The sequence below is a fragment of the Nonomuraea sp. JJY05 genome (assembly GCF_043496855.1).
GTDB lineage: Bacteria > Actinomycetota > Actinomycetes > Streptosporangiales > Streptosporangiaceae > Nonomuraea.
Window position 1 is genome coordinate 170414 of sequence record NZ_JBIEIS010000008.1, and the last position, 55217, is coordinate 225630.

At 70.5% G+C, this 55217-nt stretch carries 55 protein-coding genes (2 of these 55 running past the window's edge); 36 read left to right on the forward strand and 19 right to left on the reverse strand.

Features of this window, described 5'->3' with window-relative positions; all coding sequences use genetic code 11:
• Positions 1 to 506: the 5' end (the start) of a sensor histidine kinase gene (locus tag ACFKCF_RS14105; protein WP_394493656.1), read on the reverse strand. 619 nt of this gene lie to the left of the window's left edge; only the first 506 of its 1125 coding nucleotides appear in the window; its start codon is at positions 504 to 506; the stop codon falls past the left edge of the window.
• Between the two features lie 166 nt (positions 507 to 672).
• Between ACFKCF_RS14105 and ACFKCF_RS14110 the strand changes: the two genes are divergently transcribed.
• Genes ACFKCF_RS14110 through ACFKCF_RS14120 form a run of 3 tightly spaced genes read left to right on the forward strand, consistent with a single transcriptional unit; the run spans position 673 to position 3802 of the window.
• Complete coding sequence (locus ACFKCF_RS14110; protein WP_394493658.1) at positions 673 to 2139, forward strand: alpha/beta fold hydrolase; 1467 nt, start codon at positions 673 to 675, stop codon at positions 2137 to 2139.
• Positions 2136 to 3053 (forward strand): ABC transporter ATP-binding protein, encoded by a 918-nt coding sequence (locus tag ACFKCF_RS14115; protein WP_394493660.1) that lies wholly within the window; start codon positions 2136 to 2138, stop codon positions 3051 to 3053. Before ACFKCF_RS14110 ends, ACFKCF_RS14115 begins: the two co-directional genes overlap by 4 nt.
• Positions 3050 to 3802 (forward strand): hypothetical protein, encoded by a 753-nt coding sequence (locus tag ACFKCF_RS14120; RefSeq protein ID WP_394493662.1) that lies wholly within the window; start codon positions 3050 to 3052, stop codon positions 3800 to 3802. The genes ACFKCF_RS14115 and ACFKCF_RS14120 overlap by 4 nt, the downstream gene beginning before the upstream one ends.
• 611 nt (positions 3803 to 4413) lie before the next feature.
• Here the strand turns inward: ACFKCF_RS14120 and ACFKCF_RS14125 are convergent.
• The 5 genes from ACFKCF_RS14125 to ACFKCF_RS14145 form a co-directional block, all read right to left on the reverse strand.
• Complete coding sequence (locus ACFKCF_RS14125) at positions 4414 to 5913, reverse strand: serine/threonine-protein kinase (RefSeq protein ID WP_394493664.1); 1500 nt, start codon at positions 5911 to 5913, stop codon at positions 4414 to 4416.
• Between the two features lie 912 nt (positions 5914 to 6825).
• Positions 6826 to 7395, reverse strand: coding sequence for a CHRD domain-containing protein (locus ACFKCF_RS14130; RefSeq protein WP_394493666.1), 570 nt, complete (start codon positions 7393 to 7395; stop codon positions 6826 to 6828).
• A gap of 683 nt (positions 7396 to 8078) precedes the next feature.
• Entirely contained in the window at positions 8079 to 8525 is a 447-nt protein-coding gene (locus ACFKCF_RS14135; RefSeq protein WP_394493668.1) for a plastocyanin/azurin family copper-binding protein, read from the reverse strand.
• Between the two features lie 462 nt (positions 8526 to 8987).
• Positions 8988 to 9326 (reverse strand): hypothetical protein, encoded by a 339-nt coding sequence (locus ACFKCF_RS14140; RefSeq protein WP_394493670.1) that lies wholly within the window; start codon positions 9324 to 9326, stop codon positions 8988 to 8990.
• 56 nt (positions 9327 to 9382) lie between these two features.
• Complete coding sequence (locus ACFKCF_RS14145) at positions 9383 to 9994, reverse strand: hypothetical protein (RefSeq protein WP_394493672.1); 612 nt, start codon at positions 9992 to 9994, stop codon at positions 9383 to 9385.
• A 252-nt stretch (positions 9995 to 10246) separates the two neighbouring features.
• Here ACFKCF_RS14145 and ACFKCF_RS14150 point away from each other — a divergent pair, with 252 nt between their 5' ends.
• The 17 genes from ACFKCF_RS14150 to ACFKCF_RS14230 all read left to right on the forward strand — a co-directional run bounded on the left by ACFKCF_RS14150 (position 10247) and on the right by ACFKCF_RS14230 (position 27609).
• On the forward strand, positions 10247 to 11917 hold the full coding sequence (locus tag ACFKCF_RS14150; RefSeq protein WP_394493673.1) for a PQQ-dependent sugar dehydrogenase: 1671 nt from the start codon (positions 10247 to 10249) through the stop codon (positions 11915 to 11917).
• A gap of 299 nt (positions 11918 to 12216) precedes the next feature.
• Complete coding sequence (locus ACFKCF_RS14155; RefSeq protein WP_394493675.1) at positions 12217 to 13326, forward strand: DUF418 domain-containing protein; 1110 nt, start codon at positions 12217 to 12219, stop codon at positions 13324 to 13326.
• Positions 13327 to 13494: 168 nt separating this feature from the next.
• On the forward strand, positions 13495 to 14118 hold the full coding sequence (locus tag ACFKCF_RS14160; protein ID WP_394493677.1) for a hypothetical protein: 624 nt from the start codon (positions 13495 to 13497) through the stop codon (positions 14116 to 14118).
• Positions 14119 to 14215: 97 nt separating this feature from the next.
• On the forward strand, positions 14216 to 14965 hold the full coding sequence (locus ACFKCF_RS14165) for an SAM-dependent methyltransferase (RefSeq protein WP_394493678.1): 750 nt from the start codon (positions 14216 to 14218) through the stop codon (positions 14963 to 14965).
• A gap of 156 nt (positions 14966 to 15121) precedes the next feature.
• Entirely contained in the window at positions 15122 to 15538 is a 417-nt protein-coding gene (locus ACFKCF_RS14170; protein ID WP_394493680.1) for an ArsR/SmtB family transcription factor, read from the forward strand.
• Positions 15538 to 16437 (forward strand): cation diffusion facilitator family transporter, encoded by a 900-nt coding sequence (locus ACFKCF_RS14175; RefSeq protein ID WP_394493682.1) that lies wholly within the window; start codon positions 15538 to 15540, stop codon positions 16435 to 16437. Before ACFKCF_RS14170 ends, ACFKCF_RS14175 begins: the two co-directional genes overlap by 1 nt.
• Before the next feature lie 107 nt (positions 16438 to 16544).
• Positions 16545 to 17228: a DUF4097 family beta strand repeat-containing protein gene (locus ACFKCF_RS14180; protein WP_394493684.1), complete on the forward strand. Its 684-nt coding sequence runs from the start codon at positions 16545 to 16547 to the stop codon at positions 17226 to 17228.
• 85 nt (positions 17229 to 17313) lie between these two features.
• Complete coding sequence (locus ACFKCF_RS14185) at positions 17314 to 18312, forward strand: DUF418 domain-containing protein (RefSeq protein WP_394493686.1); 999 nt, start codon at positions 17314 to 17316, stop codon at positions 18310 to 18312.
• A 54-nt stretch (positions 18313 to 18366) separates the two neighbouring features.
• The gene (locus ACFKCF_RS14190) at positions 18367 to 18834 is read left to right on the forward strand and encodes a sigma-70 family RNA polymerase sigma factor (protein WP_394493688.1); all 468 of its coding nucleotides are present in this window, start codon (positions 18367 to 18369) and stop codon (positions 18832 to 18834) included.
• Entirely contained in the window at positions 18831 to 19994 is a 1164-nt protein-coding gene (locus ACFKCF_RS14195) for a hypothetical protein (RefSeq protein WP_394493690.1), read from the forward strand. Before ACFKCF_RS14190 ends, ACFKCF_RS14195 begins: the two co-directional genes overlap by 4 nt.
• Before the next feature lie 54 nt (positions 19995 to 20048).
• The gene (locus ACFKCF_RS14200; RefSeq protein WP_394493692.1) at positions 20049 to 20858 is read left to right on the forward strand and encodes an alpha/beta fold hydrolase; all 810 of its coding nucleotides are present in this window, start codon (positions 20049 to 20051) and stop codon (positions 20856 to 20858) included.
• 61 nt (positions 20859 to 20919) lie between these two features.
• Positions 20920 to 21738 (forward strand): patatin-like phospholipase family protein, encoded by an 819-nt coding sequence (locus tag ACFKCF_RS14205; RefSeq protein WP_394493694.1) that lies wholly within the window; start codon positions 20920 to 20922, stop codon positions 21736 to 21738.
• A gap of 43 nt (positions 21739 to 21781) precedes the next feature.
• Positions 21782 to 22576, forward strand: a complete 795-nt coding sequence (locus tag ACFKCF_RS14210) for a MerR family transcriptional regulator (protein WP_394493695.1) — start codon at positions 21782 to 21784, stop codon at positions 22574 to 22576.
• 3 nt (positions 22577 to 22579) lie between these two features.
• Entirely contained in the window at positions 22580 to 24649 is a 2070-nt protein-coding gene (locus ACFKCF_RS14215; RefSeq protein WP_394493697.1) for a prolyl oligopeptidase family serine peptidase, read from the forward strand.
• Between the two features lie 98 nt (positions 24650 to 24747).
• Positions 24748 to 25896, forward strand: a complete 1149-nt coding sequence (locus ACFKCF_RS14220) for a sugar ABC transporter substrate-binding protein (protein WP_394493969.1) — start codon at positions 24748 to 24750, stop codon at positions 25894 to 25896.
• Entirely contained in the window at positions 25889 to 26857 is a 969-nt protein-coding gene (locus tag ACFKCF_RS14225) for an ABC transporter permease (protein ID WP_394493699.1), read from the forward strand. Before ACFKCF_RS14220 ends, ACFKCF_RS14225 begins: the two co-directional genes overlap by 8 nt.
• Positions 26854 to 27609 carry an ATP-binding cassette domain-containing protein gene (locus tag ACFKCF_RS14230; RefSeq protein ID WP_394493701.1) on the forward strand — a complete coding sequence of 252 codons (756 nt, stop codon included), beginning with the start codon at positions 26854 to 26856 and terminating at the stop codon, positions 27607 to 27609. The genes ACFKCF_RS14225 and ACFKCF_RS14230 overlap by 4 nt, the downstream gene beginning before the upstream one ends.
• Here the strand turns inward: ACFKCF_RS14230 and ACFKCF_RS14235 are convergent.
• On the reverse strand, positions 27606 to 28271 hold the full coding sequence (locus ACFKCF_RS14235) for a polysaccharide lyase beta-sandwich domain-containing protein (protein ID WP_394493703.1): 666 nt from the start codon (positions 28269 to 28271) through the stop codon (positions 27606 to 27608). The two genes, ACFKCF_RS14230 and ACFKCF_RS14235, sit on opposite strands and share 4 nt — an antisense overlap.
• Before the next feature lie 15 nt (positions 28272 to 28286).
• Positions 28287 to 29270: an Lrp/AsnC family transcriptional regulator gene (locus tag ACFKCF_RS14240; protein WP_394493705.1), complete on the reverse strand. Its 984-nt coding sequence runs from the start codon at positions 29268 to 29270 to the stop codon at positions 28287 to 28289.
• 82 nt (positions 29271 to 29352) lie between these two features.
• Between ACFKCF_RS14240 and ACFKCF_RS14245 the strand changes: the two genes are divergently transcribed.
• A complete protein-coding gene (locus ACFKCF_RS14245) occupies positions 29353 to 30720 on the forward strand; it encodes an MFS transporter (RefSeq protein ID WP_394493706.1) in 1368 nt (455 codons plus the stop codon).
• Positions 30721 to 30723: 3 nt separating this feature from the next.
• Here ACFKCF_RS14245 and ACFKCF_RS14250 read toward each other — a convergent pair whose 3' ends face one another.
• The 3 genes from ACFKCF_RS14250 to ACFKCF_RS14260 all read right to left on the reverse strand — a co-directional run bounded on the left by ACFKCF_RS14250 (position 30724) and on the right by ACFKCF_RS14260 (position 34159).
• Positions 30724 to 32145 carry a WGR domain-containing protein gene (locus ACFKCF_RS14250; RefSeq protein ID WP_394493708.1) on the reverse strand — a complete coding sequence of 474 codons (1422 nt, stop codon included), beginning with the start codon at positions 32143 to 32145 and terminating at the stop codon, positions 30724 to 30726.
• 78 nt (positions 32146 to 32223) lie between these two features.
• Complete coding sequence (locus ACFKCF_RS14255; protein WP_394493710.1) at positions 32224 to 33573, reverse strand: choice-of-anchor Q domain-containing protein; 1350 nt, start codon at positions 33571 to 33573, stop codon at positions 32224 to 32226.
• Positions 33574 to 33691: 118 nt separating this feature from the next.
• A complete protein-coding gene (locus ACFKCF_RS14260) occupies positions 33692 to 34159 on the reverse strand; it encodes an ATP-binding protein (protein WP_394493712.1) in 468 nt (155 codons plus the stop codon).
• Positions 34160 to 34363: 204 nt separating this feature from the next.
• On the opposite strand from ACFKCF_RS14260, the gene ACFKCF_RS14265 reads away from it, so the two are divergent.
• Entirely contained in the window at positions 34364 to 34540 is a 177-nt protein-coding gene (locus ACFKCF_RS14265) for a hypothetical protein (RefSeq protein ID WP_394493714.1), read from the forward strand.
• A 60-nt stretch (positions 34541 to 34600) separates the two neighbouring features.
• Here ACFKCF_RS14265 and ACFKCF_RS14270 read toward each other — a convergent pair whose 3' ends face one another.
• From ACFKCF_RS14270 to ACFKCF_RS14280, 3 genes are all read right to left on the reverse strand, one after another.
• Positions 34601 to 36898, reverse strand: a complete 2298-nt coding sequence (locus ACFKCF_RS14270) for a xanthine dehydrogenase family protein molybdopterin-binding subunit (RefSeq protein WP_394493716.1) — start codon at positions 36896 to 36898, stop codon at positions 34601 to 34603.
• 168 nt (positions 36899 to 37066) lie between these two features.
• Complete coding sequence (locus ACFKCF_RS14275) at positions 37067 to 38515, reverse strand: multicopper oxidase family protein (RefSeq protein WP_394493718.1); 1449 nt, start codon at positions 38513 to 38515, stop codon at positions 37067 to 37069.
• Positions 38512 to 38901: a hypothetical protein gene (locus ACFKCF_RS14280; RefSeq protein ID WP_394493720.1), complete on the reverse strand. Its 390-nt coding sequence runs from the start codon at positions 38899 to 38901 to the stop codon at positions 38512 to 38514. The genes ACFKCF_RS14275 and ACFKCF_RS14280 overlap by 4 nt, the downstream gene beginning before the upstream one ends.
• A 307-nt stretch (positions 38902 to 39208) precedes the next feature.
• Here ACFKCF_RS14280 and ACFKCF_RS14285 point away from each other — a divergent pair, with 307 nt between their 5' ends.
• From ACFKCF_RS14285 to ACFKCF_RS14310, 6 genes are all read left to right on the forward strand, one after another.
• Positions 39209 to 40360: a sensor histidine kinase gene (locus ACFKCF_RS14285; RefSeq protein ID WP_394493722.1), complete on the forward strand. Its 1152-nt coding sequence runs from the start codon at positions 39209 to 39211 to the stop codon at positions 40358 to 40360.
• Positions 40357 to 41016: a response regulator gene (locus ACFKCF_RS14290; protein WP_394493724.1), complete on the forward strand. Its 660-nt coding sequence runs from the start codon at positions 40357 to 40359 to the stop codon at positions 41014 to 41016. Before ACFKCF_RS14285 ends, ACFKCF_RS14290 begins: the two co-directional genes overlap by 4 nt.
• 19 nt (positions 41017 to 41035) lie before the next feature.
• The gene (locus ACFKCF_RS14295) at positions 41036 to 41635 is read left to right on the forward strand and encodes a sulfite oxidase-like oxidoreductase (protein WP_394493726.1); all 600 of its coding nucleotides are present in this window, start codon (positions 41036 to 41038) and stop codon (positions 41633 to 41635) included.
• A 1-nt stretch (position 41636) separates the two neighbouring features.
• Positions 41637 to 42350 (forward strand): ferredoxin reductase, encoded by a 714-nt coding sequence (locus ACFKCF_RS14300; protein WP_394493727.1) that lies wholly within the window; start codon positions 41637 to 41639, stop codon positions 42348 to 42350.
• An 11-nt stretch (positions 42351 to 42361) separates the two neighbouring features.
• Positions 42362 to 42628 carry a DUF6510 family protein gene (locus tag ACFKCF_RS14305; protein ID WP_394493729.1) on the forward strand — a complete coding sequence of 89 codons (267 nt, stop codon included), beginning with the start codon at positions 42362 to 42364 and terminating at the stop codon, positions 42626 to 42628.
• A 133-nt stretch (positions 42629 to 42761) separates the two neighbouring features.
• Positions 42762 to 44168 (forward strand): LCP family protein, encoded by a 1407-nt coding sequence (locus ACFKCF_RS14310; protein WP_394493730.1) that lies wholly within the window; start codon positions 42762 to 42764, stop codon positions 44166 to 44168.
• A gap of 300 nt (positions 44169 to 44468) precedes the next feature.
• Here ACFKCF_RS14310 and ACFKCF_RS14315 read toward each other — a convergent pair whose 3' ends face one another.
• Complete coding sequence (locus tag ACFKCF_RS14315) at positions 44469 to 45035, reverse strand: NADPH-dependent F420 reductase (RefSeq protein WP_394493732.1); 567 nt, start codon at positions 45033 to 45035, stop codon at positions 44469 to 44471.
• Positions 45036 to 45109: 74 nt separating this feature from the next.
• The gene (locus tag ACFKCF_RS14320) at positions 45110 to 45706 is read right to left on the reverse strand and encodes a TetR/AcrR family transcriptional regulator (protein ID WP_394493734.1); all 597 of its coding nucleotides are present in this window, start codon (positions 45704 to 45706) and stop codon (positions 45110 to 45112) included.
• Positions 45707 to 45779: 73 nt separating this feature from the next.
• On the opposite strand from ACFKCF_RS14320, the gene ACFKCF_RS14325 reads away from it, so the two are divergent.
• Positions 45780 to 47048, forward strand: a complete 1269-nt coding sequence (locus tag ACFKCF_RS14325) for a cytochrome P450 (RefSeq protein ID WP_394493736.1) — start codon at positions 45780 to 45782, stop codon at positions 47046 to 47048.
• Here ACFKCF_RS14325 and ACFKCF_RS14330 read toward each other — a convergent pair.
• Positions 47011 to 47181, reverse strand: a complete 171-nt coding sequence (locus tag ACFKCF_RS14330; protein WP_364833949.1) for a DUF3073 domain-containing protein — start codon at positions 47179 to 47181, stop codon at positions 47011 to 47013. The genes ACFKCF_RS14325 and ACFKCF_RS14330 overlap by 38 nt on opposite strands.
• A gap of 87 nt (positions 47182 to 47268) precedes the next feature.
• On the opposite strand from ACFKCF_RS14330, the gene ACFKCF_RS14335 reads away from it, so the two are divergent.
• Positions 47269 to 47601 (forward strand): helix-turn-helix transcriptional regulator, encoded by a 333-nt coding sequence (locus ACFKCF_RS14335; RefSeq protein WP_090938046.1) that lies wholly within the window; start codon positions 47269 to 47271, stop codon positions 47599 to 47601.
• Here ACFKCF_RS14335 and ACFKCF_RS14340 read toward each other — a convergent pair.
• Complete coding sequence (locus tag ACFKCF_RS14340) at positions 47594 to 48166, reverse strand: hypothetical protein (RefSeq protein WP_394493737.1); 573 nt, start codon at positions 48164 to 48166, stop codon at positions 47594 to 47596. The genes ACFKCF_RS14335 and ACFKCF_RS14340 overlap by 8 nt on opposite strands.
• 59 nt (positions 48167 to 48225) lie before the next feature.
• Between ACFKCF_RS14340 and ACFKCF_RS14345 the strand changes: the two genes are divergently transcribed.
• From ACFKCF_RS14345 to ACFKCF_RS14355, 3 genes are read left to right on the forward strand one after another with little or no spacing between them, the layout of a single operon-like run.
• The gene (locus ACFKCF_RS14345; RefSeq protein ID WP_394493739.1) at positions 48226 to 48738 is read left to right on the forward strand and encodes a PadR family transcriptional regulator; all 513 of its coding nucleotides are present in this window, start codon (positions 48226 to 48228) and stop codon (positions 48736 to 48738) included.
• A 10-nt stretch (positions 48739 to 48748) separates the two neighbouring features.
• A complete protein-coding gene (locus ACFKCF_RS14350) occupies positions 48749 to 49627 on the forward strand; it encodes a 1,4-dihydroxy-2-naphthoyl-CoA synthase (RefSeq protein WP_394493741.1) in 879 nt (292 codons plus the stop codon).
• Between the two features lie 27 nt (positions 49628 to 49654).
• Positions 49655 to 50569: an aminoglycoside phosphotransferase family protein gene (locus ACFKCF_RS14355; RefSeq protein ID WP_394493743.1), complete on the forward strand. Its 915-nt coding sequence runs from the start codon at positions 49655 to 49657 to the stop codon at positions 50567 to 50569.
• On the opposite strand, the gene ACFKCF_RS14360 is transcribed toward ACFKCF_RS14355, so the two are convergent.
• Entirely contained in the window at positions 50566 to 51477 is a 912-nt protein-coding gene (locus tag ACFKCF_RS14360; protein ID WP_394493970.1) for an NADP-dependent oxidoreductase, read from the reverse strand. The genes ACFKCF_RS14355 and ACFKCF_RS14360 overlap by 4 nt on opposite strands.
• A gap of 153 nt (positions 51478 to 51630) precedes the next feature.
• On the opposite strand from ACFKCF_RS14360, the gene ACFKCF_RS14365 reads away from it, so the two are divergent.
• The 3 genes in view from ACFKCF_RS14365 to ACFKCF_RS14375 are tightly spaced (each overlapping or abutting the next) and all read left to right on the forward strand, a layout consistent with a single transcriptional unit that may run on beyond the window.
• Entirely contained in the window at positions 51631 to 52182 is a 552-nt protein-coding gene (locus tag ACFKCF_RS14365; protein WP_394493745.1) for a hypothetical protein, read from the forward strand.
• Positions 52182 to 54278 (forward strand): flotillin family protein, encoded by a 2097-nt coding sequence (locus ACFKCF_RS14370; protein WP_394493746.1) that lies wholly within the window; start codon positions 52182 to 52184, stop codon positions 54276 to 54278. The genes ACFKCF_RS14365 and ACFKCF_RS14370 overlap by 1 nt, the downstream gene beginning before the upstream one ends.
• Positions 54275 to 55217, forward strand: the 5' end (the start) of a protein-coding gene (locus ACFKCF_RS14375) for a DNA repair ATPase (protein ID WP_394493748.1). The gene runs 4217 nt beyond the window's last position; the window shows 943 of its 5160 coding nt (coding positions 1-943); its start codon is at positions 54275 to 54277; the stop codon falls past the right edge of the window. Before ACFKCF_RS14370 ends, ACFKCF_RS14375 begins: the two co-directional genes overlap by 4 nt.

Below are 55217 nucleotides of genomic sequence, written 5' to 3' on the forward strand. Positions count from 1 at the left end.
TGCATCTCGGACTCGCGCGCGGCGGACAGCCGGCGGATGCGCGCCGTCGTACCGAGACTCCAGCTCGCTCCCACGACCAGCCAGGCAGCCCCGACGATGAAGACGGGATCCGGCCAGCCGTTCACCCGCGGGGCGCCCAGCACCGAGGCCAGCAGAGCGCCTCCGGTGACGAGCAGGCCCAGCACGAGGGCGATCGCCGATCGCCGCACCGGTTGGGCAACCGACAGCGGGTAAATGGTCAACGCCACCACCCCGACCATCATCAGCCGGTTCGCCTGTAACGTGAACAGAAGGAGGCCCGCCAGGAGCGCACCGTAGTATGCGGGCACCGGCCAGATCCGCCGCACCGCCACGGGCGCCACGAGCAGCCAGCAGATCAGCACCGACGCGGTGCTCACCTCCAGGCCCTCCGGATTCGTCGTGGACCCCAGTGCGATCAGCACCGCGACGACGGCGTCGGCCAGGATGAGCAGCCTGTGCGCAGGCCGCCGGGCGAGCAGGTTCACATCTCGACGCTATCGAGGAACGACCGCGAGCGAATCGGAGCACGAGCCGTCAGACCAGGGTCGTACTTCGCTCTCTTTCGCCCGCACCGTATGACCCTGGTCGGAGCGGCAAGACCGGATCTGGCTCCGATGTGCGGACCCACCGCCGTGCAGGATCGTTGCCCGCATGGATCGACGCACACTCATCGCCCTGTGCCTCACTGCCTGCCTCGCCGTCTCGCTCGGCGGCATCGCGCTGGCGTCGGCGCAAGCGTACCGCCTCACCTGGAAGGAGTGTGGTGACGGCCTGCGATGTGCCGAGCTGGTCGTCCCAGTTGACTGGGCCGATCCGGGCGGCCCCAAGACCTCGGTGCACGTGGCCCGACTGCCCGCGACGGGCAAGAGCATGGGGCCGCTGATCGTCAACTTCGGCGGCCCGGCCACCAGCACGGCGATGCTGAGGCCGAGAAACGATCCTGACATTCCGCCGGAGCTGCCGACCCTGCTCAAGGAGTTGCGGAGCCGGTTCGACGTCATCGCGGTGGATCCGCGCGGGATGTCCGAGCCCGGGAGCGGCAAGAGAGTGAGCTGCGAGGAGTCCTCGGCCTCCGTCTTCGGGTTGATCCTGGCGCGGACGAAGCAGGACTGGGACGCTCACGCTGCCAAGAACGCGGCCCATCAGGCGAGCTGCCGCAAGACCGCCAAGTCGGCGTGGTACGGAATGACGGCATGGAACGTGGCGCACGACATCGACGCGCTGCGCGCCGCGCTCGGCCAGGAGAAGCTCCGCTACGCGGGCAACTCTTACGGCACCGTCTACGCCCAGGCCTATCTGGAGCTGTTCCCGCAGCGGGTGGAGCGGATGTATTTCGACGGGACCGCCGATCACACCCAGCAGGAGTTCGAGCCCTGGTTGCGCAACTATGCGCGCACCCAGGAGCGGCATCTCATCCGCTTCCGTGACTGGTGCGCCCGCCGTACGGACTGCGCCCTGCACGGCAGGGATGCGGGCAAGGCCTGGGACGAACTCGTCGCAAGGGTGCGCCGCGCGCCACTGCCGGCGTCGCCCGGCAGGACGGTGCACGAGGGCCAGCTGTACGCAGGTGCGGTCAAAGGCATGAACCCGGCGTACTGGCCTCGGTTCGCGACTGCCATCCGCAAGGCCCTCGACGGCGACGCCGCCCACTTTCTCACCGAGCTCGCGCCGGATCAGGGCAGCTCGTCAGTGAGCCAGGACTCCCTGTGCAACGACTTCATGCCGAAGATGCCGACGTACGAGGAGTTCCGGGGCATCGAGGCCAGGCTTCGCGAGATCGCGCCGAGGTTCGGCTGGATCGAGGGACGCTTCGAGCTCGGGCGGTGCTGGGGGCGCAGCGGGGGCGCGTCCTGGGCGCCGCACCCGTTACGCGTGAAGGACGTCCCACCGATCCTCTTCGCGATCGGGGAGCTCGACAACAACACCAACTACCTTGGGCAGCAGCACGTGGCGGAGCAGGTTCCGTCCGCCCAGGTCCTGTGGCACGGCGACGGCCACGCGGCGTGGGCCGCCAACGGCTGCCTGCGGCGGCACGTCCTCGCCTACCTGACAACGGGAGCGCTGCCCGTGCGGGGCACGCGCTGCCCGGCCGAGCTGATTCACCGGGTGGGGAAATGATCGAGGTCATAGATCTGACAAAGGTGTACGGTTCCACGCGGGCGGTCTCGGGGCTGACGTTCGACGTCAAACCCGGACAGGTCACGGGCTTTCTCGGGCACAACGGGGCCGGCAAGTCCACCACCATGCGAGTGATCCTCGGCCTTCACGCCCCCACCTCGGGCAAGGCGTTGATCAACGGCGTCCGCAAGCGCGACCTGCATGACCCCATGCGTGAGGTCGGTGCGATGCTCGACGCCACCGAGGTGCAGGGCGGGCGCAGCGCGTTCGATCACCTCCAAGCGCTGGCGCATGCTGGCGGGATCGCGCGCCGCAGGGTCGTACAGGTTCTCGAGGAGGTCGGCCTGGCCAGCGCGGCACGAAAGCGGATCGCCGGGTTCTCCCAGGGGATGCGCCAGCGCCTCGGCATCGCCGCGGCACTGCTCGGCGACCCGGGAGTGCTCATTCTTGACGAGCCGGTCAACGGCCTCGACCCCGACGGCATCCGCTGGCTCAGAGCGCTGCTGAGATCCCTGGCCGCCGAGGGACGGACCGTCCTCCTGTCGAGCCATCTGATGACCGAGATGTCCCTCACCGCCGACCGGCTCATCATCATCGGCCACGGCCGGCTGATCGAGGACACCACGATGGCGGAGCTGCTGGCCCGCTTCCAAGGTGACGTATCGGTCCGATCGCCCCATGCGACCCGCTTGACCGGGGCACTCGAAGCGGCGGGAGCAACCGTACGCCGCACCCAGCCATCCGGCGCGAGCGCGCCTTCGGCATCTCCCTCCTGGGCCGAAGGAGAGCTGCTGGTGACCGGCTTGTCCGCAGCCGCCATAGGCGATGTCGCCCTGGCGAACGGCTGCGCCATCCACGAATTGGCGCCCCGCCGGGCGTCGCTCGAAGAGGCCTTCATGGAGATAACCCAATGATCAACGTCGTCGCATCGGAGTGGCTCAAACTCCGCTCGCTCCGATCGACCTACTACGTCCTGGCCTGCACGCTCTCCGCCCTGGTCCTCACCGGCTTCGCCGCCCTCTCGATCTCGCGCTATTTCGACATCAAGGGTCCTGGCGGCGAGCCCGTCGGCACGGGGCTCACCTTCAGCGCCGACATTCCACCCGTGCTCTTCGGCATGCTGGGCGCGCTTGCCATCTCCGGCGAGTACAGCACCGGCATGATCAGGCTGACGTTGACCACCATCCGGCGCCCATGGATCCTCCTGCTGGCCAAGGCCACCGTGGTGGCCGCCGTGGCCACGATCGCGGGTCAGGTGCTGGCGTTCGCCACCTACTTCACCGCACAGGCAGTGGTGGGCGGACGCCCGATCGGCGCCTCATTCTCCGAACCGACCGCCCTGCCCGAGGTACTGTCGACAGGCGCCGGCTGCGCCGTCGCCGCGGTGATGGGGTTGTGCCTGGCCACGCTTCTGCGCTCGACACCGGGAGCGCTCATCGCACTGGTGGCCCTCCTGACGGCCCCGCCCGTGATCGAACGCTTTCTCCCCGCCCCTTGGAACGACTGGACGGGCTCCCTGACGATCCCATCACTGACGAGACAGTTAGCCGGCGTCCCCGACTCCGGCGCCTTCGGCCCCACCTCTGCCATCATCGTCCTCGCCGGTTATGTCACGATCTTCCTCGTTACAGCAGCCCTGACGATCACCCGCCGCGACGCCTGACCACAGCCGGCCAACACGGATGACATCCGCCCACGGCACGGCGGTCGCGACCTCGGACACTTCCGCCCCTTTCACCTCAGCCCTTTCTACTGAGCCCCCCTGCGCTCTACTTGCCTCAGGCGCCTCCGCTCCTTACACCTCGACCGCCTCGATCTCTTGGTTTCCGTCTCTGCCCATCCACTGCAGCCGCCTCCTCCGCCGCTTTACCTCGGCGACCTCAGCCCTTGGGCTCTACCGCTTCGGCCCGTTCGCTTCGTGCGCCTCGGCACCTTCGCTTCGACCGCTTCAGCCTCTTCATTCCGGCCGTCTCCGATTCTTCATCCGGCCGTCTTGGCGCCTTCGTATCGGGAGCCTCCACCCCTCATTCCGGCCGCCTCGGCGCCTTCGTTTCGGGAGCCTCTGCCCCTTTCCTAAGCCGCCTCGGTGCTTTCGCCTTCGGCACCTTGGCCCCTTTCATCTCAGGCTCGCGCTGTCCCAGTCCCACCAGCCGATGAACGCGCGTCGGTTAAACCCGACGGTCTGTCGGCACGGCGACGAAGGGGCGGGTCGTTGTATTCGCCGGAACAGCCGGCGGCGCCAGCCGTGAAGTAAGGGAGCGTCGTTCAGTGGGGTCAGCGATATTTGTTGAGGGCTGTGGCGACGAGTTTGGCGGCGCGGTCGGCGGTGCCGAATCCGGAGCGTCGGGCTCTGACGGTGATGGATACCGCGACGTTCGACAGCCGGAAGGAGATCTTGGTCTCGTAGAGCCGCCACGGCCAGCCGGGCACCTGCCGGGTATAACTGAACGCCTCGTCCCCGACCTTCGGTCCCGTGCGGATCTTGGTCTTCTCGTCCCGCTTCGGCTCGTCCTTCATGTACTCCACCATCTGATCATGGGTCAAGTTGGCCGCGGAGGTGCTCGGCAAGCGGTACGCCATGACATTCAGGGTGGAAGTGTTCGTACTGGCCCAGGAGCAGGCGGCGTCGGTCAGGAACTGGCGCTTCATCGGACCGCCGAACAGCGAGCGCGTCTGGGCGCTGGTCAGCAGATCGCATGCCTCGAAGTCGCGGGAGATGGCCGGGGTGGCTTCCGGCGACAAGCTGAACACTGGCCGCGGCGAATAGGTGTAGTTGACCCGGGGCGCAAGCATGGCGCCGAGTACGCGGATGGCGTTCGGGAACAGGTACGGCAGGACCACCACCCCGGCCGCCACGATCAGCACCACCGCGAGCAGGGCACCGACGATGACCTGGACGCGGCGGCGTCGAGGTCTGCCGCCCGGTACGGTCCGCGTCCGTGGTGAGGTCGGGACGTTCGTGGTCTCGCCCCGCGAGAGGGCCCTCAGCCAGCCGGCCACCTCGTCCGGGGAGCAGCGGCGTGCCGGGTCCTTCTCCAGGATCGCGGCCAGTACGGGCGCCAGCGGGCCAGCCATCCGGAAAGGGGCGGGCTCCTGCATCAGTACGGCGGCCAGGACCGCGGCCTCGTTCGGTCGAGGGAACGGCGGGCCGCCCTCCACAGCTGTGAAGAGCGTGGCGCCGAGTGACCACAGGTCGGCGAGCGAGCCGTCGGCCTCGCCGCGCAGGCGCTCCGGGGCGATGTAGCCGGGCGAGCCGGTCAGCATGCCCGTCTGCGTGAGCCCGGTGTCCCCGGCGATCGTCGCGATGCCGAAGTCGGTGAGCAGCACCCGCCCGTCGTCGGTGAGCAGGACGTTGGCGGGTTTTACGTCCCGGTGCAAGATGCCGGACGCGTGCGCGGCGGCGAGGGCGTCGAGCATCTGCATGCCGATCTCGGCGACGCGGTGCGGCGACAGCGGGCCGTCGTCGCGTACGACCCGGTCGAGGGAGCGGCCGCGGACCAACTCCATGATGATCCACGGCCGGCCGTCGTCCAGGACGACGTCGTGCACGGTGACGATGGACGGGTGGGAGCGCAGCGTCGCCGCGGCGCGTGCTTCCCGGAGCGTGCGTTCGGCCAGTTCGGCCCGTGAGGCCTCGTCGAGGTCCGACGGGAGCCGGACCTCTTTGATGGCCACTTCCTGCCGGAGGAGTTCGTCCATCGCCCGCCAGACGGTGCCCATACCGCCCTGGCCGAGCTGCGAAAGCAGCCGATAACGGCTCGCGAGCAGCGTCACCGTGCCATTACCGACGTCTCGGACTCCGCGACCATTCGTCGCCTCCTGTCGATATCCGGCTCAGCACGGGCACATCAGATAGTAAGCGAACGGATCGCGAGCGTCAGGGAATGCCGATCAAAGGTCGATGATGCCGTTGAACATCTGGTTCCGGCCGGTCTCCGCCTTCCGCGAGGAGACCCCGGCTCCAGATGGTCGCCGATGACGCCGGTAACGCCGGTATCGCGGTGCTTCGGGTGGTCGCGGTGCTTCCCGTGGCCGCGGTCACGGTACTTACGGTGGGTTCGGTGCTTGCGGTGCTGAGGTGGCCATTGGTGGTCTGGTCATGGTGGTCGTGGTGGTGGTCGCGGCGCATGCGGTGGTTGCGGTGGTACGGCGGTTGCGGTGTTTAGCTGGTTACGGTGGTCCGGGCGCTAAGGGTGGTCGCGGCGCCTACGGTGCTTACGTGCTTGCGGCGGTCGCGGCGCGTAGGTGGTTGCGGTCGTCCGGGTGCTAAGGGTGGTCGCGGCGCCTACGGTGCTTACGTGCTTGCGGCGGTCGCGGCGCGTAGGTGGTTGCGGTCGTCCGGGTGCTAAGGGTGGTCGCGGCGCCTACGGTGCTTATGCGGTCGCGGTGCTGCAGTGGACACGGTGCCTATGGTGGTCGCGGGGCTACGGCGGTCGTGGTGCTGCGGCGGGCACGTTCTAGAATCCCGGCGTCATTCCCAGCCCCTTCTAACTTGCCGGTGTCCGCGATGGGCGAGGTCTTCCGCGTGCTGGGCCGTCCGTTCGCTGGGTCCGCGTGTCTATGACGGCGTTCGTCGGGTCTGACCTCGGCCTGGCGACTCTGCGCCTGGCCGAATGAGGGCGGCTGCCGTGCCGACGTCTCCGTGCTGCGGCGGCTCGGCCCTCGTTCGCGCACCTTTCAGCGTGTTTACCAGTGGTGGGCGCCGTGGAGCTGGCCGCGGACCGCGCCGTCGGGGAACTCGGAGGTGTGCAGGTTGGCGTACCAGTTCTTCGGGTTCTTCTTGATTCCGTTGAGGACGCTGGTGTCCTTGACGCGGACGGAGCCGGAGCTCGTGTTGCCGTGGGTGGTGCCGCTGCTCAGCAGGTCAATGACGACGGGGCCGTTCTTGCCGGCCTTTCCGCGGTGAATGTGGAAGGCGGTGGGCTTGGCGACCTTCTTCCACTGGACGAAGTAGTAGAGGCGGTTGCCCTTGATGCGGAACTTCGCGACCGCCAGGCCGTTCCGGTCGTTGACCTTCTTGCCGGCCTCCGGCACCTCGTTCTTGCCGAGAAGGACCGAGGTGAAGTAGTACGTCTTGGCCGCGCTGGTCACCTTGGCGCTGGTCACCTTGGCGCTGCTGAAGGTGGCTGGGGTGGCGTTGGCCGGTGCCGAGGCAGCGGCCAGGGCCGCGGTGGAGGCCAGGGCCGCGATGGCCGCACCCGCCGCCGCACGCCGCCACTGGATACGCCCGTTGCTGATCTGCTGAGAAGTGCTCATGGGGATTTGCCTCCGATTGGTCTTACGGATCTCTTCGGACACGGAGGACGTTAGTGAGGCGGCATCCGACGTTCTGTGGACAAATCCGCATAAGGCGTGGGGTGATCAGTGTCACAAAGCCCGAGGCCAGCAGACCAAAACCTGGTGCCGATTCGTGTGCAGCGCTCAAGCGGGGCTGGTGAGCGAAGGCTGGCGGGGCAAGCGAAGGTCGGCGTTGGGCGAGTAAAGGCCGGCAGGGCGGGCGAAGGCCGGCGTTGGGCGAGTAAAGGCCGGCAGGGCGGGCGAAGGCCGGCGTTAGGCGAGTGAAGGCCGTCGACCAGCGAGCCAAAGCCAGCGAGGGACGAGTGAAGCCTGGCGGCGGCCGTACGAAGGCTGGGACGGCAGGTGGAGGCCAGCGACGGGCAGGCAAAGGCCGGGACGGCACGCGAAGGTCAGCGACGGGCCGGGCAAGGGCGGGGGAACGGGCGGGCGGAGGTCGGAACGGATGTGCGGAGGCCGGGGCAGGCAGGCGAGGGCCTACGAAGGGCGGGTGGGCTCGCGGCACTGGAGGCATGTCCGGGGATGGGTAAGGGACGTCGGCGCGGGGCGGTGAAGGGGTGGCGATATTCGGGTCAGCGGGGGGAGGGGTGGAGTGGTGGGCTTTCCGGTGGAGCCGGTTGGGGCCAGTTGCGGGCCGGTGGGGGTTACTGGGCGACGTCGAGTTCTGCGCGCATGCCTGCGGCGTAATGCCCCGGGAAGTTGCAGATCAGCTCGTACCGTCCAGGCTGCAGCGTCAGCGTCGCCCAGCCCTCGAACCCGGGTGCGATGCCTCCGCCCTCGCCCGCGCCGCAGTTGTGGGACGCCTCGCCGAGGGAGCCTGTTTCGGTCACGCGGCTGTCGGCGCCGATCGGCCGTTTTCCGATGGCCTGGCTGGCCGTGAGCGGCAGTACGGCCACCTCGTGGGCCAGGGTGCCGGTGTTGGAGGCTCGAAGAGACACGGTGCCCGCTGTGACCTTGGCCGGCTTCACGGTCAGGCGCATGGGTGCCGCCCCGGCCGTGTCGGTCAGGTCGACGTCCACCACCTTGCCCGGTAGCGGCGGAGGGGTGCACTCTTGCGTGGGCTGCGACTTGGCCGCCTGCCCTGTGATCATTGGTGCGTGGGTGAACGGCTGTCCCGTGGCCGTGGGTGTGCCGGCGAACGACTGTCCCGTGGCCGTGGATGTGTCGGCGAACGACTGTCCCGTGGGCGTGGATGTGCCGTTGAACAGTTGCCCTGTGGCCGTTGGTGTGTCGGTGAACGACTGTCCCGTAGGCGTGGATGTGCCGTTGAACAGTTGCCCTGTGGCCGTTGGTGCGTCGGTGAATGGCCGTTCCGTGGGTGTGGGTGTGTCGGTGAACGGCTGTCCTGCGGACGTTGGTGTGCTGGTGAGCAGGGTGGCTGTCATCGCTACCGCCGCGGTGCCTGCGGACCAGACGTTGTGAGGCCTCATCGGGCTCACCCCCCGAGTGCGCGTGTGCTCACCCGTCTCCCGCGTCGTGGTCGCGCTCGACCGGCGAGCGTCCCCTCTTCCAGAGTACGCGTGGCGCACCCCGCCACGGCCGGCGTGCGCTCGTCAGGCGCCGCAGGTCACGAATCGGAAGGCCCCGGGTGTGACGGTGTAGGCGTCGCGGGTCGTGATCTTCTTCGTGGTGGTGTCGACTTCGAGGATGCGGACACGGGCGGGTTTGCCGTCGTCGTGGTGTGAGAGGTGGACAGTGATCTTGGAGGGGGCGGTCCATGCGATCGCGTCGGGTGACCACTTCCCGGTGTGGAGGCGCATGGGGATGCTCGTGAGGACCTTTTCGGACGCGAGGTCGTAGACCTTGAAGGCCACCCCGCCGCCCTCATAGCCCATGGTCGCCACCTTCGTCCCGTCCGCCGTCAGGCCGTAGGGGATGAACGACTCCTTCACCGGCGGCCTGGCGTGGATCGTCTGCCCGCCTTGAACGGTGAAGACGAAGAGGTCGGTCAGCTCGTACTCGCCGGCCCGCTCGCCCTCCCGGGTGGCCAGGACCTCGTCGCCGTAGCCGGGCTGAATCCGGACAAGGTCACGTCCCAGGGGATCGATCCCAGTTTGGTGCCCGTGGCGACGTCATAGATGTCGGTGGGCCGCTTGGGCTTGCCGCCGCGGTCGTACTCGCCGACGTAGTCGACCGCCAGGCGCGTACCGTCCTGGGACAGCATCGTCCGCACATCCCCCATGCCGTAGCCGCGCGCCGGCACCTCGTCCGCGATGACGTGTACGCCACCGCCGAGCTCGCGTACGACCAGGCGCCCGTCGCCCTTCCTGAAGTAGGCCACCCGGCGGCCGTCATCGCTGACCGACAGCGGCGCGAGATCGTCGTTCAAGGTCTTGCCCTTGTCGCTCAAGGGCTTGACCCGGGCGTCCCGGAGCCGCGTTCGGCTGCCGTGGCGCCGGAACAGGATCCAGTCTCCGCACGGCTTCGCCTGAACGCCGCATCCCCGTACCCAGGCGTACCTGACCGCGTCCGCGTCACCGTGCGCCGGATGCGCCAGGGCGGGGAGCGGAGTGCAGGCGATCATCGCGAGAGCCGCCACCGACATTGCCGTAACCCTCATCGGTGCCCCTCTTCCGAGTGGATGCCGGTCCGGTCATGGAGGGGCCGGAACCGTCTGCCTGATCAGACAGCGTCCGGAAGGGGAGGGTTGAGCACGGTTTCATTACGGAAGCCTCGGTTGTTGAAAGTTTCAGGAACCTGGGGCCGTCGTCGCAGATGGGCGGGACGCGCGGGTCGCGATGATTGAGGTCCCGCGCTCGCGGTGCCTACGGTGCTGGGGTCCGCACACGGTGATCCCGTCAAGGAGTCCGTCATGCGCGCCCGTGTCGTACCTGCCCTGATTCTCGCCCTGATCGCCGTCATCGTCAGCGCTCCCGAGGCACGCGCGCAGGTGGTCGGCGGTTTCGACTTCTCCAGGGCGGAGGTCTCCGTCACGGGCCTGCAGGTGCCGTGGGGTCTGGCGTTCCTGCCGGACGGCAGCGCGCTGGTCTCCGAGCGGAACACGGGGCGGATCCTCCAGGTACGGCCCGGCCAGAGTCCCACCCAGGTCGCCACCATCAGCGGGGTGAGCGCTTCGGGTGAGAGCGGCCTGCTCGGCATCGCGGCCAGGGACGGCTGGGTGTACGCGTACTTCACCAGCACCGCCGGGGACAACCGCCTGGTCAGGTTCCAGTTGAGCGCCCCGCAGACGCAGACGGTGATCTTCTCCGGTGTCCCGAGCGCCACCATCCACGACGGCGGCCGCCTCGCCTTCGGCCCGGACGGCATGCTCTACCTGAGCACCGGCGACGCCAGCAACACCAGCAACGCCCAGAACCTCAACAGCCCGGCCGGCAAGATCCTGCGCATGACGCCCACCGGCGGAGTGCCTTCGGACAATCCGTTCGCGGGTTCCCGCGTCTGGAGCTACGGCCACCGCAACGTGCAGGGCCTGGCCTGGGACTCCCAGGGCAGGATGTACGCCAGCGAATTCGGCCAGAACACCTGGGACGAGATCAACCATATCGTCGCGGGCGGCAACTACGGCTGGCCCACCTGCGAGGGCAACTGCGGCAACTCCTCCTTCCGCAACCCCATCGTCACCTGGACGACCGCCGAGGCGTCGCCGAGCGGGCTCGCGTACGCGAACAACACGCTCTTCGCCGCGGCGCTGGGCGGCCGGCGCCTCTGGACGGTGCCGCTGACCGGCAGCGGCACGCCCGGCACGCCGCTGGCCGAGCTCCAATCCACGTACGGACGCCTCCGCGCGGTCGCGCTCGGACCCGACGGCTGGCTCTGGGTGACGACCAGCAACCGGGACGGCCGCGGCACACCGGTGGCCCAGGACGACCGCATCATCCGCATCCCGCCGGCCACGAACGGGACCGACACCGCCGCGCCGACCGCCCCCGGCAGCCTGGCCGCCTCCGCGACCACCTCCACCGGCACCACGCTGGCGTGGACCGCCTCGACCGACAACGTCGGCGTGACCGGCTACGACGTCCTGCGCGCGCCGGGCTCGTCCGGCGGCACCTTCACGCAGGTGGGCACCGCGACGACCACCTCGTTCACCGACTCCGGGCTTACCGCCGCCACCACCTACCGATACCAGGTACGCGCCCGTGACGCGGCGGGCAACCTGTCGCCGGTGTCCAACACGGTCACGGTCACCACCGGTCCGGGCGGCACCACCGGCGGCTGCACAGTCACGCCGACCACCCAGACCCAGTGGAGCACCGGCTATGTGATCCAGCCGGTCACGGTCGCCAACACCGGCACCTCCACGACCACGGGCTGGACGGTGACGTTCACGCTGCCCAGCGGGCATGCCGTCACCGGCTCCTGGAACGCCACGCTGACCGTGAGCGGCCAGACCGTCACGGCCAGGAACGCCGCTCACAACGGCACGCTCGCGCCCGGCCAGAGCACCACGTTCGGCTTCCAGGCCGGCCGCCCCAACGGCGACACCCAGACCCCTTCCGCCTATCGGTGCACCAGCCCCTGAGCTGGCGCACCGTACGCTTCCGACCCGATTCCTGCGGACGCCGGCCAGGGCAACGGGAAGGCGCTGGGGGGTGGATGACGGTGCTCGGGGACGGATGGTGGCGCTGGGGACGGATGGCGGCGTCGCGCGGCCGAGCCGGCCTCCAAGGTTCAGCGGGGCCGGAGTCATCGGCACTCCATCGCCCGTCTCCCTCCTCCGAGGATTGACCAAAGATGTAAAGCCATACATCGATCGATGTACGGCCCATTTCGCCCGGCGGGACGACGGGGACGGGCTCCTCCGCCACCAGGCTTGATGGTGTGACCAGACGTATCGACGCGCTTGACGTGTTACGCGGCGTGGCCATCATGGGCACGCTCGGCACGAACATCTGGATCTTCACCGCGCCGGGCGGGCCCGCCGAGTTCCTTCAGTTCGGCGGCGGCTCCGGGGTGGTGGAGACGTTCCTGCGGTTCCTGTCCAACGGCAAGTTCCTCGGGCTGCTGACCCTGCTCTTCGGCGTCGGCCTGGAGTTGCAGTACCGCAGCGCGGTCCGGCGCGGGCTCACGTGGCCGGGCAGGTATCTCTGGCGCGCGACGCTGCTGTTCGCCGAGGGGGCACTGCACTACGTCCTGGTCTTCGAGTTCGACGTGCTGATGGGGTACGCGATCACCTCCATGATCGTGGCGTACCTGGTGGGCAGGAGCCGCCGGGCGGTCACCGCCTGGATGGTCGCCGCGGGAGCGGTGCACGTCACTATGGTGGCCTTGATCACGGCGGCCCTGATGGCGGCACCGGCCGGCGGCGGCACCCCGTTCTACCCTCAGGACGGCTGGCTCGACCAGGTCGCCTTCCGCCTGCGGCATGTCCCCGTCTTCCGCGCGGAGCTGGTGTTCATCGTCCCCATGGGCATAGTCCTGTTCCTGCTCGGCGCCCGCCTGCTGCGCGCGGGCGTCTTCGAGGAGCACGGGGCGGGCCTGCGGAGGAAGCTGATCGTCGTCGGCCTCGGCATCGGTGTGCCGCTGAACCTGGCCACCTCCTTCGCGGGCCCGGCCTGGTTCGCCGTCGACCGCTACCTCCTGGCGCCGCTGGTCGCCCTGGGTCTGCTGGGGCTGATCACCTCGATCGTGCTCGGCATGCGGGGCGCTCCGGGCGTGCTCAGGAAGGGGATCACGGACGTCGGGCGGATGGCGCTGTCCTGCTACGTCTTCCAGAACCTGGCGGCCAGCGTCCTCTGTTACGGCTGGGGCCTGGGGCTGGCGGATCGGTTCGACGCGCTGCGGCCCTGGTGGGTGCCGGTGGCGTGGGGCGGGATCTGCGCACTGTTCATGGTGCTGTCGTCGCTGTGGCTGCGCCGGTTCAGCCGCGGGCCGCTGGAGCTGGCCTGGCAATGGGCCTACCAGGCACCGGCCCTGACACGACGCCCGTGACGACCAACGGCAAGGCGCGGACGACCGGGCCGAGGCAGCTGACGGGAGGGGACGGCTGACGCCAGCGGGACGGCTGGCGGGAGGGGGTGGCTGGCGGAGGGGCGGTTGTAGCAGGGTGGGGAGCCCGTACGCTGGGTCGCGGATCCGGGACAGGGAGGTGGGCGGAGCATGCGCTACCGGCGAGCGGTGGAGAGGCTGCGGCAGCTCGCCCTGGCCTGCGACCAGACCCGCCGCGTGCCGGCCGACGAACCCTTCCTGCGCGCGGCACACGTCTTCGGAGACCTGCTCACGGGCGCCGACCCCATCGATCACCTCGAGATCGTCCTGGTGCTGAACCTCCCGCCGGAGGAGGTGACCTGGGGCTCGCACCCGCCCGGCACCGCCTGGCTGGTCGACTTCCTGCGGCTGGACCAGGGCGGCGTCGCGTACTGGTGGCGCTCCCACCTGGATCCGGTGGAGAACCATCGCATCCACGACCCGGTGCGGTTCTGGTCGCTGGACGGGCCCGAGCAGGACGTGCTCGACGCGCTGGCCGAGCGCCGCTTCGACCGGCTGCGCGAGGTGACGTCCCGGCCCCAGGAGGAGCCCGCCCGGGTGGCCGGGGAGTTGCAGGCGGCGCTGGACCACCTGCGCGCCGTACGCGACTCGTACTGGGACCGGCAGTGGCGCCGGCGGCACCGCAGCCTGGGACGCTACCCCGAGCACCACCTGTGGGAGGCCGTTCAGGGCTACCTCGATCTGCTGGATGCGCACGAGGAAATTCGGTTGCCGCCGGAATCCGCGGAAGGCTAGGGTCCGATCACCATCTCGTGACGGAGGAGTTGCTTTATGCGTGTCGATGAGCTGACCGTCCCTGCAAACCAGCCATCACACGTAAGGACTCACGATCTTGGATCTGCCACGTAGCTTCACCATCCGGGAGAGCAGCCACCGGATCCTCAACCCGTTCACCCCTGACAAGCTGGCCACGGTCGGCGCGGCGATCGGGCTGCGGCCCGGCGACACCGTGCTCGATCTGTGCTGCGGCAAGGGTGAGCTGTTGAGCACCTGGTCCCGCGATCACGGGATCACCGGCACCGGTGTCGACATCAGCACCTCCTTCCTCGCCGCCGCCCGGCAGCGCGCCGCCGACCTCGGCGTCGGCGAGCGGCTGACGTTCACGCACGGGGACGCCTCCACGTACGTGTCGGGCGAGCCGGTCGACGTCGCGGCGTGCATCGGCGCGACATGGATCGGCGACGGGACCGCCGGCACGGTCGCGCTGCTGGAGCGCAGCCTGCGTCCCGGCGGCACGATGCTGATCGGCGAGGTGTTCTGGCGCGCCGAGCCGCCCAGCCAGGAGGCCGTCGAGGCGTGCCACGCGTCCTCGCGCGACGACTTCGGGACGCTGACCGACATCTTCGAGGTGGTCGACGGGCTCGGGTACGACGTCGTCGAGATGGTGCTCGCCAACGAGGACAGCTGGGACCGCTACTACGCCGCCCAGTGGCGCAACCTGCGTACCTGGCTGGACGCCAACCCCGACGACGAGCTCGCGCCCGAACTGCGCGCCGAGCTGTCGCACGCGCCGATGCGCTACATCCGCTTCCAGCGGCAGCTGCTCGGCTGGGGCGTGTTCGCCCTCATGAAGCGCCGATGAACCGCTGATGCAGCCCTGATGCAGCGCTGAGCTGCGCATACTTCGGCCCGGTCTCGTGTTCGAGGCCGGGCCGAAGCCCTTTCTGCGGCCAGTTTTGAACGGGGGCGCGCGGAGAAACTTGACGGAGGGATCACCTCGCGGGCTATCGTTGCTTATATGAATAGCTCTTCAAGTGAGCGAGTCGTCCTGTCAGCGGACGGCTGCGCGGTCCGGGTGGTCGACCCCGACCGGGTCGCCGCCGTGTGCGAGCGGATGCCGGCGGCCGACGATCTGGCCGACACCGCCGACATCTTCGGCCTGCTGTCCGATCCGAACCGGCTGCGGCTGCTGGTGGCGCTGCTGGACGGAGAGCTGTGCGTGTGCGACCTGGCGGCGGTCACCGGCCAGAGCGAGTCCGCGGTCTCCCACGCGCTTCGGCTGCTGCGCGCCCACCGCATCGTCGTCGCCCGGCGCGCCGGGCGGATGGCGTACTACCGGCTGGACGATCCCCACGTACGCATGCTGCTCGACCTGGCGCTCGCCCACACAGAGCACACCGAGGCCATCCACCCCGAACGGGAAGGGGCCGACTGATGGGCGCCGGGCACGGACACGGGCACGCGGGTGCCCGGCACCGGTGGCGGCTGACGGTCTCCTTCGTCCTGATCGGTTCGTACTTCGTGGTCGAGCTGGTCTACGGCCTGATCTCCGGCTCGCTGGCGCTGATGTCGGACGCCGGGCACATGGCCGCCGACGTCGTCACCCTGGGCGCCGCCCTGGTGGCCACCCGCATCGCCACCCGGCCGGACGCCACGGGGAGGCGCAGCTACGGCTCCTACCGGGCCGAGGTGTTCGCGTCCCTGCTGGCCGTGATCATGATGCTCGGCGTCGCGCTGTACGTGGTCGCCGAGGCCATCGGGCGGATCGGCGGACCCGCGGAGGTCTCCTCCGGCCCGATGCTCGTCGTCGGCGGCATCGGCCTGGTCGTCAACCTCGTCGCCCTGTTGCTGCTGCGTGCCGGGGCCAGCGAGAGCCTCAACGTCAAGGGCGCCTACCTGGAGGTCGTGGCCGATACGGCCGGGTCCGTCGGCGTCATCGTGGCCGGCTGGCTGATCGCGGCCACCGGTCAGACGTTCTGGGACACCGTCGTCGCCCTCGCCATCGGCGTCTTCGTCGCCCTGCGCGCGGTCTCCCTCGGCCGTCAGGTCTTCGCGGTGCTGGGGCAGCACGTGCCCGAGGGCATGGACGCGGCCGCGGTGGCGGCCGACCTCGCGGCGCTCGAAGGCGTACGCGACGTGCACGACCTGCACCTGTGGACCCTCACCTCCGGCATGAACGTCGCCACCGCCCACCTGGTCACCGTCGACCCCGAGAACCACCACGCCATCCTGGACCAGGCCCGCGAGCTGCTGCTCCGCCGCCACGGCGTGGCCCACGCGACCCTGCAGGTCGAGCCCGCCGACCACACCGGCTGCGACGAGCTCGGCTGGTGACCACCTGTCCCTGAGGGGCTCTTCAGGGACGTCTCAGGGAACTCCCCGACGCCCGGGCAGGGCCCGGTGAACCAGACTTGGGCGTTATGGGCATGAAGAGAGTGGGCATGATCGCAGGGCTGCTAGGGGTCGCGGCGGTGTTAACCGGGTGCGGCCTCGGTGGCCCCCTCGATGAGGACACCAAGTCCTACGACGTCACCGACAAGGTGGCCGGCCTCAGGATCGGCTCCGACTCCGGCACCGTCGAGGTGGTGGAGTCGGACCGCCAGGGCATTCACGTGACCGAGCATCTCGTCTGGCGCAAGAACAAGCCGGAGACCAGCCACGAGGTGCAGGGCGACACGCTCGCCCTGACGTTCAAGTGCCCCCGCACCTGGGGGTTGGGCAGCGGAGGCACGTCCTGCGACGTGAACTACAAGGTGGAGGTCCCCAAGGGACTCCGCGTCAAGATCAGCTCCGACTCCGGGGACATGACGCTCAAAGGCCTGTCCGGGGAGGTGGACGTCCGCAGCGACTCGGGCGTGATCGAGGCCAGCGGGCTGTCGGGCAAGCGGGTCATCACCGAGACCGACTCGGGGGACGTCGAACTCGCCTTCACCGCGCAGCCTGACAAGGTCGTGAGCTCCTCCGACTCGGGCGCGATCCGCGTCCGCGTGCCGCAGGGGCCGTACAACGTGATCGCCAAGACCGACTCCGGCGCCAAGGACATCACGGCGGCCACCGACGCCTCGGCACCGCGGTCGATCGAGCTTTCCAGCGACTCCGGCGACCTGGCGGTCGTCACCCCCTGAGGCCGGACGACCGGCCGAAAGTACTGTCGCGAACCCTGCTTTCGACCGAAGCGGCACCGGCATGAGGCCCGCAGGATGAGGCGTCATGCCACCCGAAAATCCCGATTCCCGAAGAAGGGCGCGGATCGGCGCGCTCGACGTCATACGCGGCTTCGCGCTCTGCGGGATCCTCCTGGCCAACGTCCAGCCGATCGCCCACGTCGGCGACGCCCTCGTCGCCGTCCAGAACACGGTGCGGACCCCTGGCACGATGTGGATGGGGCTGCTGGTCGAGCAGCGGTTCTTCCCGATCTTCTCGCTGCTGTTCGGCATCGGCTTCTCGCTGCTCCTGGAGTCGGCGGCAGGGCGCACCTCCAGCCCGCGGCTGCTCCTGCTGCGCCGGCTCCTCGTGCTGCTCGCGATCGGCCTGGTGCACATGTTCGCGCTCTGGCGGGGCGACATCCTGACGATCTACGCCGTCGTCGGCCTGGTGGTGCTCCTGCCCTCGACCTGGCTGCCGCGCTGGGCCGTGGGCGGCCTCGCCGTCGTGTTCCTCGCCGCGGCGCTGGCCTCCGGCGGCGGGACCGCGCTGGTCCCAGGGCTGTTCCTGGCCGGCTCCGCGCTGACCCGCTACGGGGTGATCGACCGGATCGAGCGGTCCGCCCCCGTGGCGCTGACCGTGCTCTTCGCGGCCGGTGCGGCGGCCACCCTGTGGCTGCAGGCCCGCGCGCAGGACGAATCGCTCGCCGTCGGCGGGCTGCTGATGGCGGGCGTGTACGTGTGCGGCCTGCTGGTCCTGCTCAGGACGCCGCTCCGGCCGGTCCTGCAGGCCGTCTTCGCCCCGCTGGGCCGGATGGCGCTGACCAACTACCTGTCCGCCACGGTCCTCGTCATGGCGATCTCCCGGTTCGTGGCCGGCCCGCCGGAGACCTGGCCGGTGACGACGGTGCTGCTGATCGCCGGGGCGATCCTCGCGGGCCAGTGGCTGATCTCCACCGTCTGGCTGCGCCGCTTCCGGTACGGCCCCATGGAGTGGCTCTGGCGCTGGGCCACCTGGCTGCGCCGCCCGGCGATGCAGCGGATCGGGGAGGGTGCGCGTTCCTAAGGCATGAACGGTGAGACAGTCGCTCGAGTGTCCGCGCCGCCAGGACCCGAGGCGGTGCTGGCGAGTCTGTATCGCGAGCACTGGCTCGCCCTGGTGCGCCTGGCCCTCCTGCTCGTCGGCGACCGGGAGAGCGCCGAGGACGTCGTACAGGACGTCTTCTCCAGGTTGCACGGCAGACGCCCCGAGCAGCTCACCCTGGCGTACGTCCGCGTCTGCGTGCTGAACGCCTCCCGCTCGGTCCTGCGCAGGCGCGGCGTGGCCGCCCGGGCGCCGCTGGGCGGGCCGGGCGAGCCGATGGACTCGGCGGAGACGGCCGCGCTGCTGGGAGAGTCGCGCCAGGAGATGCTCGACGCGCTGGCCCGGCTGCCCAGGCGGCAGCGCGAGGTCCTCGTGCTGCGTTACTACCTCGATCTTTCCGACGCCGAGATCGCGAAGGCGACGCGCGTCAGGCAGAGCACCGTGCGGTCCACCGCCTCCAGGGCCCTGGACCGGCTCCAGCGCGAACTGGGAGGCAAGGCATGACCGGCATCGAGGAACGCCTCAGGGACGCGCTGGCCGCCAAGGCCGGCACCGTGCGCGACGACGGGCGACCCCGCCGGCTGCCCGCGCCGCGCGAGCGGTCGTCCGTCGCGAGGTGGTGGGCGCCGCTGGCGGTGGCGGCCGCGATCCTGATCGTGGTGGCGGCCACCGTCGTGGTCACCCGTACGGTCACGTCACCCGCTCCGGCGGTCCGGCCGACCCCCGACACTTCGGTGGCCCCCGTCGAGCAGGTGTGGCCGGGCGCCGTACACGAGATCCCGGCCAAGGGACCGGGAGGCGGGGGGTTCATGCCGGACGTGTTCGTCAGCGACCGGGTCGTGGTGGGACGGGTGTACCCCGAGAACCGGCCTTGCGAGATCTGGTCGTACGACCTGGACAAGCGGACGTTCGCCAGGATCGCGCGGCTCAGGAGGGAGGACGTGGGCAACCACCCGCTGGTCTTCGGCGACGGTCACCTGGCGTGGTCGGCGTTCAGCGGCCGTATGAAGGAGGTCTGGACGGTGCCGGTCACGGGCGGAGTCCCCCGGCGGATCGCCTCGGATCGCGCCACGGTCACCCGCGACAACATGACCTTGGGGATCGGCCGCCTGGCCGTCGCGGACGGCCTGGTCGTGTGGTCGCCCGACGAGGGCGGCGTCTACCGGGCCCCGCTGAAGGGCGGTAAGGCGACTTTGATCGACGGGACGAAGGGGTACAGCCTGGTCGAATGGCCCTGGGCCGGGACGCCCCGAAACGACAGCCTGGTGGGCGACCCCAGCCCTCGTCCCGTGGAGCACCTGAAGAACCTGCTCACCGGCGAGCGCAGGGGCGTGACCCCTCCCGCCGGGCGACCGTCGTGGGCCGACTGCGGGGTGACGTGGTGCTTCAACGGCGTCGAGGCGTGGCGGCGCGACGGCACGGGCCTGCGGAGGCTGCCGGGGGCCGCCTCCGGGGAGATCCACTCGGGCCGCTTCGTCCTGCTCCGCCAGCGGCCGTCCGGCGGAAAGCAGCCGATCGGCGTGCACGACCTCGCCACGGGACGCACCGGCCTGCTGTTCCAGACCTCGACGCGCACCACCGTTCACCTGCAGGACGGCATCGCCTGGTTCCAGACGGGACGCGGCACCCAAGTCCTCGTCGATCTGGCCGCCATCGGCCGATGAGTTTCGCCGGCGGAGGGAGTCATATCGACGACGGTGAAACGACTGGAGGTACCCATGACGACCACGCGCACCCTCGCCATCCCGGGTGGACGCCTGCGCTACGAGGTCCGCGGCGCCGGCCCGGTGCTGGTGATCACGGGGGCGCCGATGGCCGCGGCCGACTTCGCGCCGCTGGCCGAGGCGATGGCGGGCGACTACACGGTGGTCACCCACGACCCGCGGGGCATCTCGGGCAGCGTGCTCGACGACCCAACCCAGGACTCCACCCCCGAGCTGCGGGCCGACGACCTGGCCCTGCTCCTGGACGCCCTGGGCGCCGGGACCGCCGACGTGTTCGGCAGCAGCGGCGGCGCCGTGACCGGCCTGGCGCTGGTGGCCCGGCACCCCGGCCGGGTCCGTACGCTCGTCGCGCACGAGCCGCCCTCGCTGGAGCTGCTCCCCGACGCCGCCGAACAGCGTGCCGCGACCGAGGACATCATCGCGACCTACCACCGGGACGGCGTCTGGGCGGCCTTCGCCAAGTTCATGGCCACCGCCGGGTTCGACCAGGGCGACGAGGGCGTCCCGGCCGGGCCTCCCGGGGAGCCGACGGAGCAGATGCTGGCCGACAGCGCCCGTTTCTTCGCCCACGAGCTGCGCGGCACCACCCGCTACGTGCCCGACGTCGCCGCGCTGAAGGCCGCCCCGGCCCGGGTCGTGGTGGGCATCGGCGACGAGTCCGGCGGGCTGGTCACGTACCGGACGTCCGTGGCGCTGGCCGAGCTGCTGGGCACGCCTCCGACGGAGTTCCCCGGCGACCACGGCGGCTTCATCGGCAGGACCGAGGAGTTCGCCGCGGTGCTGCGCAAGGTGCTCGCCGGCTGAGATCGGAAGACGCCCGCAGGCCCGGGCGTTGGGGTGGAGGAAACCCCTATGAGGAGGGCCGATGAGCAAGCGGGCACTGGTGCTGGGTGGCGGCGGGGTCGCCGGGATCGCGTGGGCGACGGGTGTGCTGGCGGCGCTCGCCGACGGCGGTGTGGACGTGACAGGGGCCGACCGCATCGTCGGCACGTCGGCGGGCTCGGCGGTCGCCGCCCAGATCACCAGCGGGCTGCCGCTCTCCGCGCTGCTGGAGCGGCAGGTCGATCCCGCGCTCCAGACGCTCGAGCTGCCCAGTGGGGTGCGGCTGGAAGAGATCTGGGCGAAGCTCCAGGAGGTCTACGAGAGCACCTCCGACCCCGTCGAGCAGCGGCGGAAGATCGGCGCGCTGGCGCTGGCCGCCGACACGATCAGCGAGGGCAGGCGGCGCGAGGTGATCGAGGCCCGGCTGCCCGTGCACGAGTGGCCGCGGCGTGACGTGGTGATCGTGGCGGTCGAGACGCTCAGCGGCGAGACCCGGCTGTTCGAGCCCGGGTCCGGGGTGGGGCTGGTGGACGCGGTGGCGGCCAGCTGCGCGGTGCCCGGCGTGTGGCCGTGCGTGACGATCGACGGGCTCCGCTACATGGACGGCGGCGTGCGTACGAGCACCAACTCCGACCTCGCGGCCGGCTTCGACCGGGTGCTGGTGCTGGCCCCGATGCCCGACGTCGGCGAGCCCTCCTGGGCCGCGCTCGACGGCCGGGTCGAGGTGATCGAGCCGGACGCCGACTCGCTGGCCGCCTTCGGGACCGACCCGCTCGCCCCGGAGGTACGCACGCCCAGTGCCCGGGCCGGATACGCCCAGGGCCGCACTGCGGTCGCCCGGGTGGCGGCGCTCTGGGAGTAAACGGCTTGAACCTCCCGCCACGGGAGGTTCTACGGTCGGGTGCGTGAGCGAAGACGCGCGTCGATGGACGATCGGGGAGCTGGCCAAAGCCTCCGGGGTGACCGTCAGGACGCTCTACCACTACGACGAGATCGGCCTGGTCAGGCCCGGCGAGCGGACGGCGTCCGGACATCGCCGCTACACCGAGGCGGATCTGCGACGGCTCTACCGGGTGCGCGCGCTGCGCGGCCTCGGGCTGTCATTGGAAGAGATCGCCGAGGTCCTGAACAGGCCCGAGGACGACATGGGGACGCTGCGTGACCTGCTCGGCGCGCAGCTCGCCGAGATCGAGATCCAGTCCACCCGGCTGGAGCAGCTGAAGGCGCAGATCAGCGGCCTCATGTGGCTGCTGGACAAGTCGGTCATGCCCGACGCCGAGCAGTTCATGGCCGCGCTCGAAATGGTCTCGGTGTACGAGACGTACTTCGCCCAGGAGCTCCGCGACCACCTGGCCAGGCGGCGGGTGGAGCTGGGCGAGGAGCGGCTGGCGGGACTGCGGGCCGAATGGCTGGAGCTCCTCCGCGAGATCCGGGAGCTCCTCCTCGCGGGCACGCCCGTCGATGACCCCAGAGTGCAGGCGATCTCCGCCCGCTGGGAGGCCATGACCGCCGCGCTGCAGCCCGGCGACGAGCGGGTCCAGGAAAAGCTCACCGCCGCGGGCATGGCGCTGTGGCGTGACAACAGCGCCGGGGTCAGCGCGGAGATCAGCCGCCAGATCGACTGGCTGGAGGCGGGCGACCTGCCCGCCGTCATCGACTACCTCCAGCGCGCCAGGAACGCGCGCGAGAGCGGAGAGTGACGCATGCGCTATCCCGACACGCCGGTACGCCTCGAGCCCAACGAGGTCGGCGGGCTGGCGTTCGACGACCCCTACCAGTGGCTGGAGGAGGACGGCGAGGACGTCCTGGCCTGGCAGGCGGCCCAGGACGAGCTGGCCAGGTCCTGGATCCACGGCTGGCCGCACCACGGCGCGCTCGCGGCCAGGGTCGGCGAGCTGGTCGAGCAGATGGACGCGCGCAACCTGGTGGTCCCCGTCCGGCACGGGCCCCGCTGGTTCAGCGGCCGGATCCCCGACGGGCGCGAGCTGATGGTCCTGGAGGTGGCCGACGCGCCCACCGGGCTCTGGCGTACCGTGATCGACCTCAACGAGCTGTCCGACGGCACGCCGCTGAGGATGTCCCCCAAGCCGTCGCCGGACGGGCGGCTCCTGGCGTACTCGCTGGACGCGGCCGGCCACGAGCTCCCCGTGCTCAAGGTGATCGAGATCGACACCGGGAAGGTGCTGCTGGACGGCGTGCCCCAGCAGCGGCCCGGCCTGGTGGCGTGGCTGCCTGACAGCAGCGGCTTCTTCTACATGGCCAACGAGACGGCCGCGGGGCCACTGCGCTGGCGGCTGTTCTTCCACCGGCTCGGGGAGGAGCCGCCCACGGAGCCGGAGCCGCTGGACATCCCGCACATGTTCGCCATCCCGAAGATCTCCGCCGACGGGCGCTGGGCGCTGCTCCAGGTCGACCATCTCAGGCCCCGGCCGCACTTCCTGGCCCGGCTGGACGGCTCGGGCCGGGCGTGGCGGGAGTTCGTCACCGACGCCGAACACCTCTACAAGGGCGAGATCGTCGGCGACGCGTACGTGTGCGTCACCACGGCCGGCGCCCCGCGCGGCCGCCTGGTGCGCATCCCCCTCGACACCCCCGGCGACCAGGACACCTGGACCGAGCTGGTGCCCGGCGGCGACGCGGTGCTGACCGGCGTGACCCCGGTGGGCGACCGGCTGGTGATCGGCGAGCTGGTGGACACCGTCTCCCGCGTCCGGATCCTCGACCTGAACGGCAAGGAGCTGGCCGAGGTCCCCCTGCCCGGCCCCGGCTCGGTCAGCTCGGTGGCCCAGGGAGTGGTCGCGCTCGGCGTGATGGACCAGGTCGTCGGCTGCGAGGACGCCATCGCCTTCGGCTACACCTCCTACACACAGGTGCCCACCGTCTACCACTACGAGCTGGAGTCGGGGACCCTGACCGCCCTGCAGGGCGGCGGGCACAGCCTGTCCGGGCTGGTCACCACCCGCGTGTGGGCCACCTCCAAGGACGGCACGCGCGTCCCCTGCACGCTGGTCCACCGGGCCGATCTGGACCGCACCGGGCCGCGGCCGACGCTGCTCCACGCGTACGGCGGCTTCAACGTCGCGGAACTGGCCTCGTACCTCGGTCCCCTGGCCGCGTTCGTCGAGGCGGGCGGGATCTACGCGCACGCCCACGTGCGCGGCGGCGGCGAGTTCGGCCTGGAGTGGTGGGAGGCCGGCCGCCTGCACGCCAAGCAGAACTCCTTCGACGACCTGTACGCCATCGCCGACCGGCTGATCGCCGACGGGGTCACCGCCCCGGACCGGCTGGCCTTCCAGGGCGCCTCCAACGGCGGGCTGCTCGCGGCCGTGGCCGCGACCCAGCGCCCCGACCTGTGGCGGGCGGTGGTCTGCGTCGCTCCGAAGCTGGACCTGATGCGCGTGGTCCACGACCCGGTGGGAGCCGCCGCCACCCTGCCCGAGTACGGCAACCCCGGCGACCCGGCCGACGCGCCCGTGCTGATGGCCTACTCGCCGTACCACAACGTGCGGCCCGGCACGGCGTACCCGGCGATCCTGCTGGACACGGGCGCGAACGACCCCCGCTGCCCGGCCTGGCACTCCCGCAAGTTCGCCGCCAGAGTCCAGGCCGCCACCACCGCCTCCCACCCGGTCCTGCTGCGCGTCTGGCCGGACGCCGGGCACGGGGGCACGAACTGGAGCACGATCGTCGCCCAGCAGACGGACTGGCTGGCCTTCGTCATGCGCGAGCTGGGCCTTCGCCCGGGCGACGACGTTCGCCAAACCGTGTCCTGACATGACCGGCATCAAGGAGTTCACTGGCTGAAGGGGGCGATTCACGAGACGGTCGATGGGCCGCGCACCACCGATCCGCAAGGAACGAGGTCGTGCAGATGAAGAAGATCCACCCCAAGGTAGAAGAAGCGGTAGACACCCTCAAGCTGACCCCGGTCGCCAGGCGGCGCCTGCTCACCGGCGCCGGGCTGGCCAGCGCGTCGGCCGCGGCCTCCGCACTGCTGGCGGCATGCACGTCCAGCCAGGACAAGCCCGCCACGAGCGGCGCCGCCGGGGCGGCGGCGCCCGGCGACTTCCCCGCCACGCCCAAGTGGAAGTTCGTGCTGGTCTGTCACGTCACCACGAACCCGTTCTTCACGCCCACCCAGTACGGTGCCCAGGACGCGTGCGCGCTGCTCGGCACCGAGTTCCAGTGGACGGGCTCGAAGGACTCGATCGTGGCCGAGATGGTCAACGCGTGCAACACCGCCATCTCGGCCAAGGCCGACGGGTTAGCCGTGGCCGTCGTGGACAAGGCGGCCTTCCGCGACCCGGTGAACCGGGCGCTGGACGCGGGCATCCCCGTGGTGTCGTACAACGCGGACGGCTCCCGTGACGACAAGGGCACCAGCCGGCTGGCCTACGTCGGGCAGGGCCTGTACGAGTCCGGCTACGCCCTCGGTCAGCGCGCGCTGCAGCAGGTGGAGTCGGGCGAGGTCGCCGGCTTCATCGCCACCCCGGGGGCGCTGAACATCCAGCCCAGGATCGACGGCGCGCAGCAGGCGTTCAAGGACTCGGGCAAGCCCATCAAGTTCACCCCGGTAGGCACGAACGCCGACGTCACCAAGGGCCTGTCGATCATCGACGCCTACGCCCAGGGCCACGCCAACCTGGCCGGCATGCTGGCCGTGGACGCGGGCTCCACCCAGTCGATCGGGCAGACGGTCAAGAAGTACAACATGCGGAGCAAGGGCCTCAAGGTGGCCGGCGGCTTCGACCTGGTGCCCGAGACGCTGGCCGCCATCAAGAACGGCGACCTCGACTACACCATCGACCAGCAGCCCTACCTGCAGGGCTTCCTGCCGGTGCTCTACCTCTACCTCTACAAGCTGTCCGGCGGGCTGCTCTTCCCCTCCGAGACGAACACGGGCCTGCTGTTCGTGACGAAGGACAACGTAGGCCCGTACCAGACGACCAAGACGCGCTTCGAGGGCTCCGACACCGCGCAGAAGCTGGTGGAACGTTCGGGCGCCATCGCCCATGCGTAGGATCCGCGAGGAGTTCCTGAAGCACCGGGAGGCCGGCGTCCTGGTGGTGGCGATCGCTCTGGGGCTGTACTTCATGTCGGTCACGGACGTCTTCCTGACCAGGGACAACCTGGTCAACATCACCCAGGCCGCCGCGCCCACGGCCATCGTCGCGTGCGGGACCGTGCTGCTGCTGGTCAGCGGGGAGATCGACCTTTCGGTCGGCGTGGTGGCGGCGCTGGCGCCGTTCATGATGCACTACGCGATCGACTTCTGGGGGTTCCCGGCGCTGCCGGCGATCCTGCTGGCGCTGCTGACCGGGACCGCGATCGGGTTCGCGAACGGGTTCGTGACCGTGGTGCTGCGGGTGCCGTCGTTCGTGACGACGCTGGGCACCTTCTACGCGGTGACCGGCATCGTGCTCACCACGTCGCACGCCTACCCGGCCGAGATCCCCGCCGCGGTGGACGGGACGATCGGGTCGTGGCTGGGCGCCTTCCCGTGGGCTCACCTGGCGTGGGCCGCGGTGATCGTGGCCGTTCTGCACGTGCTGCTGACGCGTACCAGGTGGGGGTTGCACACGATCGCGGTCGGGGGCAATCCGCTGGGGGCGTCGGAGGCGGGCGTACGCACCACCCGCATCAAAATCGGAAATTTCATGACTGGCGGGACTCTGGGGGCGTTCGCCGGGTTGATTGAGGCGTTCCGGATCCACACCATCGACCCGAACATCGGCGGCGGCACCGGCCTGATGTTCACCGCGGTGTCGGCCGCCGTGATCGGCGGCACGGCGCTGGCCGGCGGCTCCGGGACGATCGTCGGCGGCGCCATCGGGGCCCTCGTCCTGGCCGTCCTGCAGAACGGCATGAACCTCATCGGCATCTCCGCCAACCCCTACTTCCTCATCCTGGGCGGCGCGATCCTGCTCTCCATGATCGCGAACGTCTCCCTGACCCGGCTGCGAAGGGCGGGACGGACATGACCGAGGTCCTGCGTACCGAGTCGCTGTCCAAGCGGTTCGGGGCGGTGACCGCGCTGCGGGACGTCAGCCTCACCCTGAGCCGGGGCGAGGTGCTCGGCCTGATCGGCGACAACGGCGCGGGCAAGTCGACGCTGGTCAAGCTCCTGTGCGGGTTCCACCAGCCGGACTCGGGCCGGATCCTGCTCGACGGCGAGGAGGTGGCGCTCAAGTCGGTGCGCCAGGCCAGGTCGCTCGGGATCGACATCGTCTACCAGGACCTCGCGCTCATCAACGAGCTCAGCGTCTACCACAACATGTTCCTGGGCCGGGAGCACGTCGGGTTCGCGCGGCTGCTGAGCAACCGGCGCATGCGCCGCCTGGCCACCGAGCACCTGGACGCCATGGGAGTGCGCGTCCCGTCGGTGGACGTCGAGGTCGCCAAGCTGTCGGGAGGCCAGCGGCAGGCCATCGCGGTCGCCCGCTCGGTCTACTCGCGCTCGCGGATCCTGCTGCTCGACGAGCCGCTGGCCGCGATGGGCGCCAAGGAGGGCGCGCTGATCCTCGACCTGGTCAGCGACCTGAAGGCGCGCGGCGAGGTGTCCATCGTGATCATCGCGCACAACTACGCCCAGATCCTGGAGGTGTGCGACCGGGTCAACCTGCTCCAGCACGGCACGATCACGTTCGACAAGCCCACCGCGGACACCTCGCTCCAGGAGCTCACGGACCTGGTCGTGCAGGAGTACCGCAGGGCGCGCGGCGGCGCTCCCTAGCGCAGCCGCACGGTCGTGGACGCGCCCTCCCGGCCGGCCAGGCCGTCGAAGGTGAACCTCTCCCCCGCCCACGTGACGGTCAGCTCGTCGAGGTCGCGCCGGGGGTCCGACACGGTCAGCGCGTCCCCGCGCACCAGCACCGCGCACGGGGCCGAGGCGGTCAGGCCGGCCACGGTCCCGGCGTCCCAGAAGTTGGCCGCGGTGAGGCCCAGCGAGGGCACGTGGACGGCCTGCAGGCGGTCGGTGTTGGCGAGCACGCTCCGCCGGTAGTGGTCCACGCCCTCCGCGACCGCCGCCGCCAGTCCTGCGTCGCCGGTCAGTCCGGTGCCCTCCAGCACGTACGCCTGCGCCATGGCCCGCAACCGCCGCGGCGTGGTCACGAAGGAGGGGAACGCCTGGTCGGGCCAGAGCCAGGCGCGGCCGGGGGCCATGGTGTCGCGGTGGCGGGCGGCCGTCCTGCCCAGCCTGGCCAGCCAGGTCCAGTACGGCTCGGCGGCCGGGTCGTACCCGCCGCCCACCGTGACCTCCCGCCAGCGGCGGCGTAAGCGAAGGAAGGAGTCGTCCGGGGTGTGCGCGGGGCCGGCGGGCACCAGCGCGCCCAGCGCCCCGGCCGCGGTCACGCCGCCGAGCCGGAGGAACGAGCGCCTGGTTGGCCGTTGCACGCCTCGATTATCGGGTCAGAGCGGGAGCACCGCCCCGAACCGCTTCACGGTCCTGATGATCGGCGCGGTCTCGATGCGCCCGATCGCGGGCAGCGCGCCCAGGCTCTCGGTCAGGTAGCGGTAGAACGCCGCGTCGTCGCGGCACACGACGTTGGCCATCAGGTTGGCCGGGCCGGTCGTCGCGCCGACGTACGCGACCTCCGGGTGCCCGGCCAGCGCCCGCCCGGTGGCGTCCAGCTCGGCCGGCGGCACCGACATCCACAGCTGCGCCTCCACCCGCCGGCCCAGCAGCACGGGCATCACGTCGAGGTGGAAGAAGAGCGCCCCCGCCCCGTAGAGCTGCTCCACCCGGCGCCGGACCGTCGACTCGGACCAGCCCGTCACCGCCGCGAGGTCCGCGTAGGGCGCCCGGCCGTCCCGCGACAGCGCCTCCAGCAGGACGTCGTCACCGGGGCCCAGCGTGATCTCCTCGCCCTCGGCGTGACGGGCGAACGTCCGCCCCTCCTCGATGGCCGCCACCTGCTCGGGGGAGAGCGCGGCCAGCCCGGCCCAGCCGACCCGCCCGCCGACGAACATGTGCAGGGTCCGGTGCGCCGTCACCGACAGCACGCGGTCGGTCTTGGCGAGCCTGCCCAGCAGCAGCGACTGGCGCTCCTTCGCCGTGCGCTGGATCGTGGTGCAGGAGATCTCGGTGCCGCCGGACAGCAGGTGCACCCAGAAGGTGTCGGAGCGCCGCGCCAGCGCCTCGGCGATCGAGACCGCCGCGTCGGGCGTGCACCGCAACCTGATGGACCACGACTCGAAGCCGAGCCGCCGCCCGTTCACCGCCCCGACCACGCGTACGGTGCCGCCGGCGCGCAGCCGCCGGTAGCGGCGGGCCACCCGCTGGTCGGACACGCCGAGCACCTCACCGATGCGGCTGAACGAGGCCCGCCCGTCCACCTGCAGCGCGTGCAGGAGCCCTCGGTCCACTTCGTCCAGCGCGATGTTTTTCACCATGACAGGCTAGCTCGCGGGGAAAACCGCCAGAAGTGCCGCATCCGCTGGCGAATATCCCCATGCAGGCCCGACCTTATCCACCATGACCCAGACCTCCGCAGCGACGAGGACCGGCTGGTGGCCGCTGGTGGCCGCGTGCACCGGCGCCTTCATGCTCCTCGTCGACGTGACCATCGTGATGGTCGCGCTCCCCGACATCATCGACGACCTCCACATGTCCTTCACCGGCACCCAGTGGCTGCTGGACGGCTACGCGCTGGCCCTGGCCGCCCTGCTGCTAGCCGCCGGTTCCTTCGCCGATCACGCGGGGCAGCGCAGGGTCTATCTGTGGGCGCTGATCGTGTTCGCACTGGCCTCGCTGGCCTGCGGGCTGGCGCCCAGCGGCGGCGTGCTGCTGGCCGCCCGCGTGGTCCAGGGCGCGGGCGGGGCCGCCATGATGGCCACGACCCTGGCCCTGGTCAGCGCCACCTATCACGGCAGGCGGCGCGGCATCGCGTTCGGCGTGTGGGGCGGCGTCAGCGGGGCCGCCGCGGCCGTCGCCCCCGTGCTAGGCGGCCTGCTCACCGAGCACCTGCACTGGCGGGCCATCTTCCTGGTGAACCTGCCCATCAGCCTTGGTGCCGTCTGGCTGACCCTGCGCACGGTCGAGGAGTCGCGCCGGCCCGGCAAGGGGCGGCTCGACTGGCCGGGCATGGTGACGTTCACGGTGGCGGCGGGCGCGCTCACGTACGGGCTCATCGAGGTCGGGCAGCACGGCTGGACGTCGGCGCGGACGCTCGTGCCGCTGGCCGCGGCGGCGGCGGCGCTCGCGGTGTTCGGCGTCATCGAGACGCGCGGCGACCACCCCATGCTGGACCTCAGGCTCTTCGCGGACCGGTCGTTCAGCGGGATCATGGCCGGGGCCATGCTGCTGGTGCCGGCGGCGTTCGCCTGTCTCGCGTTCACCTCGCTCTGGCTGCAGCAGGACCTCCGGCTCGGCCCCATGATGGCCGGCCTGGCGCTGTCGCCGATGGCCCTCGCCTCCCTGGTGACCTCGGTCGCCGCCGCCCGGCTCCTCCCCCGGCTGTCCCCGAGGGCGGCGATCGGCGGCGGGCTGCTGCTGATCGGCGCGGGCGCCTTCCTCCAGGGCACGCTCGACGCGGACTCCTCGTGGACCGCGCTGGTGCCCGGCCTGATCGTCACGGGCGTGGGCGTGGGACTGGCCATCCCGTCGCTGAGCTCGGCCGCCATGGCCTACGCCCCGCCGCACCGCGCGGGCATGGCCGCGGGCACCGTCAACACGGTCAGGCAGCTCGGGTACGCGCTCGGCGTCGCCGTGTTCGGCATCCTGTACCAGGACGGCCTGGCCCCGCACGCCGCGCTCGACGACGTCTACCGGGCGAGCGCCGTCACCGGCCTGGCGGCAGGGCTCCTGGTCCTGGCGACCGTCCGCCCGGCGAGAGCCACGTGAGCGTCAGAGGAGGCGGCGGATGTCCCCGTACGCGCGGTAGAAGCCGCCCCGGCCGGCGGAGCGCACGCCGTCGACGCGGTAGCGGGCTCCGGCCTCCCGGATGTCCTTGGGGAACTGCACGTTCCACGACTCGTAGCCGGGGCTGACCACGCGGACCCGCAGCCGCTCGCCCTCCTGGAAGCACTCCACCACCACGCCGTCGCCCGCGTCGGTGGTGGTCTCCAGCGTCACCGACGGCTCGACCACCTGAAGCGACGCGGCCGCCTTGACGTCGAGCGGCTGCGGCACGGTGCCCACGCGGGCCGCGGCGATGGCCGCCTCGCTCGCGTCGATGCAGGCCAGCGAGCCGTCGGTGGTGACGATGTAGAGGCGGTCGTCCAGGAACTGCATGGAGAACGCGGAGCCGAAGCCGGTGGCGAGCTTCCACAGCCGCTCGCCGGAGGCGTCGAAGCAGTAGACCGACGAGTGGTTGTCACCGGCGAAGACGTGGCGGCCGCCCGGCGAGGTGGCGCAGGAGTAGACGGCGCCGTCGCACTGGTAGGCGGCCTCGATCCGGCCGTCGCCCTTGGCCAGGCGGATCACGCGGCCCACGGAGCCGCGGGCGGTGCCCGCGTAGACGGAGTGCGCCTCCTGCCAGCCGAACAGCACCTGCTCGCCGAGGGCGGTCTGCCAGACGGGCGTCCCGTCCTGGACGTCGTAGCGGGCCACGCCCTTCGAGTGCCCGTGGTAGACCGAGTCCTCGTCGCACCTGACCATCCAGGCCGAGTCGCCGGCGACGCCGCGCGACCACTGGAACTCGTCCTCGTAGTCGATCGTGGTGACCCCGCCGGCGCGGTCGGAGACGCCGAGCACGCCGTCGTGGATGTCGAGCCAGTAGATGTCCACGTCGGCGGCGATCTCGTACGCGGACCTCGGCACCTTGCCGCTCAGGTCGTACACGCGGCCGTCGTCGCAGCCCGCGTAGATCCAGAAGTCGTCGGCCACGATGCACTTGACGCCGTCGGGCAGCTTGAAGCGGCCGGTCACGGTGCCGGAGTGGGTGACGGTGTAGACGTCGCCGTGCTGGTTGCCGACCCAGCAGCGCTCCTCGTCCACGAAGATGCCGAACGCCGACGCCCCGCTGTCGAAGCGCCACAGGACCGGCGCCTGCTGGGCGGTCGACCGGGTGCTGGCGATGGCCCGGCGGGTGACGGCCCGGCGCTGGCGCACCCCGCGGACCGCCGGGGCGTACCCCTTGCGGGTCTTCTCGCCGATCTTCTTGGCGGCCGCGGCCTGGGCCTTGGCCACGGTGGGGAAGTCGGTGACCTTGGTCTGGCCGGGCTCGCCGATGCGTCCGTAGGTGATCGTGACGCGGGTGCCCGCCACGCTCACGTCGTAGAACTTGTGCGATCCGCCGCCGTCCTCTGACAGCTCCAGATAGGTCATGTCCGCACTTCTCCTGATTTGCCGGGACTGATCACTTGCCCCGGACAGTAGAGGACGGCGGCGACAAATCGCAGGGACTTACTTGTCGTACTCGTACGCTCCGGCGTCGACCGCGCCGTCGCTGCCGTCGATCGCCCGGCCCGTCACGTCGCTGTCGCTGAACTTGGTGATCCCGAAGTCGATGGCCGGGCTCCCGGCACGCAGGCTCAGCGGGTTCGCGGTGTTCGACAGGTCGAACAGCGGATCGGCCTCGACGTTGTCGTGGCCGCCCATCTGGTGCTGCGCTGCGCCGAAGAACACGTTGTGGTGGCTGTCGGTGACGTTCGGGCCGTAGGCGGTCTTGGCCGTGACCTGGATGATGTTCTGCGACATCGACAGGTGTGCGTTGGTGCAGCCGGCGTCGCAGACGACACCCTGGGAGCCCGCCTGGGGCAGGTACACGGAGTTGTTGCGGAACACCGTGCCCAGCACGGGTCCGTTCGGGTCGGGGTCCTCCCCGGGCTCCTGCGGGCCGCGGGTGACGAGGGCCGCGCCGGTCTTGGGGCCGGTGATGACGTTGTACTCGAAAATGTTGCCCGAGGTGCCGTCGGGGTCCTCGGGGTTGCCGTTCTCGTCGACGCCCTTGCTGGTGCCGAGCTCGGTGAAGGTCTCGTTGTCCACCGAGATGTTGTGGTGGATGCGGTTTTCGGAGCCGAGGAAGATCTCCACGGCCGCGCCGTCCAGCCCGTAGTCATGGCTGGTCGCGATCGAGCCGCGGAACTCGTTCCAGCCGATGTCGGAGTTGTCGCCCTGGACGAGGATCGCGAACGCGCCCGAGTCGTCGTTGGTCGGCTCCTCGGTGTTCTTGCTCATGAAGTTGTTGTCGACGAAGTCGTTGGCCGTCACCGCGTTACGTTGCGCCTTCGGGGCGATGTAGACCCCGGCCGCGGCGCCCGTGATGTAGTTGCGCTCGACGACGTTGTCGTTGCCCGTCACCTTCACGCCGGCCCACGAACAGCGGCCGTCGTCCTGGGGCACTCCCACCTGCAGGTTGTAGACCTCGATGTGGGAGCCGTCGAGGCTCACGCACGCCTCGTTGTCCCCGGAGATGATCGGTTTGGCGGTGCTCGTGCCGTAGGTGTCCACGACGATCGGAGCCTGTGCGTTGCCCGACTCGGTGATCGCGAGTTGCTGCCCCTTCCACCTGCTGCCGCGCTTCAGCAGCAGCTTGGAGCCAGGGTCCAGCTTCACCGCCGTGGCCTTGGTGAGGGTTTTCCACGCGGTGGCCTCCGTGGTGCCCAGGGCGGAGTCGTTGCCGTTGACGGAGTCCACGTAGAAGACGCCGGCGGCCGCCGACGCGGTGCCCGTGGTCACTGTCGTGGCGAGCGTGGTGGCGATGAGCGCGAGCGCCGCCGTGGTCGCGCCGGTCCGCAGGTTCCAGTCAGACATTCAGCCTCCAGAACTGCCGGGGCTTCGTCACACGACGAAGATCATCCCCGGCTTGCGGCTGACACATTAACTGGATTTAGTCGGAAAGTCCCGATTTTTCCTGACTCAAATCGGACGTTTAGGTCCCGGCCCTGATCGGCACCACGTTGCCGGGCGCCCCGCTGCGCGGCAGCGCGAACCAGGTGGCCTTGCCGACAAGATCGGGGTGGGTGACGTAGCGCTGGGGATGGCAGCCGTAGAACCCGTCGGAGAGCCTGGCGATGATCCGCAGCCCCCGCCCGTGCTCGGCCCGCACGTCCGGCGGGGCGGGCTCCGGCAGCAGCGGACTGCTGTCCACGACCACGCACATGACCTCTTTCGCGTCGATGTGCAGGGCCAGTTCGTACGGGCCGTCGCCGTACAGGAGGGCATTGGTGATCAATTCGCTCACCATGAGGACGGCGTCGTCAACGAGGTCCGGACAAAGGGAGAGTGCCGACAATTCCTCGCGGATGATCGCCCGTGCGTGGCCGACCGTCCGGACGTCCTCGCGCAGTGGCCACACGTACTGCATCCGGCTCCGACGAGCTGATCGCAGCGTGGTCATGGCATCTCTTTCCTGTGTTTGCCGGGCTTCCGGGACAGAGGGACAGCGGATGCGCGTTTCACTCAACAAGAGGGCCTGCCTTGGGGTCGACGTACACGGCCGTCGAAACCTGTACGTACGGGGAGGCCTTTCGGGTCGAATCTTCGGTGAGAAATCGCAATTCTTTTTAGCCGCCGTCCCGAAACGACGGGTATGGGCTTGGCCATGAGCACTGACGAGAACACACCCGAGATCGACTCCCAGCCCCCCGCCGCCGCCCGACGGCCGGGCAGGCGTGGAGAGCCGCCGCCGAAACCCAAGCCCGCGGGGATGCATGCGCTGGAGCAGGCGCTGTCGAGGGCGGGCAAGGAGTTGAAGGACATCCTGTGGGTCCGGCCATGACCACTGGCTCCTGAGGGCCCTGTTCGCGTCGCCGCTGCCGAGGCCCGGCGACGCGACGGCTCATGAGGTCTCGGCCACCCCCGCGAGCAGTGACCAGAGCGAGTACGGGGTCAAGGGGACGTCGGTGATCCGGCCGGCGATCTCCGGGAGCGCGGCGGCCACGGCGTTGGCGATGGCGGCCGGAGGGCCGATCGTGCCCGACTCCCCCACGCCCTTCATCCCGCCGGGCGTCAGCGGCGACGGCGTCTGCAGCATCACGACCTCGATGTCCGGCACCTCCCGCGTCGTCGGCAGCAGGTAGTCGGTGATGGGCTGGCCTTCGGGGGTGTAGACGATCTCCTCGGTGAGCGCCTGGCCGATGCCCTGGGCCACGCCGCCGCGGATCTGGCCCTCCACGACGGCCGGGTTGACCAGCACCCCGGCGTCGTTGACCACCCAGTAGCGCTCCACCTCGACGGCCCCCGTCTCCGGGTCCACGGCCACGGCGGCCGCATGGGCCCCGTAGGCGAACGTGTAGGCGTCGGGGTCGTAGCTGACCCGTTCCTCCAGGCCCGGCTCGACCCCGTCCGGGAGGTCCCAGCCGCGCCACGCCGACGTGGCCAGCTCCCGCAGCGTGAGGGACGCCGCCGGGTCGCCCTTCACCCGCACCACGCCGTCGGCGATCTCCAGGTCGTCGGGGGCCGCCTCCAGGCGGTGCGCGGCCAGGGCCACGAGCTTGGCGCGCAGCCGGATGGCGGCCCGGGTGAGCGCTCCGCCGCCGACCACCAGCGAGCGGCTGGCGATCGACCCGACCGAGGAGTACGGCGTGGCCGCCGTGTCCCCCAGGACCACCCGTACCCGCTCGATCGGCACCCCCACCTGGTCGGCCGCGAGCTGGGCCAGCGCCGTCTCGATGCCCTGCCCGATCGACACCACCCCCGACGACACGACCACGGACGCGTCCTGCTCCATGCGCAGGAACACCGACTCGTAGCCGCCTGCATTGATGCCGGCGTCCCTGAACTCCTTCGAGGGACCCATGCCGGTGGTCTCCACATGGCAGGAGTAGCCGATGCCGCGCCTGCGCCCGTCGGCCTTGTCGACGGGGGTGACGAGGTCGCGCAGGGTACGCAGGGCGTGCGGGTAGTCGCCGGAGTCGTAGCGCTGGTAGACGCGGTTCGTGTACGGCAGCTCGCCGGGCCCCAGCATGTTGCGCAGCCGCAGCTCGACCCGGTCGATCCCCAGCCTGCGCGCCGCCTCGTCGATCAGCCGCTCCCTGGTCAGGCTGCCCTCCGGCTGGCCGAACCCGCGGTAGGAGCCGGTCGGCGTGGTGTTCGTGACGACGCCGCGCACGCGTACCGCCACCCGGTCGAACCGGTACGGCCCCGGCAGCAGGGTGGCCGTCACCGCGAAGGTCGACGCGCCCACGTTCGAGGGATGCGCGCCGATGTCGCCGACCAGGTCCACGTACATCGCCACGAAGCGCCCGTCCCCGTCGAGCGCCAGCCGCCCCCGGTGCACGGCGGCCCGCGCCGGCAGCGTGGCGACCAGCCGGTCGCCCGGCGACTCCGACCAGCTCACCGGCCGGCCCAGGCGCATCGAGGCCAGGCAGACGAGCGCCTCGTCCGGGTAGACGTGCTCCTTGCCGCCGAACCCGCCGCCCGTGTCGCGGCTGATGACGCGTACCCGGTCATGGGAGAGTCCGAACGCCTCCGCCAGGTGCTCGCGCGCCTGGTGCGGCGCCTGCGAGGAGATGTGCACGGTCAGCTCGTCGTCGGCGTACGAGGCCACCACGCCGCGCGGCTCCATGGGGTACGGCGAGACGCGGCCCATCGTGAACGTCAGCTCCACGACGTGCGCGGCCCCCTCGACGAAGGCGGCGCAGTCCTCGTCGCCCATCGTGAAGTCGGTGAGCACGTTCGTGCCCCACTCCGGATACAGCAGCGGGGCCCCGTCCCGCATCGCCCGGTCCGTACCGGCCACCGCCGGGAGCTCGTCCAGCGAGAGATCGACCAGCTCGGCGGCGTCCCTGGCGGCCTCGGGGGTGCGGGCGACGACGAGCGCGAGCGGCTGGCCCGCGTACCTGATGGCGTCGTCCAGCACCCGGTAGGACTGCAGCCGCTGGCCGGGGGACACGTGGACGCAGGGCAGGCGCAGGTCGGGGGCGTCGCCGGGGGTGATGACGTCGAGGACGCCCTCGACCGCCCAGGCCGCCTTGGCGTCGCATCCGAGCAGCCGCCCGTGGGCGATGGGGCTGCGGACCACGTACGCGTGGACCGTTCCGGGCAGCCGCACCGCCCCGACGTACCTGCCTCGACCGGTCAGCAACCTGGCGTCTTCCCGTCGCGGCGTCCTGGCGCCGACATAAGGCTCACCCATGGTCCCGATTCTGAGCGTGCCCGCCCGGCCTGTCGATGACCCCCAGGGCAATCCCCCACCGCCCGCCCTCACCCCGCGAGCACCGCACCCCGCCCGTCCCTCTCCTCACGGGACCACGACCACGCACCGGGGGTCCTCCCAAGGGACCGCAACCGCGGACCACGGGCGTTAGATGACCTCGAAAGCCGCCATCATCGCCATGTCCTCGTGTTCGAGGTTGTGGCAGTGCAGCACGTACCGCCCCCGATAGTCGGTGAACCTGGTGACGATCTCGACGGTCTGGGCCTCGCGCAGCTCGACGGTGTCCTTCCACCCGGGCGGCCCCTGCGGGCGCTCGCCGTTCACCGTCAGCACCTGGAAGTGGTCCAGGTGCAGGTGCACGGGATGGGCGACGTCGCTGGTCAGCCGCCAGACCTCGATGTCCCCGAGCCTGGGCCTGGCCTCCATGCGCTTGGGGTCGAACGGCTTGCCGTTGATCAGCCACCCCATGCCCCCACTGCTGAACTCGAACTCCCGCGTCACCTTCGCCTTTCCGGGATCGAGCGCCTCCACCGTGGACAGCCGCGCCGGCACGGCCGACTCGTCGCGCTCGTCCCGGTCCACGGCGAACCGCATGACCCTGGCCTGCGCGCCCTCCCCCGCCAGGTTCCGCAGCTCGACGTGCTGTCCCACCTTGTACGCGGAGAAGTCGACCACCACGTCGGCCCGCTCTCCGGGAGCCAGCCGCAGCTGCCGCACCGTGCGTGGCTGTGCCAGCAGCCCGCCGTCGGTGCCGATCTGGACCAGCGGCCCGCCGGTCGTCAGCTCGTACGTCCGGGCGTTGGAGGCGTTGCACAGCCGCAGCCGGTATCGGGCCCTGGCGACCCGCAGCTCAGGCCAGGGCGCCCCGTTCACCAGGATCACATCCCCGAGCACGCCCCCCATGTACGCCTCCCGTACCCCGGGCCGGCCCTCCAGCGCCGGATACAGCATCGTGCCGTCGGCGGCGAACGACCGGTCGCAGATCAGCAGCGGCACGTCGCGCTCCCCTGCGGGCAGCGGCAGCGCCTCCTCCTCCGCGTCCCGCACCAGGAACATCCCGGCCAGCCCGCGCCAGACCTGCGGCCCCGTGTAGTCCATGCGATGGTCGTGGTACCAGAGCGTGGCGGCCCGCTGCTCCAGCGGGAACACGTACTCGCGGGAGGCCCCCGGCGCCACCAGGTCGGTGGGGAAGCCGTCGGACTCGGGCGGGGTGTGCCCGCCGTGCAGGTGCAGGACGGTCGGCTCGCCGAGCTGGTTGACCAGCTTCACGACGGTCCGACGGCCGGCGCGGGCCTGGATGGTCGGCCCGGGGAACGTGCCCCCGTACCCCCAGATCCCGGTACGCAGGCCCGGCAGCACCTCCACCTCGGCCGCCCGCTCGGTCAGCTCGTAGAAGTCGGCCCCGCCCGCGCTGCGCACCGGCTTGGCCACCTCCGGGACGGGCAGCGGCACCGCGTACGGCCTGGGCAGCGGCGCCGCGCTCGTCAGGAGCTGCGGCTGCGGGGTGCCGGTGAGCAGCGAGCAGCCAGGCACCCCGGCCACCGCCACCGCACCCAGTCCCAGCAGCCGCAGCACGTCGCGTCGTGTGGAGGTCATCGCCGCGAGGTGACCCTGAGGAGCTGGACGATCCCGCCGCCGAACATCATCACCCCGAGCGGCACGTGCACGGCCTTCACGTGGGCCTCGCCGAGGATCGCCTGCACCACTGTGACCACCAGCAGCGCCGCGGCCGGAAGGACGAACTTCGCGGATCCTGCGCCCGGCCACCGGACGAGGATCGCCACGACGACGTGCGCGACCCCGACGGCGAGCAGGGCGATCGCCGAGGCCATGTGCAGCGCCCGGCCGCCGGGCATGGAGAGCAGCAGGCCCGCCGTCACCGCCTGGACCAGCAGCGCGACGACGTGCAGGCCCGCCACGACCGTCAGCGCCCGCATGGGCCAGGTCACGGGCCGGACGGCGAGGGTGTGTTGCGCGGTCATGATCGATCTCCCGAGAGTGCTCGCCCGGGGAGGGCTTCCCCGTGCCCTGAGGCGGTGATGAAGGTCTCCATGCGTTCCATGGCCCGGCCGGTCGCCGCCTGCGGCTGTACCGGAGTGACATAACGGAACTGTGTCTCCATAGCCGGACATCGTGGTATTCGTCATGCCTCGGGGGCATCGTGCCCGGGTCGACTCCTGCATCTACCGCCCGGGGAGCAACTTCGTGCGGAGTACTGCGCCGGGAGTAGTCCGGAATTACATCCAGGCGGCGAGGATCCCGCCCTGGTCAAGGCTCTAATGTGCAGTAATGACCTTTCTGCGCGGATGGCACCCGCTAGCCGTGGACAGCGCACTCGCCGCCGTCGTGGCCCTCATGCTGGCCGCCACCGTGCTGGTCACGCCGCAGGCGGGCGTCCTGGACCTCGCTGCGATCCTGGTCGGCTCGCTCTCCCTCGTCGCCTGGCGCCGCGCGCCCCTGGTGCCGCTGGTCGTCGGCACGATCAGCATGCTCGTCTTCTCCGTGCACGCCCAGCCGGGCCCGCCCGCCGCCTTCCCCGTGCTGATGGCGGTCTTCGCCGCGGTGTGGGCCGGGCACCTGCTGCTGCCCGCGCTGGCGAGCGCGGTGTTCCTGGGCGTCAGCCTGGCGGTCAGCCTGGCCACCGCCACCGGGCAGAGCCCCAAGGACATCGTCCAGGGAACGACGCTGCTGCTCGGCTGGTTCCTGGCCTCGGGGGTGACGGCGACGGTCACCCGGCAGCGGCAGGCGTACCTGGAGCAGGTCGAGCAGCGGGCCCTGGAGGCCGAGCGCACCCGCGAGGAGGTCGCGCGCCGGCGCGCGGGCGAGGAGCGGCTCAGGATCGCCAGGGAGCTGCACGACTCGCTCACGCACAGCATCTCGGTCATCAAGGTGCAGGCGGGCGTGGCCGTGCACCTGGCCCGCAAGCGCGGCGAGGAGGTGCCAGGGGCGCTGGTGGCCATCCAGGAGGCCAGCGGGGACGCCATGCGCGAGCTGCGCGCCACGCTGGAGGTGCTGCGCGACACCGACGACCCGGACGGCTCCGGCGCGCAGGACAGCCGGCTCGACCGGCTCGACGACCTGGTGGACCGCGCCCGCTCCACCGGGCTGGCCGCCACGGTGACGATCTCGGGGGTACGGCACGAGCTGCCGCCCGAGGTCGACCGGGCCGCGTACCGGATCGTCCAGGAGGCGCTCACCAACGTCTCCAGGCACGCGGGCGGGGCGGCGGCGTCCGTACGCGTCGACTACGGCGGCGACGAGCTGGTCGTGCAGGTGGACGACGACGGCCTGGCCAGCAGGAACGCGCCGCCCGTGCCCGGCGTGGGCCTGCTCGGCATGCGCGAGCGGGTCACGGCGCTCGGCGGCCGGCTGCGGGCCGAACCCCGCCCGGAGGGCGGCTTCACCGTACGCGCAGAGCTTCCACTGGGGGAACCGACGTGATCCGCGTGCTGCTCGTGGACGACCAGGCACTCATCCGCGGCGGCTTCCGCGCCCTGCTGGAGGCCGAGGACGACATCGAGGTCGTGGCCGAGGCCGCCAACGGCGAGCAGGCCATCGCCCTCGCCCTCGAACACCTGCCCGACGTGGCGCTCATCGACGTCCAGATGCCGGTGATGGACGGCATCGAGGCGACCCGGCGCATCGCGGCCGACGAGCGGCTGAGCGAGGTCCACGTCGTGATCCTCACCAACTACGGCCTCGACGAGTACGTCTTCAACGCGCTCAGGGCGGGCGCGGGCGGGTTCCTGGTCAAGGACACCGAGCCCGCCGACCTGCTGCAGGGCGTCCGGGTCGCGGCCCGCGGCGACGCGCTGCTGTCCCCCGCCATCACCCGCCGCCTGATCGGCGAGTACGTGGCCCGCCGCCCCGAGCCGGACCCGCAGGGCCTGGAGGTGCTGACCAACCGCGAGCGCGAGGTGACCGCGCTGGTCGCCCGCGGCATGTCCAACGACGAGATCGCCGCGCACATGGTGATCAGCCCGACCACCGCGAAGACGCACGTCAGCAGGGCCATGACCAAACTGCGGGCACGCGACCGGGCCCAGCTCGTGGTCTTCGCGTACGAGTCCGGCCTGGTGTCTCCGCGCCGGGGCTGAGCGCGTGATGAAATGAGGCGTGAACATCATTTCGCGCGGTTTCCGCGGACGGCACAGGCCGGACGGCGACCGGGTGCCACCGGGGCAGTACCTCGTCGACGACTTCCCCGTGCTGTCGGCCGGGCCGACGCCGCGGGTGCCGCTGGAGCGGTGGGAGTTCGCCATCGACACCGAGGCCGAGCAGACCCACCGCTGGTCGTGGCAGGAGTTCATGGCGCTGCCCGGTGAGACGCCCACGGTCGACATCCACTGCGTGACCAAGTGGTCCAAGCTGGACACCTCCTGGGAGGGCGTCTCGCTCGACGTGCTCTTCGAGGACGTCGAGACCGCCGCCGAATACGCGCTGATCTACTCGTACGGCGGCTACACCACCAACCTTCCGCTCGAGGACCTGCTCGACGGCAAGGCGTGGATCGTGCACCGCTTCGACGGCGAGGAGTTGGAGCCGCGGCACGGCGGCCCGGCCCGGCTGATCGTGCCGCACCTGTACTTCTGGAAGTCGGCCAAGTGGGTACGCGGCATCCGGCTGCTCAACGAGGACTGGCCCGGCTTCTGGGAGACTGCCGGCTATCACAACTACGGCGACCCGTGGCGCGAGCAGCGCTACGAGGGCGACTGAGGTGCGCCGCCTGGCCTGGCGGGCGGCCGAGCTCGCCGAGATCGTCAAGGAGACGGCGACCGCGCGCACGCTGCGGTTCCGGGTGCCCGAATGGCCGGGGCACCTGGCGGGGCAGCACGTGGACGTGCGGCTGACGGCCGAGGACGGCTACACCGCGCAGCGCAGCTACTCGCTGGCCGGCCCCGCCGACGGTGACCTCGTCGATCTGACCGTGGAGACCGTCCCGGACGGCGAGGTCTCGCCGTACCTGACCGAGGTCATCGAGGTCGGCGACCAGGTCGAGCTGCGGGGCCCGGTGGGCGGCTGGTTCGTCTGGCGGCCGGAGAGCAAGGCGCCGGTGGTGCTGGTGGCCGGCGGGTCGGGGATCGTGCCGCTGATGGCGATGATCAGGGCGCGCAGGCAGGCGGGCAGCCGGGTGCCGTTCCGCCTGCTCTACTCGCTGCGCGACCCGGACCGCCGCTACTACGCCGAGGAGCTGCGCCGCCCCGACCCGGGGCTCGACATCTCCTACCTCTACACCAGATCCGCGCCGCCCGGCACGTCCCGCGCGGCGGGACGGATCATGCTGGACGACCTGGCCGAGGGCGGCTGGCCCGCGACCTTCGAGCCCGACTGCTACGTGTGCGGGCCGACGGGGTTCGTCGAGGCGGCGGCCGACCTGCTGCTCGCGCTGGGGCACGCGCCCGAGCGCATCCGTACCGAACGTTTCGGATAAAGGGAACTGACATGACCGCAGAGCACCTCGACGGCAACGCGCTGGCGGGCCCGCTCGGAGAGATCTTCGCCGTGGACGTCACCGCCGCCACCGGCCGCTGCGCGAGCTGCGGCCTCGCCGGCCCGGTCGCCTCGCTCCGCGTGTACGGCCCCGACCCCGGGTTGGTGGCCCGGTGCCCCGGCTGCGAGGAGGTGATCCTCCGGCTGGTACGCGGCCCGGGCACGGCCTGGCTCGACCTGCGCGGCACGGTTTCACTGCGCGTTGACCTGCCCGACTGACGACGTTGAGGACAGATCGTTCCTCATGAACGTGCCCGACTGAGTACACTCGGGCACGTTCAACCGGCCGAGATCTGTACGGCGAGGCTCTTGGCCATGGGCGCGGCCCGCGGCCCCGTCCCTCTGGAGTCACGTGAGCAGCGGGCTAGTCGACGCGCCCCCGTCCGAACCGAGCGCGCCACCCCGGCGGCGCCGCCGCTGGCTGCGCTGGACGATCGCGGTCACCGTGACCGTGGTCCTCCTGGTCGCGGGCATCGCCGTCGGCGTCTACGCGAAGCTGACCGGCAACGTCAAGCACATCGACGTCACCGCCGACGACCTCGGCGCCACCCGGCCGCCCAAGGTCGCGGGCACCGCCATGAACGTCCTGGTCGTCGGATCGGACCAGCGCGACGGCAAGAACGCCAAGTACGGGCACCATATCGCGGGCGAGCGCACCGACACGATCATGCTGGTGCACGTGTCGTCCAAGCGCGACAACGCGATGGTCGTCAGCTTCCCGCGCGACTCGCTCGTCCAGCTCCCCGCCTGCCGCGCCACCGGCGGCCTGCCCGGCCAGCGGCCGCACCTGGGCATGATCAACGAGTCGTTCAACTCCGGCGGCATCGCCTGCACCTGGAAGACGATCGAGTCGCTCACCCACATCCGCATCGACCACTTCGTGAAGGTCGACTTCACCGGCTTCAAGAGCATGGTCAACGCCATCGGCGGCGTCGAGATCTGCCTGCCGGAGCCGGTGAACGACAAGAAGGCCCTGCTCCACCTGCCCGCCGGGCGGCAGACGCTCACCGGCGAGCAGGCGCTCGGTTACGTACGCGCCCGCTACAGCATGGGCGACGGCTCGGACATCGGGCGCATCCAGCGGCAGCAGATGTTCATCGCGTCGATGGTCAAGAAGGTCATGAGCGGCGAGACGCTCACCGACCCCGCCAAGCTGCTGGGCATCCTCGACGCCGGCACCAAGGCGGTGACCACCGACCGCGGCCTGAACTTCGGCGTCATGAAGGACCTCGCGACCAGCCTCCAGGGCCTGAACGCCGGCCAGATCCGCTTCATCACCACCCCCTGGCACTACTCCCTCACCCAGCCCGGCCGGGTCGAGTGGGTGCAGCCGCAGGCCGGCCACCTGTTCCAGATCGTGGCCAAGGACCAGAGCGTCCAGGGCGTCAAGGGCGGCCAGGCCAAGGTGGGCCGGACGAAGGTCCAGATCGAGCTCCGCAACGGCACCTGGCGCAGCGGCCTCGGCACCCAGGTGGCGGCCGCCCTGGAGCAGCGCGGCTACCACATCACCAAGATCGGCGACTCGGCCCGCAAACCGCAGCCCAAGACCACCGTCCTGTACGGGCCCAACGGCGAGACCCGCGTCCCCACCCTCACCAACGACCTCCTGACCTCCACACTCCGGAAGGTGGCGGGGGCGCAGACGAACCGGCTGGTGCTGGTGATCGGCTCCGACTGGACGGGCCTCAAGCCGTTGCGCGCGGACGACACGGAGTCGATCAAGGGCTTCGACGCCACCCACGACACCTGCGCCACCTGACACCCCCACCGCACCCGCCCAAACGCACCTGACACTCGCCAACGCTCCGCCGTCGGCTCGGTCCCGTCAGCGCGGCTCCGTCAGCGCGGCTCCGTCAGCGCGGCTCCGTCAGCGGGGGAGGCGGATGCCGGCCTCAGCCCGCACCCTCCAAGCGCCGGGTCGGCGAGACGAAGGACGGCGGCATGCGACGACGACCAGCCCACCGACACGGCGATCGCCGCTGCGGAAGCGGCGCGCGGGGTGCGGGTGCGCGGGGTGGTGGGGCTGGGGTGGGGTTCGGTGGCCGGAGGTGGTGGAGGGCTAGCGGGCCTTGGAGAGGCCGCCGCCGTCGATGGCGGTGAAACCGGCGTCCTCGATGAGCGGCACCACCGCCTTCTTGGCCTCGTCGTCGTCACCCCAGTAGGGCATGTCGGCCCGCGACCCGCCCCGCTGCCCCACCGTCCCCAGCGTCAGCAGTTCCTTCGAGTACTTCGTGTTGAACGTCCGCACCAGCCGGACCTCCGCCCCGAGCACGTGCTGCTGGTACTGCGGGCTGGTGAGCCCGCCGGGGACGGCGACCACCACGGACAGGCCGTCCCGTTCGGCGATCGGGTTGCTGGGGTCTACGACGATCTTGCCGGAGAGCGCGCCGTCGAGCTCCGCCGCCACGGCGGAGAACGCCTCCCACCCCACCGACAGCACGATGACCTCGCCGAACCGCGCGGCCTCGCTCGGCGTGCCACCCCTGGCCTGCCCGCCGGTCGCGGCCGTGGCCGCCGCCACCCGGCCGGGGTCGGCGTCGCTGAAGAACACCTCGTGTCCGCCCGTCGAGAGCAGGCGGCCAAGAGGCACGCCGAGTCTTCCAGAACCCACGATTGCCACACGCATGTCTTGATCACCTCGTCACCGAAAAGAACCCACCAGACCCCGCCGGTGACATTCCTCCCCAGGTCAGAGGCTTGCTACGCGATGAGCGACGAGAGAGCGGCGAGGGAGTCGACGACCTGCCGGGCGTCGGGTGTGGCGGCCGGGTCGAGCAGCCACTGCAGCAGCAGCCCGTCGGTGATGGCCACCAGCACCGACACGAGCACCTCCGGCGCCACCGGCAGCTCGATGTCCAGCTGGGCGACGGCCCGGCGGACCATGTCGGCGCCCGCCCGGCGGCAGCGGGCGTACGACTCGGCCAGCCGTTCGCGCAGCACGGCCTCGCGCAGCGCCGCCGGGTAGCCCTCGACGAAGAGCACGAGCTGCGGCCTCAGCTCCGCGAATCTGTCGACCAGCTCCGTCATGGCGCGCTCCAGCATCTCCCGCGCGCTGCCCACCTGCGAGCTGAACATCGCCCGCTCGACCTGGGCGATCCACTGGTCGAAGAACTCGGCGAGGGCCTCGTTCAGCAGCGCGTCCTTGCCGCCGAAGTGGTAGCCGATGGAGGCCAGGTTGGTGCCTGAGGCGGCGACCAGGTCCCGGGCCGTCGTACGGGCATAGCCCTTCTCCTGCAGGCAGCTCACCGCTCCCGCCAGCAGTCTCTCCCGGTATCCACCGGCCTCTGTTCGTGCCACGTGATCCATGCTACAGATGTATACAAGCGTCTATGACGGACGTACGTACATCCATCTACTTGAGAGGTCCGAAATGATTCCTCCCGGGCCGAGACTCCCCTCGGCGGTGCAGACGGCGTGGTTCATCCGGGACGCGCCCGGCATGCTCTCCAGGCTTCGACGCAAGTACGGGCCGATCTTCACGGTCCGCTTCACCGGCCTCCCCCCGGAGGTCTACGTGACCACCGGGGAGCTGGCCGAGCAGGTCTTCCGGACCGACCACGGCGGCGGGCGCGCGGGCGAGGCGCGGCGCGACTTCCTCGCGCACATGGTGGGCGAGCACTCCGTCCTCACGCTCGACGGCGACCCCTGGTGGCGGCACCGCAAGCTGCTCAACCCCCCGTTGCGCGCCAAGCAGGTCGCCGGCTACCGCGACGACATCGCGGCCATAGCGGCGGAAAGAATCGCGACCTGGCCGCTGGGCACGCCGTTCGCGCTGCGCGACCGCATGCAGGACATCACGCTGGAGATCATCATCCGGTTGATCTTCGGCATCCGGGACGCCGGGCGCGTCAGCCGGCTACGCGCGCTGCTGCCCGACCTGATCGAGACCGGCGGGTCCCCGCTGATCCCCATGCTTCCGGAGAAGTTCCGCCGGATCCCGTTCGGGCCCTACCCCCGGTTCGTACGGGTGAGCGCCGAGGTGGACACGATCCTGTTCGACGAGATCCGCCGCCGCCGGACCGCGCCAGGAGGCACCGACGTGCTCGGCCGCCTGCTGGACACCGAGCTGGACGACCAGGAGATCCGCGACGAACTGATCACCATGCTCCTGGCCGGGCACGAGACCACCGCCACGGGTCTCGCCTGGGCCTTCGAGCGGATCCTGCGCATGCCCGAGATCCTCGACCGGCTGCCCGGCGACGAGACCTACCTCGACGCGGTGGTCAAGGAGGTGCTGCGGGTCAGGCCGGTCGTCTACGAGGCGCCGAGGAAACTCGACGCCCCGCTGCAGCTGGGCGAGTACGAGATCCCCGCCGGATGGTATGCCGGACCGTTCATCCCGCTCGTGCACCACGACCCCGCCGCCTTCCCCGAACCCGACGAGTTTCGCCCGGAGCGCTTTATCGACGGGCCCCAGAGCAGGGCCTGGATGCCGTTCGGCGGCGGGCGGCGCTTCTGCGTCGGCGCACAGCTGGCGCTGCTGGAGATGCGCGTCATCATCGGCGAGGTACTGCACCGCCTGGAGCTCACGGCGCCCGATCAGGCACCGGAGGCCAGGCGGCTGAAGAACGTCACGCTCGCGCCCGCGAACCTGACCCGCGTCACTGCGCGCGCTCGGACTCCTGCTCGGACGCCGTAGGCGGGTAGATCTCCTCGCGGCGCGCATCGGCTCCCAGCTCCTCGCGAAGCCGGTCATAGTCGATGTTGTGGTTGGTGTACTTCAGCTGGCGAGCGACCTTCGTCTGCTTCGCCTTGGCTCTTCCTCGGCCCATGGCTACTCCCTAGTCCCCGCTGTCATGCTATCCAACAACGTTACGACTTGAAGAATTATGCAACTGCGCTGGATTAGTCTGGGCTATATGCACGTGGAGGTCCACCAGGCCAAGGCCGACTTCTTCAGAACGCTCGGCCACCCCGCTCGCATCCGAGTGTTGGAGCTACTCCAGGAAGGGCCGCTTCCCGTCCGGGATCTGCTGGCCCAGATCGACATCGAGGCCTCGAGCCTCTCCCAGCAGCTCGCCGTCCTGCGCAGAGCGGGGATCGTGAGCGCGATTCGCGAGGGCAGCACCGTCGTCTACACGCTGGCCACGCCCGAGCTGGCCGACCTGCTCGGGGCTGCCCGCAGGATTCTCACCGACATGCTCGCCGACCAGGGCGAGCTGCTCGCGGAGCTGCGAGCGGAGGTCACTTAGCCAGCGCCTGCCGCACGCGCTTGGGATACCAGGCCGTGAAGACGGCGGGCAGAACGAAGGTGAGCACCTTGATGGCGATGACGAGCGTCGTCGCGTGAGGTGAGACGGAAAGCACGAGCGTCAGGGAGACCGCGGCGACGGTGAAGGCCGCCGCCCAGACCGTGGTGATGACCGCGTTGACGCGGTGGAACCGCGGGGTCTCCCAGACCTCCTTCGGCGCCATCGTGCGCGCGATGCCGAGCGTGAAGGGCTTGCGGATGGCCAGCGAGCCCCAGGCGGTGCCCGCCAGCCAGACGTTGACCAGCGCGGGGCCGTACGGAGTGAGCGGCGAGTGCGGGGCCACCAGCGACAGCGCCGTGAGGCAGGCGAAGAACAGCGCCGCGCTGCTCTCGATCACCATCTCGTCCCAGGCCTTGCCCGTCCTGCGGTCGATGACGACGAGGCCGAGGGCGATGACCAGCCCGGTGATGGCGCCCCAGCGCCACTCGTCGCTGGTGGCGATGAACGCGTAGACGATCCAGGGCAGGAAGCCGAGCAGGCCGCGCATGGTGAGGTGTCCTTCCACGTTCCTAAAGTGACATGTCGAAGCTAGAACCTCTTGCGCCGATATGTCAACATAGGAATATGAGCCTTCGACACGCCGTGCTGGGACTGCTCTCCGAGGAACCCGCGAGCGGATACGACCTGATGAAGATGTTCGACATCTCGCTGTCGAACGTGTGGCCCGCCACGCAGAGCCAGCTCTACGCGGAGCTGGGCAAACTGGCCGAAGCGGGTCTCGTGGACGTGTCTGCGGAGGGCCCGCGCGGCCGCAAGGAGTACGCGATCACCGAGGCGGGCCTGGCCGAGCTGCGCCACTGGATCACCGAGGTCGAGCCGACCAGGGTCCTGCGCAGCGACATGCTGCTCCGCGTGTTCTTCCTGGCCCAGGTCTCGCCCGAGCAGGCCCGCGGATACCTCCGCCACCAGGCCGAGCACGTCCGCAAACACGTGGAGCACCTGGAGGGCATCCGCGAGTTCCTCGACGACCGCGAGGACAACCTCTCGGTGTACGGCCGCATCAGCCTCGAATACGGCCTGCGCCTGGGCCAGGCCCAGCAGGAGTGGGCCGAATGGGCCGAAGGTCAGATCCGTTAGGCTCTGGCGCATGGTCTCCGAGCTGTTCGATCCCAAGGCGTGGCAGGCGGTCGAGGGATTCGACTTCACCGACATCACCTACCACCGAGCGGTCGATCAGGGCACCGTGCGGATCGCGTTCAACCGCCCCGAGGTGCGCAACGCGTTCCGCCCGCAGACCGTGGACGAGCTCTACCGCGCGCTCGACCACGCCAGGCAGACCACCGACGTCGGCTGCGTGCTGCTCACCGGCAACGGCCCCTCGCCCAAGGACGGCGGGTGGGCCTTCTGCTCCGGCGGCGACCAGCGCATCAGGGGCAAGGACGGCTACCAGTACGCCGACGGCTCGGCGGCCACCGGGCGGCTGCACATCCTGGAGGTGCAGCGGCTCATCCGGTTCATGCCCAAGATCGTGATCTGCGTGGTGCCCGGCTGGGCCGCGGGCGGCGGCCACAGCCTGCACGTCGTGGCGGATCTCACACTGGCCAGCGCCGAGCACGCCCGCTTCAAGCAGACCGACGCCGACGTGGCCAGCTTCGACGGCGGCTTCGGCTCGGCCTACCTCGCGCGGCAGGTCGGGCAGAAGTTCGCCCGCGAGATCTTCTTCCTCGGCGACACCTACACGGCGGCCGACGCGCACCGCATGGGCATGGTCAACGCCGTCGTCCCGCACGAGGAGCTGGAGCGCACGGCCCTGGAGTGGGGCCGCAAGATCAACGGCAAGTCGCCGACGGCGCAGCGCATGCTCAAGTTCGCCTTCAACGCGATCGACGACGGGCTCGTGGGGCAGCAGGTGTTCGCCGGCGAGGCGACGCGGCTGGCGTACATGACGGACGAGGCGGCCGAGGGGCGCGACTCGTTCCTGCAGAAGCGCGAGCCCGACTGGTCGCCGTACCCCTGGCACTACTGAGTCGGCGTCCCCGGGCAGACTGGGGGCATGAAGATCAGGGTGCCGGCGGCGCTGACCGAGTCACACGTGAAATGGAACGGAGAGGCGGGGCGCACCTGGTCCGCGGGGCTCCCCACGCTGGCCGGGCGTTACCTGGAGGAATGGGCGCTGCGGCTGGACGGGGAGCCCCGGCACGGGGTGGTGTCCCTCGTGCTGCCCGTCGTACGCGAGGACGGGACGAAGGCGGCGCTCAAGCTCCAGCCCGTCACCGACGAGAACGACACCGAGGCCCCCGGCCTGCGCACCTGGGCCGGTGACGCGTCGGTGCTGCTGCTCGACTCCGACCCCGGGACCGGCACCCTGCTGCTCGAACGGCTGGAGGCCGACCGGTCCCTGTCCGCCATGCCGGACGACATGGAAGCCCTGGGCATCCTCACGGACCTGCTGGCCCGCCTGGTGACCTACCAGGCGCCCGAGGGGATGCGCCGGTTGGACGACATCGCCCGGGCCATGCTGGACGACGTGGACAGGGCCGTGGCGAAGCTGCCGCGCGAGAGCGACCGCCACTGGATGCGCTACTGCGCGGGCGCCGTCGGCGAGCTCGTCTCCGAGCCGGGCGACCGGCTGCTGCACTGGGACCTGCACTACGACAACGTGCTGGCCGCCGACCGGGAGCCGTGGCTGAGCATCGACCCCAAGCCGCTGGCGGGCGACCCTGGGTTCGACCTGCTGCCCGCCCTGCACAACCGCTGGGACGACGTGGTCGCGACCGGCGACGTGCGGCGGGCGGTGCTGCGCCGCTTCGATCTCATGGTGGACCGGCTCGGCCTCGACCCCCGGCGCTCTGCCGGGTGGACGCTCGGCCGGGTGCTGCAGAACGCCCTGTGGGACGTCAAGGACGGCGACAGCGAGCTCAACGAGATCGGCCTCGCCGTCGCCGAGGCCGTGCGGCAGCGCCTCTAGACCGTCAGTACGATCTTGCCCTGGCCGTGGCCGGTCTCGATCTCCCTGTGCGCGTCCGCCGCGTCCTCCAGCGCGTACGTCCTGCGTACCGAGAACTTGAAGGCACCCTCGGCGTACAGGCGGGCGTAACGCCCGAGCCGCTCGGCGGAGCGCTGCCCCTGCACCAACCGGACGCCCAGCTCGGCCGCCTTGCCGTGCTCGACCAGCGTGAAGATCCGGCCGCGGTCCTTGACCAGCTCGATCGAGACCTCCAGCGCGTGACCTCCGGCCCCGTCGAGCGCGGCGTCCACGCCGTTCGGGGCGAGCTCGCGTACCCGGTCGGCGAGCCCTTCGCCGTAGACCACCGGGATGGCGCCGAGGTCGCGCAGGTAGTCGTGGTTGACCTCGCGGGCCGTGCCGATCACGGTGGCCCCGCGCCGCCGGGCGATCTGCACGGCCGCCGTGCCCACGGACCCGGCCGCGCCGTGCACGAGGAGCGTCTCGCCGTCCGCGAGGCCGAGCCCGTCGATCGCCAGCTCCGCGGTCTGCACGCCCGAGGTCAGCCCGCCGGCCACCTCCCACGGCACCTGCGCGGGCTTGGGTGCCACGTCCGTCCCCGGCACCACGATGTACTCGGCGTAGGCGTACAGCGCCGAGAACCCCAGCACCTCGTCCCCCGCGGACACCCCGGTCACCCCGTCGCCCACCTGGTCCACCACACCCGCGAACTCGTTCCCGGGAATGCGGGGGAAGGGGGCCGGGGGAATGTGCGCCGGCAGCCACCCCGCCCGTACGGCCGTGTCGAACGGCTGCACGCCGGCCGCCCGCACCCGCACCCGGACCTGGCCGGGACCCGCCTGCGGCGCGGGCAGCTCCATCACCTTCAGGACCTCCGGGCCGCCCGGTTCGGCGAAGGCCGCGGCTCTCATCACGTCAGTCATAAGTGCCAGCCTGCAACCTCAACCTAAGTGGAGGTCAACCCGGAAAACTCGCCAGACTCTTCAGGAACTTTCCGCTTTAGTCATGCTTTATCTGTATATAGTCCATCAGGACATCAACGGGGGATGGGCACACGGGGCGGGATGATCGAGTTCTTAGACACCGTACTGAGCTTTCCGACTGTCATTTTCACTTTCCTTCTCGTGGTGGTCATCGGTTATTGGCTGACCGTGATCACCGGGCTGTTCGAACTGGAAGATGACGCCACCTGGCTGGGCCTCGGGGGAGTCCCGGCCGGGATCGTGCTTTCGCTGTTGATTGCCCTGGCCTGGTTGCTCTGCCTCATCGGCAGCGTGGTGGCGAGTGGCGGCCTGCTGATCGCCGTCCCCTTCGCCGCACCGGTCGGGGCCTGGCTGGCCATCCGTGGCCTGCTGGGTCCGCTACGCAGGCTGTTCCCCTCCGGGGACCGGCACTCGCGTGGCGACTTCGTCGGCCAGATGTGCGTGATCCGCACCGGCGCGGCCACCCCCGACTTCGGCCAGGCCGAGGTCACCGCCGCCGACGGCTCGTCCGCGGTCGTGCAGGTACGCACGACCGGCAAGGACCGCCTTGCCCGCGGCGACGACGCACTCATCTTCGAATACGACAAAGACGGCGAATTCTTCTGGGTCATGCCCTACGAAAGGGAGCACTGATGGACGTCATCTCCACCGGCTTCGGCGTATTTCTCGCCGTCGTCCTGGTCATCGTGATTGGCCTGCTCGTCGTCATCGGCCGCCTTTTCCGCAAGGTGGATCAGGGCAAGGCACTGATCATCTCCAAGGTCAACAAAGTGGACGTGACGTTCACCGGCGCCGTCGTCTTACCGGTCGTCCACAAGGCCGAGATCATGGACATCTCGGTCAAGACCATTGAGATCGAGCGGACCGGCCGCGAAGGGCTCATCTGCCGGGACAACATCAGGGCCGACATCAAGATCACGTTCTTCGTGCGCGTGAACAAGACCGCCGAGGACGTCATCAAGGTCGCCCAGGCCATCGGCACCGTGCGCGCCAGTGACGAGTCGACGTTGCAGGAGCTGTTCAGCGCGAAGTTCTCCGAGGCGCTCAAGACGGCCGGCAAGCAGCTCGACTTCGTGGACCTCTACACCAAGCGCGACGAGTTCAGGGACCAGATCGTCCGGCTCATCGGCACGGACCTGAACGGCTACAGCCTCGAGGACGCCGCCATCGACTACCTCGAGCAGACCTCGCTCATGCAGCTCGACAAGAGCAACATCCTCGACGCCCAGGGCATCCGCAAGATCACCGAGCTGACGGCGATCGAGCACGTGCGCACGAACGAGTTCCAGCGCAACGAGGAGAAGGAGATCACCCGCCAGAACGTCGACGCCCGCGAGGCCATCCTGGAGCTGCAGCGCCGCCAGGCCGACGCCGAGCTCAAGCAGCGGCGGGAGATCGAGACCGTCAAGGCCCGCGAGGAGGCGGAGATCGCCCGCGTGCAGGCCGAGGAGCGGCTGCGCGCCCAGAGCGCGAACATCAAGGCCGACGAGCAGCTCGGCGTGCAGAACGAGAACCGCGCCCGCGAGATCGCGGTCGCCGAGAAGAACCGCGAGCGCGTGATCGCGATCGAGTCCGAGCGGATCGAGAAGGACCGCGTCCTGGAGGTCATCGCCCGCGAGCGGGAGACCGAGCTGTCGCGCATCGCCAAGGACAAAGAGGTCGAGTCCGAGAAGCGGGTCATCGCCGAGGTCATCCGCGAGCGCATCGCCGTCGACAAGACCGTGGCCGAGCAGGAGGAGAGCATCAAGCGGCTGCGCGTGGTCGAGGAGGCCGAGCGCACCCGCCAGACCGTGATCATCGCCGCCGAGGCCGAGGCCCAGGAGAACCTGGTCAAGGACATCAAGGCGGCCGAGGCGGCGGAGGCCGCGTCCAAGTTCAGGGCCCGCGAGGAGCTGGTGCTCGCCGAGGCCAGGCAGCAGGCGGCCGAGCTGGAGACCAGGGCCAAGATCCGGCTGGCCGAGGGCATCCAGGCCGAGTCGGCCGCGGCCGGGCTGGCGGAGGTGCAGGTCAAGGAGCGCGACGCCGAGGCCATCGAGAAGGTCGGCCGCGCGGAGGCGCTGGTGCTGAAGGAGCGGCTGGCGGCCGAGGCCGAGGGCGCCAGGTCCATGGCGCTGGTCGAGGGCGACCGGCTCAAGGCGCAGGCCGAGGGCGAGCAGGCGATGGCGCTGGCCGGGGCGGCCGCGGTGGGCGAGAAGCTCAAGGCCGAGGCCGAGGGCCTCACGCAGAAGGCGGCCGCGATGGCGGCGCTGGACGAGGCCAGCAGGGCGCACGAGGAGTACCGCCTGCGCCTGGAGGCCGACAAGGAGATCAGGCTCAAGCACATCGACGTGTCGCGTCAGGTGGCGGAGTCGCAGGCGAGCGTGCTGGCCGCCGGCCTCGCCAAGGCGAACATCGACGTCGTCGGCGGCGACACGATGTTCTTCGACAAGGTGGTCGGGTCCATCACCGCGGGCAAGGTGGTCGACGGGTTCGTGGGCCACTCTGAGGTCGCGGGCGCGCTGGTCTCGCCGTACGTGAACGGCTCGGCCAGCCTGGCGGCCGACCTGGCGAACGTGATCGGCGGCGTGCGTACCGAAGACATCAAGAACCTGACCGTCTCCGCCCTCCTCATGCGGCTCATCCAGGACGGCGGCCCGCAGACGACGGCGCTCGGCGAGCTGCTGGAGACGGCCCGCAGGCTCGGCGTGGCCGACTCCCCCGTGGCGGCTCTCGCCGGGGCTGCCAGGTGACCGAGCCGGTGACCGCGCTGGAGGCGGGGACCTATGAGGTCCTCAGGAACAGGCTCCAGGCCCAGGCCAAGACCCTGACGGCGGCGGCCGAGGCGCTCAACGGGGCGCGGCTGAAGGTGTTCGGCGGCGCGGAGCTGCGCCTGCTGGGCACCGAGCGGATCCGCACCGAGAACAACTGCGTCCCCAGGGACATCGTCTCCCTGGGCGACGTGATGCTCTTCGGCTACAACGTCTTCATCGGGCTCAAGCCGGAGACGGCGGTGGCGGACGTGTTCGCGGTGCACCGGTTCTCCAGGGACGGTGACGCGTTCAGGTTCGACGCCGACAAGCTGGAGACGCTGGACGATCCGGCGTTCAAGAAGGACTTCGCCGAGCTGTACCGCTACTACAAGGAGACCAGGCTGCAGCAGCTGCGGCGGGTCGAGGGCAAGTTGCTGGCGGTGTTCCAGACGGGTCCGGCGGACCTGCGGGTGCTGCGGTGGACGGTCGACAACGGCGGAGTCCCGAAATATGTGGATAGCCGGGGGGAGCGTGACCACACCTTCCCCCCGTCCCACGACTTCGAGTGGACGCCGACCACGCGCGACGACCACGTGCTCGGACGCCACCCGCACATCTCGATCGGTGGCGAGGTGTTCGTCGAGACGGTCGGCGGCGACCTGACCATCAAGATCGAGAACAACACGGAGACCGGCGCCGGCATCTACGCCGAGCCGGTCGCCGAACACCTGCAGAGCCTGGCGGACGCCGACGTCGAGTACGCCAGGGTGGGGCCGCTCATCCTCATGCGGATCAGGCCGTACAAGGAGACCGAGCGGCGCCACCTGGTCTTCAACACCCGTACCAAGGCCGTCATCAGGCTCGACGGCCTCGGCCAGGCGTGCCAGCGCCTGCCCGAGGACCAGGGGCTGATCTTCCCCGGCGGCTACTACCTGGCGA

What these genes read in the sequence shown, in the direction of transcription:
- ACFKCF_RS14330 (WP_364833949.1), bottom strand. Translation starts at nt 47,181, where the DNA reads ATGGGCCGAGGAAGAGCCAAGGCGAAGCAGACGAAGGTCGCTCGCCAG.
- ACFKCF_RS14245 (WP_394493706.1), top strand. Translation starts at nt 29,353, where the DNA reads ATGACCCAGACCTCCGCAGCGACGAGGACCGGCTGGTGGCCGCTGGTG.
- ACFKCF_RS14360 (WP_394493970.1), bottom strand. Translation starts at nt 51,477, where the DNA reads ATGAGAGCCGCGGCCTTCGCCGAACCGGGCGGCCCGGAGGTCCTGAAG.
- ACFKCF_RS14285 (WP_394493722.1), top strand. Translation starts at nt 39,209, where the DNA reads ATGACCTTTCTGCGCGGATGGCACCCGCTAGCCGTGGACAGCGCACTC.
- ACFKCF_RS14205 (WP_394493694.1), top strand. Translation starts at nt 20,920, where the DNA reads ATGAGCAAGCGGGCACTGGTGCTGGGTGGCGGCGGGGTCGCCGGGATC.
- ACFKCF_RS14160 (WP_394493677.1), top strand. Translation starts at nt 13,495, where the DNA reads ATGCGCTACCGGCGAGCGGTGGAGAGGCTGCGGCAGCTCGCCCTGGCC.
- ACFKCF_RS14345 (WP_394493739.1), top strand. Translation starts at nt 48,226, where the DNA reads ATGAGCCTTCGACACGCCGTGCTGGGACTGCTCTCCGAGGAACCCGCG.
- ACFKCF_RS14225 (WP_394493699.1), top strand. Translation starts at nt 25,889, where the DNA reads ATGCGTAGGATCCGCGAGGAGTTCCTGAAGCACCGGGAGGCCGGCGTC.
- ACFKCF_RS14240 (WP_394493705.1), bottom strand. Translation starts at nt 29,270, where the DNA reads ATGGTGAAAAACATCGCGCTGGACGAAGTGGACCGAGGGCTCCTGCAC.
- ACFKCF_RS14180 (WP_394493684.1), top strand. Translation starts at nt 16,545, where the DNA reads ATGATCGCAGGGCTGCTAGGGGTCGCGGCGGTGTTAACCGGGTGCGGC.
- ACFKCF_RS14355 (WP_394493743.1), top strand. Translation starts at nt 49,655, where the DNA reads ATGAAGATCAGGGTGCCGGCGGCGCTGACCGAGTCACACGTGAAATGG.
- ACFKCF_RS14145 (WP_394493672.1), bottom strand. Translation starts at nt 9,994, where the DNA reads ATGAGGGTTACGGCAATGTCGGTGGCGGCTCTCGCGATGATCGCCTGC.
- ACFKCF_RS14275 (WP_394493718.1), bottom strand. Translation starts at nt 38,515, where the DNA reads ATGACCTCCACACGACGCGACGTGCTGCGGCTGCTGGGACTGGGTGCG.
- ACFKCF_RS14265 (WP_394493714.1), top strand. Translation starts at nt 34,364, where the DNA reads ATGAGCACTGACGAGAACACACCCGAGATCGACTCCCAGCCCCCCGCC.
- ACFKCF_RS14260 (WP_394493712.1), bottom strand. Translation starts at nt 34,159, where the DNA reads ATGACCACGCTGCGATCAGCTCGTCGGAGCCGGATGCAGTACGTGTGG.
- ACFKCF_RS14270 (WP_394493716.1), bottom strand. Translation starts at nt 36,898, where the DNA reads ATGGGTGAGCCTTATGTCGGCGCCAGGACGCCGCGACGGGAAGACGCC.
- ACFKCF_RS14175 (WP_394493682.1), top strand. Translation starts at nt 15,538, where the DNA reads ATGGGCGCCGGGCACGGACACGGGCACGCGGGTGCCCGGCACCGGTGG.
- ACFKCF_RS14255 (WP_394493710.1), bottom strand. Translation starts at nt 33,573, where the DNA reads ATGTCTGACTGGAACCTGCGGACCGGCGCGACCACGGCGGCGCTCGCG.
- ACFKCF_RS14135 (WP_394493668.1), bottom strand. Translation starts at nt 8,525, where the DNA reads ATGATCACAGGGCAGGCGGCCAAGTCGCAGCCCACGCAAGAGTGCACC.
- ACFKCF_RS14335 (WP_090938046.1), top strand. Translation starts at nt 47,269, where the DNA reads ATGCACGTGGAGGTCCACCAGGCCAAGGCCGACTTCTTCAGAACGCTC.
- ACFKCF_RS14250 (WP_394493708.1), bottom strand. Translation starts at nt 32,145, where the DNA reads ATGACCTATCTGGAGCTGTCAGAGGACGGCGGCGGATCGCACAAGTTC.
- ACFKCF_RS14170 (WP_394493680.1), top strand. Translation starts at nt 15,122, where the DNA reads ATGAATAGCTCTTCAAGTGAGCGAGTCGTCCTGTCAGCGGACGGCTGC.
- ACFKCF_RS14315 (WP_394493732.1), bottom strand. Translation starts at nt 45,035, where the DNA reads ATGCGTGTGGCAATCGTGGGTTCTGGAAGACTCGGCGTGCCTCTTGGC.
- ACFKCF_RS14350 (WP_394493741.1), top strand. Translation starts at nt 48,749, where the DNA reads ATGGTCTCCGAGCTGTTCGATCCCAAGGCGTGGCAGGCGGTCGAGGGA.
- ACFKCF_RS14150 (WP_394493673.1), top strand. Translation starts at nt 10,247, where the DNA reads ATGCGCGCCCGTGTCGTACCTGCCCTGATTCTCGCCCTGATCGCCGTC.
- ACFKCF_RS14130 (WP_394493666.1), bottom strand. Translation starts at nt 7,395, where the DNA reads ATGAGCACTTCTCAGCAGATCAGCAACGGGCGTATCCAGTGGCGGCGT.
- ACFKCF_RS14220 (WP_394493969.1), top strand. Translation starts at nt 24,748, where the DNA reads ATGAAGAAGATCCACCCCAAGGTAGAAGAAGCGGTAGACACCCTCAAG.
- ACFKCF_RS14305 (WP_394493729.1), top strand. Translation starts at nt 42,362, where the DNA reads ATGACCGCAGAGCACCTCGACGGCAACGCGCTGGCGGGCCCGCTCGGA.
- ACFKCF_RS14215 (WP_394493697.1), top strand. Translation starts at nt 22,580, where the DNA reads ATGCGCTATCCCGACACGCCGGTACGCCTCGAGCCCAACGAGGTCGGC.
- ACFKCF_RS14365 (WP_394493745.1), top strand. Translation starts at nt 51,631, where the DNA reads ATGATCGAGTTCTTAGACACCGTACTGAGCTTTCCGACTGTCATTTTC.
- ACFKCF_RS14185 (WP_394493686.1), top strand. Translation starts at nt 17,314, where the DNA reads ATGCCACCCGAAAATCCCGATTCCCGAAGAAGGGCGCGGATCGGCGCG.
- ACFKCF_RS14370 (WP_394493746.1), top strand. Translation starts at nt 52,182, where the DNA reads ATGGACGTCATCTCCACCGGCTTCGGCGTATTTCTCGCCGTCGTCCTG.
- ACFKCF_RS14120 (WP_394493662.1), top strand. Translation starts at nt 3,050, where the DNA reads ATGATCAACGTCGTCGCATCGGAGTGGCTCAAACTCCGCTCGCTCCGA.
- ACFKCF_RS14200 (WP_394493692.1), top strand. Translation starts at nt 20,049, where the DNA reads ATGACGACCACGCGCACCCTCGCCATCCCGGGTGGACGCCTGCGCTAC.
- ACFKCF_RS14115 (WP_394493660.1), top strand. Translation starts at nt 2,136, where the DNA reads ATGATCGAGGTCATAGATCTGACAAAGGTGTACGGTTCCACGCGGGCG.
- ACFKCF_RS14110 (WP_394493658.1), top strand. Translation starts at nt 673, where the DNA reads ATGGATCGACGCACACTCATCGCCCTGTGCCTCACTGCCTGCCTCGCC.
- ACFKCF_RS14280 (WP_394493720.1), bottom strand. Translation starts at nt 38,901, where the DNA reads ATGACCGCGCAACACACCCTCGCCGTCCGGCCCGTGACCTGGCCCATG.
- ACFKCF_RS14230 (WP_394493701.1), top strand. Translation starts at nt 26,854, where the DNA reads ATGACCGAGGTCCTGCGTACCGAGTCGCTGTCCAAGCGGTTCGGGGCG.
- ACFKCF_RS14325 (WP_394493736.1), top strand. Translation starts at nt 45,780, where the DNA reads ATGATTCCTCCCGGGCCGAGACTCCCCTCGGCGGTGCAGACGGCGTGG.
- ACFKCF_RS14195 (WP_394493690.1), top strand. Translation starts at nt 18,831, where the DNA reads ATGACCGGCATCGAGGAACGCCTCAGGGACGCGCTGGCCGCCAAGGCC.